Here is a 54,753-nt window from a genome sequence, read left to right as displayed (position 1 = left end):
GTTAGCTTTGCAAAACAAAGTACTTCACAAACGCCGCATGGGTCCCTCCGCCAATCGCCTGACGTCTTCCATTAGCTGGTCCATCACCTTCAAGGTCGTCATCATCGCCGTGCTGCTGGTGCTGTTGCTCATCCCGTCGAGCATGGTGGAGAGCCTCATTACCGAGCGGGCCGAAAACCGCGACGCGGCCACCGCCGAAATCAGCAGCCAGTGGGGTGGCTCGCAGCTGGTGCTGGGCCCCGTGCTGGTGCTGCCCTACACCGCCCGCGTGGTGAGCGAAAAAGGCGTGGTGAGTGAAGTGGTGCGCTACCTCAGCCTGCTGCCCGACACGCTGGCCACCACCGGCACGCTGGCACCTGAGCGCCGCCACCGCGGCATCTACGAAGCGGTGGTGTACCGGGCGGGCCTGCACGTGCAAGGCGCCTTCCAGGCGCCGCGCCTGGCCGATTTGGGTGTTTCGCCCGAGGCCGTGCGCTGGTCCGAAGCCTTTGTGACGGTGGGCATTTCCGACATGAAAGGCATCCGCAACGGGCTGGCGCTGAACTGGGACGGCCGCGCTCACCCCTTCGAGCCGGGCGTGCCCAGCGCCGAAGTGCTGCCCTACGGCAACGCGCCCACCGTCAGCACGCAGTTCAGCACGGTGCTGAACGAGCGCAACCGGTATTCCAAGTACCACGAAGAGGACGCCGACATGGAAAGCCGCGGGCAAACCACCAGCGGCGTGAGCGTAGCCATTCCCGTGCCCGACGAGGCCGCCCTCACCCGCCGCCACACCTTCTCCTTCGACCTCGACCTGAACGGCAGCACCGGCCTGATTGTGGCCCCCCTCGGCCGCCAAACCACCCTGCACCTGAGCGCCCCCTGGGCCGACCCCAGCTTCATCGGGGCCTTTTTGCCCACTCGCCGCACCCTGAGCGGCAAAGATTTTACGGCCGACTGGCAGGTGCTGCACCTCAACCGCAACTTCCCGCAGCACTGGCGCACCGACACCGACCGCCCGGCCGTGGACGAGTCCACCTTCGGCGTGCGCCTGCTGGTGCCCGTGAACGAATACCAGAAAACCATGCGCGCCGCCAAATACGCGTTGCTGCCGCTCACGCTCACCTTTCTCATTTTCTTCTTCGTGGAAGTGCTCAACCGGCGGCGCTTCCACCCGTTCCAGTACATTCTGGTGGGGTTGGCGCTGGTCATTTTCTACGTGCTGCTGCTGGCCCTAGCCGAGCAAATGCCTTTTGATGCCGCCTATGCGCTGTCGGCCGTGGTCATCGTGGGGTTGGTGACGGCCTACGCGGCGGCCAGCTTCCGGCACCGGCGCCTCACGCTGGTCACGGCCGGCGTGCTCACGCTCGTGTACGGGTTCCTATTCGTGGTGCTGCAATTGCAGGACTACGCCCTGCTGGTCGGCAGCATTGGGCTGGTGGTGGTGCTGGGCGCCGTGATGTTCCTCTCCCGCAACGTGGACTGGTACAACCCCGCGCCCCCCGGGCTGGCCCCTGAGGAGTCGGCAGCAGCCTGAGCCGCTACGGTTTCACTCCCGCGCGGCTTCGTATCTTCGCGGCACCAAAAGCAAGAGCGGAGCGCCCGGTGAGTGTGGTCTGATGACGTGCGGAAGCCCCCGTGTGGGTTCCTGGCCCGCTCTTGCGCCATCCAACCTTCCGCCCGCCCCCGCCGCGTGAACCGACCAAACCTCTGGTCTGAAGGCAGAGAAATTCTGTTTGAAGACAACCACCTCCTCGTCATCAACAAGCCGGCCGGCCTCCTCGTGCAGGGCGACGCCACCGGCGACGAGCCCCTCTCCAAAAAAGCCGCCGAGTACCTGCGCTTCAAGTACAAGAAGCCCGGCGAGGCCTTCGTGGGCGTGGCCCACCGCATCGACCGGCCCGTGAGCGGCGTGGTGGTGCTGGCCAAAACCAGCAAAGCCCTCAGCCGCCTCAACGAGATGTTCCGCGACAACCTGATGAGCAAAACCTACTGGGCGCTCACCGGCAAGCCGCCCGTGCCGGAAAGCGGCACCCTCATCCACTGGCTGGTGAAGGACACCGTGCGCAACGTGACCAAGGCCTACCCCACCGCCCACGGCCAGGGCCTACGCTCCGAACTGAAATACGAGCTGCTGGGCCCGGCCGGCAACCGCTTTCTGCTCCAGGTAAACCCCGTCACGGGCCGCCCGCACCAGATTCGGACCCAGTTGGCCACCGGCCTCGGCACGCCCATCGTGGGCGACGTGAAGTACGGGTTCATCGCGCCCCTGCCCGACGTGAGCATTGCCCTGCACGCCCGCCAGCTGCAACTGCAGCACCCCGTCACGAAAGAGCAGATGACCTTCGTGGCGCCCTTGCCCGATGCGCCGCACTGGGACGCCGCGCGGGAATTCCACCGGTAGGGGCGCCGCAAACGTTGCCGGTTTTGCCGCGTGCAAGATTTTGGCCTTCTGGCACCGAATTATCCCCCGCCCTGGCGGTGGCCGTAATTTTGCGTTACCTCCACTGAACCTAACGACGGGCGTTTTGCTTGTGCGGGCAGTTCAGCTTCAGAACCCTTTATGGCCATCCTCATTTTCTTCGTTGCCCACTATTACTTATCTCTGTTCACCCAGACGTTTTACCTGCACCGCTACGCCGCGCATAAAATGTTTACGATGAACAAGTTCTGGGAGAAGTTCTTCTTCTTGTTCACCTACCTCTGCCAGGGCAGCAGCTTCCTTTCGCCGCGGGCCTACGCGCTGCTGCACCGCATGCACCACGCCTACTCCGACACCGAGCTGGACCCGCACTCGCCCCACTTCTCGAACAACGCGTTCGACATGATGTGGAAGACCAAGGTGATTTACAACGACGTGGTGAACAACAACCACGAAGGCGCCAAGCGCTTCGAGGGCGACATTCCAGAGTGGAACTGGCTCGATAAATTCGGCGGCACCGTCTACTCACGCCTGGGCTGGGGCACGGCCTACGTGCTGTTCTACATCAACTTTGCCACGGCGTGGTGGCAGTACCTGCTGCTGCCCATCCACTTCCTGATGGGCCCCATCCACGGCGCCATCGTGAACTGGGGCGGCCACAAATACGGCTACCAGAACTTCGACAACCGCGACAAATCTAAAAACACGCTGGCCCTGGATTTCCTCGCCTTTGGCGAGTTGTTCCAGAACAACCACCACAAGCTGCCCATGCGCGTCAACTTCGGCGTGAAGTGGTGGGAATTCGACCCCACCTACGTGGCTATTTGGGGCCTCGACAAAGTGGGTATCATCAAGGTGAAGCGCAAAAACATGAACCTGAGCACCATGTCTAAACTGGCCAAGCCCAAGCGCGAAGCCGTGGCGGCATAAATAACCCAAACCGCGATAACAAACCGCAATAAAAAACCCGTTTCTAAAGTAGAAACGGGTTTTTTATTGCGGTTTAGTGAAGCTACAACAGTAGCAATGCCTGCTGCAAAGCATCGCGAAAAGCAGTGAATGAAAAGACAAGTTGGCTTTCTCCATCATCCAGATACAACCGGCCTTTTTCCTTAATCAGCCAATAGTTCTGGTTACCACCCAAGGCTTGCCATTGCTCCCGCCCGCTTTTTCGTTCGCTCATGCGCACAAGCTGCTGAAACAGTTGCTGAGCAGACGCTACCATCATGTCCGGAGCGCCCCGAAACAATTCCATTCGGCTAAGTCCGGTATCAATTTGAAGCCAGCCCGGTGAGTACTGCGCATCCATAGCATGTTGCGCAAACGGCTCAGCCGGGACGATGGTAATGAATACCATAATAGCTTAACAAAATATGAGCAAGCTACTTCCGAAGCTGCTTATTATCCTATACCTTTGCACTCCCAATTTCGGGAAACCCTCACCAGACGCACGAGCTGCGTCGCACAACCCCACCGGTTTATGGCAGTTAAAATCCGCCTCGCCCGCCGCGGCCGTAAAAAGGCCGCTACTTACGACATCGTAGTAGCCGACTCCCGCTCGCCCCGCGACGGCCGTTTCATCGAGAAACTCGGCACCTACAACCCCAACACCAACCCCGCCACCATCAACTACGACGCCGACCGCGCGTTTTACTGGATGATGACCGGTGCCCAGCCCACCGACACCGTACGGGCCATGCTGAGCTACCGCGGCGTGCTCTACCGCCGTCACCTGCAGTTGGGTGTCGACAAAGGCGCCATCACCCAGGAAGTGGCCGACCAGCGTTTCGATGCTTGGAAACAAGAGAAAGACGCCAAAATTGAAGGCAAGCGCACCGGCCTGGTTGATGCGAAGGAAGAAGCCCGCAAAGCTGCTTTCGCCGCCGAAACCAAGGTGAAAGAAGCTCGTGCCGAAGCCCTGCGTCAGAAGCAAGCTGCCCTGCTGGCCGCCAACGCGCCCGCGCCGGCTGCTGAAGAAGCCACCGAGGCTCCGGCCGAAGAGGCTACCGCTGAAGCTGCCGAGTAGTTTTTAGGTTACTAAAAACCGTAAGAGTTTGGGAGTTGTGAGCCGGACCGGCTGGCAACCCCCAAACTCTTTTTCGTTTCCCTTCCCCGCCCGCCATGACCCTCGACGAAACCTATCAGCTCGGCTACCTCCTCAAAACGCACGGCCTGCGCGGCCACGTGGCCGCCCACTTCGACGTGGACGACGTGGACGATTACCTCAAGCTCAAGAAGGTGTACCTGGCCCTGCCCGCCGCCCCCACCAAGCTGGTGGAGCACAACATAGAAAAGGTGCAGCCCCAGTCCGGCAACCGCGTGCTGCTGAAGCTGCGCGGCATCGACCGCATCGAGGAAGCCGAGCCCTTGCGCGGCGCTCAGCTCTACCTGCCCTTGGCCGAGCTACCCGCGCTGGATGAAGACCAGTTTTATTTTCACGACGTCATCGGCTTCACCGTAGTGGATGCGAATCTGGGCGAGTTGGGCACCGTTGAGAATTTCTATGAGCTGCCGCAACAGGACATGCTGGCCATGCGCTACCAGGGCCACGAAGTGCTGATTCCAGTGGTTGATGAAATCGTGACCCACGCCGACCACGAGAAAAAGCAAGTCCACGTGAACCTGCCCGACGGCTTGCTCGATGTGTACCTCAAGCCCTCCTCCCGCGACCAGGACGAGCCCGACGAGTTTGAGGAAGCATAATGTAGCGTGGACTCTGCGAGTCCGCGCGTTGTAGAAGAACGTTCGCTCCGGCGCGGACTCGCAGAGTCCACGCTACACACTCCCATATGCGCATCGACATCCTCACCTGCCTGCCCGAGCTGCTGGTCAGCCCTTTTGCCCATTCCATTGTGAAGCGGGCGCAGGACAAGGGCTTGGTGGAAATCCACCTGCATCAGTTGCGCGATAAGGCCATCAACAAGCACGGGCAGATTGACGACGCCGTGTTTGGTGGCGGCGCCGGCATGGTGCTGCGCGTGGAGCCCATTGCCGCTTGGATAGACGAACTACAGGCCCAACGGCCCTACGACGCCGTCATCTACCTCACGCCCGATGGCGAGACGCTGCGCCAGCCGCTGGCCAACCGCCTGTCCTTATTCCAGAACATCATCATGCTTTGTGGTCATTACAAAGGCATCGATGAGCGGATTCGCCAAACCTACATCACCCACGAAATCAGCGTGGGCGACTACGTGCTGAGCGGCGGCGAGCTCGGCGCGGCCATCTTGGTTGATGCCGTGGTGCGGCTGCTGCCGGGCGTGCTGGGCAATGAAGAATCCGCTTTGTCCGATTCGTTTCAGGATGATTTGCTGGCGCCGCCAGTGTACACGCGGCCGGCCGAGTGGCGCGGGCTAGCCGTACCGGACATTCTCTTATCCGGCAATACGCCCAAGATTGAGGAGTGGCGGCACGAGCAGGCGCTGACCCGTACGCAGGCGCGGCGGCCCGATTTATTGGGCTAAAACCAGATTCAGCAGCTTCGTTTTTCGAATCAGCAGCAAATCAGTGAACAAGCTAACGCATGTTCTACAAATGACTTGCTATCCTCAACTCAAAGTCCTATCTTTGCGCTCCGTTTCGATAAAATACTAATTCCCGACGGCGGCGCCGTCTTTCGCAATTTCTCAGCCATGAGCGTACTACTTGACTTTATCCAGGCCGAATCGCAAGAGCGCCGCGCCAGCTTTCCGGACTTCGCCGCCGGCGACACCATCAACGTGCACGTGAAAATCCGCGAGGGCAACAAGGAGCGCATTCAGCAGTTCCAGGGCGTGGTGCTGCAGCGCCGCAACCCCAGCTCGAACGGCGAAACTTTTACCGTGCGCAAGATTTCGAACCAAATCGGCACCGAGCGTATTTTCCCCTTGCTGTCGCCCAACATCGAGAAAATCGAAGTGGTGCGTCGCGGCAAAGTCCGTCGCGCCCGTCTGTTCTACCTGCGCGGCCTCTCGGGCAAGCAAGCTCGCATCAAAGAGCGCCGCTTGAACGTGGCCAGCAAGGCCACCGCCTAAGCACCGCCGCAGCTCATCAGCTGCTGATAATAAAAAAGCCGGCCCCACGCGTGGGGCCGGCTTTTTTAGGTTTGGGCTAGTCCAAGGGTTTAGATTTGGCCGTTCGGCTTGTGCGACGAGTAGTCCTGCGGCAGACTGCCGTCAACGTCCACCGTGCCACCTTGTAGCTGCTGCGCCACGGCGGTGAGCACTTCGCCCAGCTTGGTGACGCGGGTGGCGGTGTTCACGTTTTCGGCGAAGTTGGCGGCCTGGGTGGTTTCGGTGCCCAGGCGAGCCAACAGCGGCGCGATAACATTGACGTCGAGCGTGCCGCTGCCAAAGTGGGCTTTCAGAGCCTGCAGGTCGACCACCAGTTGGTGAAACGCCGGATTGTTGGCTTCTTTCAAATCCTCAATCCAGCGTTGCAGCTGATTGTCGAGGCCGGCCCGCTCGGCAGTAGAGGCGAGGTCGCCGGTGAGCAGGTGAATGGCGCTGTCGAGGTGCACCTGGTGCTGCGAATCTTTCTTTTCCATGGGTGGGGTGTTGTGGTAATCGGTAAGCAATTGCGGCGTCTGGTGCGCCGCTTACTTCTGCCAACGTAGCAACGCCCTGCGGGGTTGGCCCGCTCGGTGAGCAAACCCCGCTCGGTGAGCAAACAAAAAAGCCCCGCCAGCAATGGCGGGGCTTTTCGGCAAGCGCGAGACTTGGAACCTGCTTACTCAATCTTGTTCATGCGGTCCTTCACGGCTTCCAGGGCCACGCGCATGTTCACGATGTCGCCGCGGGCGGCCTCCTGCTCTTTCAGGTTGGCGTCGATGAGGTTGTTGAACTGCTGGAGTTCGGCGGCGTTGGCGGCCAGCATCTGCTGGATTTCAATCTTGCGCGCCTTGTTCTTTTCGATGTCTTTCTTGATGGTGTTGGCCTTTTCAATCACGGCCATGTGGTTGTTCTGCGAGGCCACCAGGGCGCGCTCGGCTTCGGCAATCTGCGACACCAGGTCTTCGCGGTACATCATGCGGGCGAAGTCCTTCAGGTACTTCTCGGCCGACTTCCACTGCACCGGCGTTTTGTCTTTCGCCAGGTAGGCGTTGCCCAGGTCAATGCTCCACCACACGGTGGTGCCGGTGGGCGTAGCGTCGACCTTGGAAATGACGCGAATGGGGGTAGGTGCAATTTCTTCGATGATGACGCCGTCCATGGTCACCACGCCTTTGTTGTTCTTCACCTTGCTGCCGAACTTGTCGTTCAGCTGCTTCAGCCAGGCGGCCTCCACGCGCTTGTTGTCGAGCTGCATGCTCACGCGCTGGCCCGTGCGGGGCACGTTGCCAATAGACATATCGGCCTCATCCACAGGAGATTTCTGGGCATAACCGCCCAGCGTGGCCAAGCATACAACAAGTAGGATTAGTAGGCTTCGTTTCATGGTAATAATAACTTAGAGAGAGCTTTAAAAATGGTCGGGGAAAGGCTGCTGGCTGCGGTGTCGTTTTCCGGCTTTTCAAATTTAAGACCTTTCTTTCATGCAAATTCTCTTCGCAAGGATTTTTTTAGGAATAATGCTGTTTTTATTGGTTTTGTTCAATCCATAATATCTTAAGTCTATTTATCCCGATTCCTTGATTCAGAGAATATGCTGTCAGTGCAATTCCATCGCAACAAAGCAGAGTAAACGCGGGTTGTAAGCGTCTATGCAAGTAACCGTTTGCCGCACCGAGCACTTCAATGCTGCCCACCGCCTGCACAATTCTACCTGGAGCGACGAGAAAAACCAGCGCGTTTTCGGCAAGTGCAACAACCCTAACTACCACGGCCACAACTACAACCTAACCGTGCGCCTCACCGGCCCGGTAGACCCCGAAACCGGCTACGTCTACGACCTCAAGCGGCTGAGCGACGTGATTAAGCATGAGGTGCTGAACCGCTACGACCACCGCAACCTGAATTTGGACACGGAAGAATTCCGTACTTTAAATCCCACGGCCGAAAACATCGCCGTGGTTATCTGGCAGCGCCTGCGCCCGCACCTGGACGCGGGCCTGGCCCTGTCGGTCACGCTCTACGAGACGGACCGTAACTTTGTAGAATACCATGGATAACCCTTCCGGGCCGGCCCCGGCAACCGACTCGCACCTGCCCCCGGGCCTGCGCACCCCGCTCCGCGACGATGCCTTCGCGCGCAGCGACGACGACAAGATTGCGGCCATCAGCGGCCACTTTGAGGCCATCATGCGCGAGTTGGGCCTCGACCTGACCGACGACAGCCTGGCCGGCACCCCGCGCCGCGTGGCCAAAATGTACGTCAAGGAGTGGTTCAAGGGCCTCGACCCGGCGAACCGGCCGGAAGTGCGCATGTTCGACAACCGCTACGATTACCACCAATTGCTGGTGGAGCGCGATATCACGCTGTTTTCGTGCTGCGAGCACCATTTTGTGCCCATCGTTGGCAAGGCCCACGTGGCTTATCTGCCCGGCGAGCACGTGGTGGGCCTGAGCAAGCTCAACCGGGTGGTGCAGTACTACGCGCGCCGCCCGCAGGTGCAGGAGCGCCTCACCCGCCAGATTGCCGAGGAGCTGAAGCAGAGCCTGGGCACCGACGACGTGGCCGTGCTCATCGAAGCCGACCACTTGTGCGTGATGAGCCGCGGCGTGAACGACACCAGCAGCTCGACCCTCACCAGCGAGTACGGCGGCCGTTTTGCCACCGACGAAGCCCTGCGGCGGGAGTTTCTGCGGCAGATTGGGAAGTAGTGCGTTAGCTGTTAGCCACTGGCTAGTAGCTGTTAGCTTTGCCAAATACCAAGTCCGCAAAAGAAACGTCTGATATTCTTTACAAACGAAAGCTAATAGCTAATAGCTAGTGGCTAACAGCTAATAAATGAAAGTCCTCATCACCGGCGGCACCGGGCTCATTGGCACGCGGCTGGCCGAAATGCTGATTGACAGCGGCTACGAGGTGGCCCTGCTGAGCCGCGAGCCAGCCAAGAGCAGCCACTTCCGCAGCTTCCGCTGGGACCCGCGGGCGGGCACGATGGACGACGCGGCCATTCTCTACGCTGATTACATTGTGAACCTGGCCGGGGCGAGCGTGAGCGACGGCAAGTGGACCGACGAGCGCAAGCGCGACATCATGAGCAGCCGGCTGGGCGGGCTGGCGCTGCTGCACCGCGAGCTGGGCAACCCGCGCCACCACGTGCAGGCGTTTATTTCGGCCTCCGCCATTGGCGTGTATGGCGATACCGGCGACAAGCTGCTGACCGAAGAAACGCCGCCCGGCCTGCCCACGCACGACTTTCTGGCCGACGTGGCGCACCAGTGGGAGCTGGCGGCCGAGCCCGTTGCGAAGCTGGGCATTCGGACGGTGGTGCCGCGCATCGGCATCGTGCTGAGCAAAGAAGGCGGGGCCTTGCCCCAGATTGCCCGGCCGGTGAAGCTGGGCGCGGGCGCGGCGCTCGGCAGCGGCAAGCAGTACATGTCCTGGATTCACCTCGATGACCTTTGCCGCCTGTTTATCGCTATGCTGGAAGGAGCAGCCTGGGAGGGCACCTACAACGCGGTGGCGCCGAACCCGGTGACTAACCAAGAGTTCACTAAGGAGCTGGCCGAGGTGCTGCACCGGCCGCTGATTTTGCCCAAGGTGCCGGCCTTCGGGCTGAAGCTGGCCATGGGCGAGATGAGCGAAATCGTGCTGGCCTCGCAGCGGGTGAGCGCGGCTAAGGTGCTGGCGCAGGGCTTCCGGTTTGAGTACCCGGAGCTGCGCGGGGCGCTGGAGGCGCTGTATGGGGGGGAGTGAATTAAAATCTACAGCAAAGCGTAGCTTAGGGAAATTAACTGCCAAAAAACGCTGACATGATAAGCCAAGAGCAAATTTCCGTGGTGCTGAAAGATTTGCCATCCCAATTTTCCATTGATGAACTGGTGGACAAGCTGATTTTCATTGAGAAAATTGAGGATGCCATCAGGCAGGGTGAGCGCGGCGAAACGTACTCGACGGAGGAAGCCCGGGAATTGCTGCGGCAATGGTCAAAGTAAGGTGGTCGCGGCGCATCATCGCGGAGATTCACGAGGCGCGGGAATACTTATTGCCGTATGCTCCGGCCTCTGCGGAACGGTTGACAAATGAGATTTTTGCCAAGGGCGTATTGCTGGAACAACAGCCGCTGCTGGGCCGCGTGGTGCCAGAAGCGAAGCGCCCCGAGGTACGCGAATTGTTCTACAAAAAGTATCGCGTGGTTTATCGGCTGGTCAGCGACTCCGAGATTCTGATGCTGACGCTCCACCCCGCCCTGCGGCCGTTGGTGGTGGATGCTCTTTCAGGAGAGTGAGTGGTCTAAGATTGTTTTTAGTCCCTGCAAGCCGGACAACGCCTCCGCACGTCATTCAACGGCTACGGAACCGCGTCCAACGCTTCCGGAAAGGCTTCCAACGGCTCCGCAAGTCATTCAACGGCTCCGGAGATGCTTCCAACGCATCCGCAAGCCAGTCAACGGGTCCGGAAAGGCATCCAACGCACCCGGAACCCCGTCCGATGGGCCCGGAAGCCATCCGACGGCCCCGGTTACTCGTCCGACGCTTCTGGAAAGGCGTCCGATGGCTCCGGAGAGGCGTCCGACGCATCCGGAAGCTGGCCGATGGCTCCGGAGATGTATCCGATGCATCCGGAAACGCATCCGATGGCTCCGGCCGGGCATCCGATGGCACTGGAAATACGTTCTATTTTTATTTTCACCCTCCTTCAGCCTCATGCCCCAATTACCCGACCTCGAACTAGTAGCCGAAAAAGTCCACGAAGCGTGGATGCAAACCAAGAAGTCGCAGGGCGTGACCACCCGCCAGAGCGAAACCGGCGAGGAGTTGATGGTGCCCTACGCCCAACTCAGTGAGCCGGCCAAGGAGCTGGACCGCATGACCGTGCGGACGGTGTATGCGGCCATTGAAGCGTTGGGTAGCTGAGGTGACGAGTAACCAATGCAAATACGCCCATTAACCGAGCTTATTAATAACCAAGACCCAGGCTGGCCGCTGGTGCAGGACTGGATTGCAGCCGCTGAAAACGACGTGCGGCTGTTGCCCAAAACGGCTGCCCGTGCCGAGAGCGCCTTATTAGCTGCTCAAGTGACTACCCGTTCGCCGATGGGCGCGGTGGTTTACGAAACGGGCGGCATCCTCGTGGATAATGGTTGGCTCCGCATCTTGGGTTCTGGCTCGCCAGGGTTGAACCGTGACTTGATGGGTTGGAACAAGGACAAGCAAGCAGGGCTCCTGTTGATTGCCGACGATGCGTTGGGAGGTTTTTTCGCGCTCAATGGCGGGGCCTTCGGGCAGGAGTCTTTGGGCGAAATCTTTTACCTGGCACCGGACAATCTGGAATGGGAGCCGCTCGACATCGGCTACTCTGATTTCCTGGTTTTCTGCTTTTCCGGCGATTTGGAAAAGTTTTATGACGGGATGCGCTGGAAAGGCTGGCAAGCGGAGGTTGCGCAGCTTAGCGGTGACCAAGGCATCAATTGCGTCCCGTTTCTGTTCACTGAAGAGGGCCAGGATTTGAATAAAGTGAGCCGCAAAGCCGTGCCCATTGCAGAGTTGTGGGGCTTACACAATGATTTTCGGGAGCAACTCGGGATTCACTAGCGCCGCAAACTGTCCGGCACGCCGCCGCCGTTGTTCATCTGCTCCAGCAGGTTGTCGGCAGCGATGGTATCGACGGCCACGGCGCGGCGGCGCGGCTCCGATTCGGACACGCAGGTGTACTTCTTGGTGATTTTGACGGTGGGCTTGGGGAAGTGGCCGGGCGTGTAGCCCAGTTCCTTGTCCTGGTAAATTTTCTCCATGAACTTGCCGAAGATGGGCAGGGCCGTGCGGCCGCCCTCGCCCTGCTGCGAGCCCGTGAAGTGGATGCTGCGGTCTTCGCCGCCCACCCACACGCCGGTCATCAGGTCCTTGGTCATGCCCATGTACCAGCCGTCGGAGTAGTTGCTGGTGGTGCCGGTTTTGCCGCCGATTTGGTTGTCGTTGTGCCAGAGGTCGTAGTCCCAGAGGGCCTGGGAGGTGCCGCCGGGCTCTTCCATGCCGCCGCGCAGCATGTAGGTCATCAGCCAGGCGGTTTCGGCCGGGATGGCGCGGTGCTGCACGGGGTCGAACTGCTGGATGACGTTGCCGTTGCGGTCTTCGATGCGGGTGACGAGGCGCGGGTCGGAGCGGAAGCCGTTGTTGAGGAAGGTGCTGTAGGCGTCCACCATTTCGTACACGCTCACGTCGCCGGCCGAGCCCAGGCCGATGCTGGGCACCGGCAGCAGCGGCGAGGTGATGCCGACCTTGTGGGCGTATTTGGCTACGTTTTCCCAGCCCACTTTCTCGGTCAGTTGGGCCGTCACGGAGTTCACGGAGCGGGCCATGGCGTGCCGCAAGGTCATGTTGATGCCGGTGTATTCGCGGGTCACGTTGTCGGGCTGCCACTCCATGGGCTTGCCGTTTTCGACGTAGTTGATGGTCACGCGCTGGTCCCGAATGCGGTCGCAGGGCGAGTAGCCGTTGTCGAGGGCGGTGAGGTACACGAAGGGCTTGAACGTGGAGCCGGCCTGGCGCTTGCCCTGCTTCACGTGGTCGTACTGGAAAAAGCGGAAATCGAGCCCGCCCACCCAGGCCTTAATCTGGCCGGTGAAGGGGTCCATGCACATCATGCCCGATTGCAGGAAGTGCTTGTAGTAGGCCAGCGAATCGAGCGGCGACATCACCAGCGTGGTGTCGTTGTCGTCGTGCTTCCAGGTGAATACCTTCATCGGCCGCTTGGCATTCAGGGCCGAATCGAGGCGCTGGGGCTGGTTTTTGTAGCGCGCGGCGAGGCTCTTGTAACTCTCCGTGCGCTTCATCTGGGTCAGGATGAAGTCGGGAATTTCGTTGCCCTTTTCGTCTACCCAGGGGTTTTTGCCGCGGTTGCGCCAGAAGTTGTCGAACTGCCGCTGCAAGGACTTCATGCGCTCGTGCAGGGCCTCCTCGGCGTGGGCCTGCATGCGCGAGTCGATGGTGAGGTAGATTTTCATCCCGTCGCGGTACATGTCGTGGCCGGTGCTGTCGCACCACGCGTCCACAAACTGGCTGATGGCGCTGCGGAAGTAGGTATCGGGCCCGTCGATGTGGGGCTCGACGTGGTAGTTGAGCACGATGGGCGTGGCCTTGAGGGCTTGAATCTGGGCGGCGGGCAGCACGCCGGCCTGGCCCATGCGGTCGAGCACCACGTTGCGGCGGCGCAGGGCAGCGGCCGGATGGAACTTGGGGTTGTAGGCCGTGGGGTTGTTGAGCACGCCCACCAGCATGGCCGCTTCCTCGGGCTTGAGGCTGTCGGGCGAGGTGTGGAAGAAGGTTTTGGCCGCCACCTTGATGCCGAAGGCGCTGGAACCGTACTCCACGGTGTTGAGGTACATCCGCAGAATTTCCTCTTTGGTGTACCGCTGCTCCAGGTCCACGGCCGTGAGCCATTCCTTGGTTTTGGCCACGATGGTGCTCACCACCGGGATGTAGCCCAGGGCGCCACGGCTCTGCTGCCGGCGGATTTTGTAGAGGTTTTTGGCCAGCTGCTGGGTGATGGTGGAGCCGCCGCGCTTCTCGCCGCGCAACGACGAAAACGCGCCGCCCACCACGGCCTGCAGGTCGATGCCCGAATGCTCGTAGAAGCGCACGTCCTCCGTCGCAATCAGGGCCTTGATGAGCAGCGGCGACATTTGATTGAGCGCCACCGGCGAGCGGTTTTCGCGGAAATACTTGCCGATGAGCACACCGTCCGAAGTATATAGCTCCGAGGCCTGCTCCACCTTGGGGTTCTCCAAATCAGAAAGGCTGGGCGACTTGCCGAAGAGGAACATGAAATTGGTGCTCACCAAAAACGGGTACACCAAAAACAGGATGACCAGCAGGCCAAACCCCACCCAGGCCCAACTGGCCAGCCGCAAGGGCCAGCGGCGGCGGCGCGGCGCTTTCGGTTTCGGGCCCGAAGAAAGGGAAGAGCTTGTCGGTTGGGAATCGGCCATGCGAGGCAACAAGTAGAATGCGGAACCATAAGCTCCGCCGCGAAGAACGACAAATATACCTGTTCAGGTCCCCAAAAGTCCGCAATAAGCCGCGCGGCGGCCCCGGAACAAATCCGAACTAGCGGCGCTGCCGGCCCGCCAGGATGGCCTGGTGGTGCACGTTGCGCCGGGCGCGCAGCTTGTTGCGCTGCCAGCGCCAAGCCAGTTCAACCAAAGCCAGCAGGATAATGCCCAGCCCCAGGAAGTAGCTCCAGTGCAGCATCCGGACCTGGCCCCGGGTGGGCGCCTCCAGCTCCTGAAACAGCAGCAGGCCCCACAGCTCATCAAGCAGCGTGAGCACCCACACCACGCCCGCAAACAGGCGCCCTACCCTACCCAACGCCAGCTGCCAGTGCAACAGGTACAGCACCAGCCCCGGCAGCGCCGAGAGCAGCACCAGCGGCTCTTCCTGCACCAGCGGCAGCCCCAGAAACACGATGCTGAGCGTTTCCTTCAGCACTTGCGCGGCCGCCAGGCTCCGGCCCAGCTTCGAGAGTTTGGGAAAGGCGGTGTGCGGGTGCAGGTGCGACGACGTGGGCATAGCGCGGCAGAACAAGGGCTTAGGGACCGCCAATATAGGCAGCGCCCGCTAGTAGCGCCGCGCCATGAGGCGGCTGGCCTGACAGCGCCAGGTCAGCACCACAATCAGCAGGCCTTTTACCGAATCCAGCAGCAGGTTGTCGGGCTTGCCAAAGGCGTAATAAATGCCGATGCCAATGCCAATCCACCAGAAGCCCAGCAGGTAACACCAGGTGGCGTAGCCCGGCCGGCGCTGCCACACCTGCAGGAAAGCCACCAGCGCAACCAGCGACACAAACCCCAGCAGCCAGCCCGTGACGTAGGCCAGGAAAGTGGTTTCGGGCCCGTATTTCACGCCAAACTGCGTCAGGGTGAACACCGGCGCGAAAAAAGCCCCACCGGTCAGCGCTACTTCGGCGAGCAAGGCGATGAAGAGCACAACCAAAAGCAGCGTACGGGCCATGAAGCAAAGGCAAGCGTGAAGTCGTCACGGGCCTTTCTCAGACTTGGAAAGCCCAACGGGCCGCCAAGCTAAACAATAAACTTGGATAAGTTACTATTTCGATTTTCAGCAGCAAGGGCTTGCTTTATGGTTGAGCTACTGTGAATGCGGGCTTTGGCCGCCGCCGAGCTGCAAGCTTCACGAAGGCGCTTCTTGTTTAGACGCAATTTTTTCATTGCAAAGCCACTGCCCTTTTGCTCGCCCGAGCTTTGCGTGATGGCACTGCCTGCTATTCGGATAGCCTAGCCTCAGCCGGCGCTGAGAAACGCCGCCCGCAGGCCGCTGATGAAGGACAGCAGCGTGAGCAGCCCCACGCCCAGACCCAGGGCCAGCGAAACGCAGCAAATGGCAAACCGCATCCAGCGCGGCCCGCTGTAGGTGGCTGGCCAGCGCAGCAATACGCCGATGGTTTGCAGTCCGCCGGCCAGCAACAGCAGCGTCAGGGCCACCCAGGTCCAGAACTCGGCCTGCACCGGATGCTGCCAGATTTCCCGCTCGAACCACAAACTGAGGCCGGCCAGGCCCACGCCCCCGGCCGTGAGCCAGAGCCGGGGCGGCACCTCCGGCCAATGGGGCAGCAAGTGCCGCACATGATGCTGAAGCATAAAAAGCAAGGATTAGGTGAAAAAAGGCTGCGATTTACTTCGACGACCACAGCAGCATGAGCTGGGTGAAAGCCAGCAGCAACAAACCCAGCAGCACCACCGTGGCCGGCAGCACGCCGCGCAGCCAGCGCCGGAAGCGGGCATCGGGCGTGGCGGCGCGCTGCTGCCAGGTGAGCAGCAGGCCGAGCGCGGCCACGTCGCCGATGCAGAAAATGACGCCCAAAAAGGTCAGCAGGAAGGGAGGAATGGAAGCCATGAGTTGATGTGCTGATTAATTGATGTGCTGATATGCTGCGTGGCTACCGCAAGGCCTGGCGGGCCTGCCAGTCGGCGTAGGTGAGGCCCTGCCAGTGGGTATAGCCGGCGTATTCCGCCCTGGCGTTGTTGAGGGCGAAATCGAGGCGGCGCTGGGCGTCTTCGGCCGTGATGACCTCGCCGGTGCCGTCCTCAGAGTCCATGGTGAGCAGGGTGGCGTGGTTGAGCAGGGCGCGGCGGGCCTGCAGCGTGGGCAGCACCCGGTCGGGCATGTTGAGCAGGAAGCCGACGTCGATGCTGCGGAAGCGCGGCTGCAGGTTGTACTCCGCAATCCAGACCTCCCAATTGCCGGTGGCCAGCAGCAGCAGCACCGCGTACACGGCCAGTGCATTGAGCCGCACGAGGCTGTAGGCCGAGCGGCGCTGCCAGATTTTGAGCAGCACCGTGCCCAGCCCGAAAAACACCAGCAGCAGGAAAAAGCACACGCCAATGCGCTTATAAGCCACGCCGCTGTGCAGGATGTAGTAATAATTGCGCAAGCCCACCGACACGGCCAGCACCGCGTTTTGCAGCACCCACACCGTAGCGCCGCCGCGCAGCCAGCGCAGGCCCGGCTGGTAGAAATTGAGATTGCGCCGGAAAAACCACAGCACGATGCCCATGGCCAGCAGAATGCTGAAGATGAGCACATAAGTCCCTTCGTGCACGAACTGGGCCAAATCGAACCCCGGCGCCGGCTCAAACCCAAACCACAGCCAGTTGATGTCGATGGCATTCACCGCCAGCAGCAGCACGTTCACCAGCCCAAATACGGCCGCCGCGGCGTAGAACTCCTTGCGCAAATCGAGCGCCCGCGCGGCTTTCCAGCGGAAATCGGGCCGGCGCACGCCGAAGGAGGCCACCCCGTCGCGCTGCCGCCGGATGAACTCGCCGAAGCGCGACTCGTGGTCGGCAAAAGCAAACACCGGCACCGCCACCACCACGCCGGCCACCACCACAAAGCCCAGCGCCAAGAACAGCAGGTGAACCAGCGAGATATCCGGAATCAGCCGCGCCAGCCACTCGCCCAGCAGCGCCAGCGCGCGCCCGCTCAGCCGGTCGTACACCGGGTTGGCCACCGCGAACAGCAGGTGAAACGCCCCCAGAATGACCACCGGCACCACCAGCAAGCGCCCGTAGAACCAGCCCCGGCGCATGCCCGCGCCGCCGTGGCGTGGCGCCCGTAGCCCGCGCAGCACCCGCAGCCAGGCCTGCGCCGCGCTATTAGCAGCCGTGAGCGCCGCATAGGGCACCAGCTTCAAGTGCGGTTGGTTCACGTAGCCCAGCAGCATGAGCAGCGAGGTGCCGCAAGCCAGCGCCGCCGCGCCGGAGCCGTACACGGCCATCATGGCCCCGCCGAAAACGCTGCCGCCCACCGCCAGCCAGAAGTAGCCCGAGCGCCGCACCGCCGCCACGCGCGGCAGCAGCACCAGCTGCGCTACCACTACAAATAAGCTAAACACAAGCAGATTGACGCCGCCCTTTTCCTGCCAGAACAGCCAGTCGAACAGCACCACGCCCAGCGGCAGCAGCAACTTTTGCGCCCTGGTGAGCGGCGGGTGAGCAGTAGTAGTAGCAAAAGCGACGGGCGGCACAGCAGCAGGCCATTGCGCCCCGGGTTGCAAAGAAGATTCCATGGATTAAAACGCTTTGTATTTCAAAGTAGATTTTCAAAAAAGTTGGCCGAACGGCCAGGGCTAGGGATATGAAGCTGGTTGGCGCCTCCCCTATTGCGGCACTACAATCTGCGGGCCCGCCACCGGGGATGCACCGACTTCAGCGAGAGGCAGCAAGTCGTTCACGTGGCGCAGGGTCAGCACGCCACCGGGCCGCTGCATGCCCTCCAGCCGGCCATACTCAGCCACAATGGCTGCACAGAAGCGGCCCACGCCGTAGCCCCCGACCGCAAACGTGCGCCGGCTGGCCACGAACACCACCATCGCCGTGCCGGCCATCAGCCCCCGGTAGAACTGCCGCCACAGCCACCCGCTCAGCCGGCCGCGGCCAAACGACCACTGCCGAATGGCCAGGCAGTGAAACGCGAGGTGCATTTCCTCGTCGTGCAGAATGCGCCGGCAAATCTGCCGCAGCAGCCCCGATGGCGTGGCCGCCGCCAGCGCCCGGTAGTAGACGGCGGCCACCACCTCGGCGGTCAGAATCACGCGCACCATGTGCTCCAGGCCCAGCGGGCGGCCCAGTGTCCGAAACACCTCGTGCAACCAGTGCGTGTGCAGTTGGGGAATCCCCTGCTGGTCCATGAACCGGCCCAGCATCTCGGCATGGCCTTCCTCCTCGGCAATGAACAGCTGCATGGCGGCCGCGTAATCGGGCACGCCGTAGGCGCGGGCCAGGTCCAGCAGGTGGTCGCCGCCCGTGCCTTCGCCGCGCTGGAAGGTTTGCAGGGAGGAGCGCACGGCGCGCAGTTCGGCGGGCGTGAGCGGCGCGGCCTCGTGCCAGGGCAGTTCGGCGGCGCTGGCGCGGTTGGCCTGGAAGTAGGTTTTGACGTCGGTGAAGGTCATGAGTTTATTGGTTAATGGCGAAAAACGTCGCAGCAGGCTCAGAAAAAGACCAAGGAAGCAAGCGTCCAAACGCCGCCAATCAGCAGTGTCGCTATTTGAAAAACCGTCAATGTGGCGTACCAAATACAGCCCGCCACTTTGGCTACAGAAGTCACTTCTATTGTAAACTGTAACCACTCCTCCCCTCCTGACAATGCCTGCCACCAGATGAGTGAGTGTGCTAACCAAAAGCTTGACAGGATAAAAAAATCAGCATTCTCGCTGCTCAGATGTCTCTCAAACAGCGTTGCCAATCCCAGCCACCCGCCTACGCAGGCTAGCGTCCAGCACAGGCTGCTTGCCAGCCATTGCTCCAGTGTGTGAGGTTTTGCGAATGGATTTTGCATCTGGTTGCCCGTGTTGCGGCTTGGTAAAATCGAATTGATATTATGCCATTCACCGCTGCAGCACCGGCAGCGACATCAGCATCTCAGAATCTCCTGATTGCTGCGCCAACGGCTCTAGGCCAGGTTTTCCATCCTTGCCGCGCACCTTACTCAGGATGGCTTCCAGCAGCGGGCGCATGGAGTCGAGGTGGCGCGACTTTATCATGAAATTCCAGAGGGGCTCGAATTTTTTCCAGCCGCCGGCGTAGGCGAAGTGCTTGAGTTGGTGACGCAGCGTGTCGTGCACCAGGCTGGCTTTGGTGATGTTGGTCCAGGAGTAGAAGTCGCGGTAGGCCTGGTCGTAGCCCTCCTTGAGCTGGCGGGCCGTCAGGTGCGGGCCGGGCTGGCACACCACCGTGCGGGTGTCGTACTCGTTCCAGCGGCGGTGCAGCAGGCGGCCCTGCGCCTCCATCTGCTGGAAAAGCGCGGTGCCGGGGTAGGGCGTGGCAATGTGAAACGTGGCCGTGGTGATGCCCTGCTGCACGCCCCAGTCCACGGTGCGCCGGAACACGTCGGGCCGGTCGTCGTCGAGCCCGAACACAAAACTGCCGTTCACCATGATGCCCAAATCGTGCAGCCGCTGGATGGCTGCGGCGTAGTCGCGGCCCAGGTTCTGGGGCTTGTTACTAGACTTGAGGTTGACCGGGCTCAGCGTCTCAAAGCCCACAAACAAGCTGCGCAAACCCGCCTGCGCTGCCTTTTCCAGCAGCCCGTTATCTCGCAAAATACTATCCACAGTGGCCGCGCCCTGAAACAGCCGCCCCATGCCCCGCATGCCCTCAAAGAGCCCCGCCGCAAAGCGCGTGTGCCCCAGCAAATGGTCGTCGAGGAAGTAGAGGTGGCGGCCGGGCAGGCGGTCGATTTCGGCCAGCGCGTCGTCCACGGTTTGGGTATAAAAACCCTTGCCACCCTGGAAAAACGCGTCTTTGTAGCAAAAGTCGCAGTGGTGCGGGCAGCCGCGCGTCACCACAATGGAGTTGGGCACGAGGTAGCGCTCCCGCTTAATGAGGTCGCGCCGGATGGGCGGAATGCCCACCAGCGTGCGCCCCGCGCCCGACACGTAGCGCGGCCGGGCCCGCCCCGCCTGCCAGTCCCGCAGAAACTCCGGAAATATCTCCTCGCCCGGCCCCAGAAAGATGCTGTCGGCGTGCGGCGCGGCTTCATCGGGCAGGCTGGTCACGTGCAGGCCGCCCAGGCACACATAGGCGCCGCGGGCCCGGTAGTGGTCGGCCAGCGCGTAGGCCTTGTAGGCGTTGGTGATATAGACTTGGATGATGACGAGGTCGGGCTCGTCGTCCAGGTTCAGGGTTTCCACGTGCTCATCCTGCATGTCGGCCTCCCACCCTTCCGGCAGGTAGGCCGCCAGCGTGGCCAGCCCCAGCGGCGGAAACAGCGAGTACTTGATGGGCCGCCAATAGGGGTTGGTGGCTTCGGTGAGGGCCGGGAGGATAAGCTTTACTTTCATCTTAAAGAACTTTGTGATTCAAAGCTTATAGGCAAAAAAAGAGAGCCGTATGCGCCATCTGTCATCCTGAGCGCAGCGAAGGACCTTCTCACGTTCACGCAGTTTTAATTTACTGCCAATTGTTCACCGGTCAGAAGGTCCTTCGCTGCGCTCAGGATGACAAAAAGTTACCCCCGCAGCAGTTTTTCCAGGGTGGCGAGGTGCTCCTGGAAGGCCACTTTGCCGGCAGCGGTGGCGGCGTAGGTGGTGTTGGGCTTTTTGCCGACGAATTGCTTGCTCACCAGCACGTATTCGGCCTTTTCGAGGGCGGCGACGTGGCTGGCAAGGTTGCCGTCGGTGAGGTCGAGGGCTTCTTTGAGGTCGTTGAAGCTCACCGATTCGTTGGCCATCAGCACGGCCATCACGCCCAGCCGCACGCGGTGGTCGAAGGCCTTGTTGAGGGTGTGGATGAGGTGCTTCACGAAGAAATAACGGGTTTACCGGCCTTGCCCGGCCGCTCGTAGCGGTTGTACATCACCAGGCCGTAGCCGATGTGGCCCAGCCCGAAGCCCAGCGCAAAGAAAAGCAGGCCGTACTCGGGCAGCAGCAAGCACACCAGCCCCAGCCCGATTTGCGTCACGCCCAGCCAGCGAATCTCGTCCAGCGTGTACTTGCTGGCGTTGAGCAGCGCGAGGCCGTAGAACACCAGCAGGCCGGGCATCACCAGGGCCACGTCGGGGCCTAGGTACAGGCGCAGGCAAAACAGGCCGCCCGCCACCAGCGGAATGGCCAGCGCCACGGCCAGGCGCCGGCCGGGGGCGCTCCACAGCTTCTGGCCGTCATTATGCGTGCGGCGCTGGGTGAAGAAAAACGCCACCAGCAGGGCCAACCCAATCATGCCCCCGGTCAGAAACAACAGGCTGGGCAACTCGGCCCGCCGCATCTCAACCGAGGAATGCAGCAGGCGCGCGTAGCCGCCCACCACGCTGCTGTCCTGAAAGGCGCTTTCCAGCAGCCGCATGCTGAACGCGGTGCCGAGCAGCGCCACCACGCCTGCCCCCACCCCGCTCAGGCCGGAAAGCGACAAAAAGCGCGAGCTGCGCTCCATGATGGCGCGGATTTCGGTGAGCTGGGCTAGTGGGTCGGGGTTGGCAGGCTTCATAACCATAGAAGTACTTTGTGATGCAAAGTTGAAGAAAAGAATTGATACATTTGCTATCAGGCTTACCAAATATTTTATGCTTGACGCTTCAATCACTGATTTTAACCCACTGCGGAGAGGTTTTTACCTTTGGCTGCTCACTAATCTTATCGGTGATAGTGGATGGGCAGTTTGCTTTTTATATAAAGAGAAATGGCCCATCGAAAGCAGTGAGTTAGAATGGGCATCATTTTTTGCCGGTTGCATCCTGACTCTTTCGATGGTCATCATTCCATTTGCGAAAATCCTTTTTGCTTACGCTTTGCCTTTGCCAATGATGCAGCGACTCATACTAATTGGCATGGGTCTACTAGTGCTTTGGGGCTTACCTGTACTGCTATTAGCAGCTTTCGTCGCGTTAGATTTCAATACAAATTTTTTCAATTTCTTACTCGTGATACTCCCCATCACCAGTTCATACTTAGCAGCAGCATACATAGCAGCCCTCTTGATATACCGTCACTGGCTATTTCGAACTAGAGCCGTTGACAATTTCATCGCAGATTCTTAGCAACCAGTTTCTTACAGATACACTCGCCACCTCCAATACGCAAGATGCTTCGCTCATTGTACGCTCTAATGGCTTAGGAGGTGCCTCTCTGCGTATGCTTGGGACATGCGCCTGCGCCTCCGCCTGTTCGAGTTTGAAGACCTGCCGTGGTTTCCAGCCGTCATCCGGGCCGGGATGATGGACTACCTGCGCTTCATGATTTCCGCGCTGGGCACCTACCGGCCCATTGCGCCGCTGCTGGCCGAGGGCCTGGCCCGCACCGGCCACACCCGCGTGCTGGAACTGGGCGCCGGGGCCGGCGGCGGCACCGAAACCGTGCTCACGGCCTTGCGCGCCCACGGCCACCCCAACACCACCATCCTGCTCACCGACCTCTACCCTCAGCCCGCAGCATGGGCCGACATTGCCCGGCGCACCCACGGTGCCATTGGCTTCGAGCCGGCTTCGGTGAATGCGCTGGCCGTACCCGCGCAGCTGACGGGCTTTCGCGCCATTTTCTCGGCCTTCCACCACTTCCCGCCCGTGGCGGCCGAGGCCATGCTGCGCGATGCCGTGCAGGCCGGCACCGGCATCGGCGTGTTTGAGGGCGCGGGCAAGCACTGGGGGGAGTTGCTGCTGGCCTGGACGGTGCTGCCGGTGGCGCAGTTGCTGCTCACGCCGTTTTACCGGCCCTTCCGGCTCAGCCGGCTGGTGTTCACTTATCTGATTCCGCTCATTCCGCTGTGCACCATCTGGGATGGGTCAGTGTCGCTGCTGCGCATGTACTCCACGGCGGAGCTATTGGGCTTAGCTCGCGCGGCCGACCCGGAAAAGCGCTTTACCTGGCAAGCAGGCAAGAAACGGCACTGGTGGGGCCCGGAAGTGACCTATTTGATAGGCTGGCCCAAGTAGCGCGATGTAGCGCGAACTTTGTAGTTCGCGTCCCACGCCAGTCAGTCGGTTCGGGTACGCGAACTACAAAGTTCGCGCTACATGCTCAACGCCTACAAAAAAGCCCTGCCGCTGCTGCGCATCCCCTTTTCGGTGTACCTCATGCCGGTGTTCTGGTTTGGGCTGAGCGCCTTGCGCGGGCCCTGGAGTGGCTGGCGGGCCGCGGGCGTGTTTGTGGTGCTGCACCTGCTGGCCTACCCGGCTTCCAACGGCTACAATTCCTACTACGACCGGGACGAAGGCAGCATCGGCGGCTTGAAGGCGCCGCCCAAAGTCACGCCGGAGTTGCTGCACTTGGTGTGGCTGTTCGATGCGCTGGCGGTGGCGGGCGCGGCGCGGCTGTCGTGGGCGTTTGCGGCCCTGGTCATGGTGTATTTACTGGTTTCCAAAGCCTACAGCTACGAAGGCATCCGCCTGAAAAAGTACCCCTTGCTGAGCACGCTGGTGGTGGTGGTTTTCCAAGGCGCTTTTACTTTGCTGATGACGCAGGTGGGCGTGGGTGCCACTTCGGCGCAGCTTTTTGAGAAAACCAACCTGCTGCTGGCGCTGGTAAGCACGCTGTTTCTGTGCGGCTCCTACCCGCTCACGCAGGTGTATCAACACGAGGAAGACGCCCGGCGCGGCGACCGCACGCTGAGCTTGCGGCTGGGCATTCGGGGCACGTTTGTGTTTGCGGCGGTGGGCTTGCTGGCGGGCGCGGCGGCGCTGGGGCTGGCCTACTGGCTGCGCCAGGAAATACGGCCGCTGCTGATTTTTTTGGTGGCTACCGGGCCGGTGGTGGCGCTGTTCGGCCGCTGGGCCCGGGCCGTGTGGCACGACGAAAGCGCTGCCGACTTCGAGCACACCATGCGTATGAACCAAGTGTCGTCGTTGTGCCTGAGCGCGGCCTTCATTGCCATGCTACTGTGGCGCTAAGTTGCCGTGTGGGCTTCGGCAACTTAGCGCGCCGTTGGGCACGTATCAATCCCATTCATCAACCAAAAATTGTTTTGCTATGCGTTGCTCCTGGCTCCTGTTGCTGCCGCTGCTGGCGGCCTGCAACTCCACTCCCTCGGCCGTGAATGAAGGCACAGTTTCGCGCGTGGCCGACCGGCAAGGGCGCGATACGACCACGGCCTTGCCCGCGCCCGATACGGCCGCGACCAAAGCCGTTTCGGCCGTGAGCGACACCTTACGCGTGGCCCGCGAGCGCCACAATTTCAGCCACGCCGAGGGCCCGTCCGATTTGTTCCGCCTCGTTTTCCGCGGCCCGTCCATCCTGGAAGGCAACGCCGAATTCACCATCACCAGCCCCGAAGGCCAAGTCATTTTCCGCGAAATGCTGACCGAGCCCGACCTCGAAGCGGCGCTGGTGTATGAGATGAAAACGCCCACGGCCACCCGGGCCGAGCGCGAAACCTTCGTGCTGCGGCGCATCGACCGGTTTTTTCTGCCCGCGCAGTTTCACACCCCGGCCCTCGACGCCAAAGCCGGCTTTCCTACCGACATTGCCAACCTGGAGCGCCCCACTTGGGACGACCTGCGCAAACGCCCCGACGCCATCGGCTTCGAGTACCTGAAAGGCAAGGAGGACCGGCAGCGCATCGCCTGGTCGCCGCTCAAAAAGCAAGTGGTGCGGGTGCAGTAGAGACGCACTACGTTGCGTCTCGTCGTTGAACGATGGTTGAAGCAACACCCGAACGGCCCGGACGACAAGACGCAACATAGTGCGTCTCTACGCCCCTGCCTCCCGCAACAGCTGCTCCAGCCCTGCCCGAAGCTGCTCATACGGTTGGTAGCCGCGGGCCAGCACGTAGCCCTGCTCCCCTACCCGCACCACAGCCGTGGGGAAACCCTCCACGCCAATGCGGGCCACGGCGGCGAACTCCTGCTGGGCGGCGCGGGCCGTTTCGGGCGCGGCCCAGCGGCGCTGAAAGTCGACTGCATCGACCCCAAAGGGCGCCAGCAAGTTGTTGTAAACAGAGGGGTCGTTTAAATCCTGGCCGTCGCGAAACAGGGCCAGCTGCACGGCGTGGGCAAAGACCACGGTGCGGGCCGGGTCCTGCGTGAGGTGGCGGAAAGCGGCGATGGCCCGGCTCGGCGGCTCGGAGTCGTAGACGTAGTCGCCGGCCTCGCCCAGGGCTTTGAAAGCGGCGCCGAACTGCACGCCGGTTACTTCCTCCACCTCGGGCAGGCTGCGGCGCAGGTCGTCCCAGACGTCGGCAATCGGGCCTACGTCCTCGCCTTTTACCATGCCGCCGCACAGCACCGACACGTCGAGGCGCCCCGCAAAGTCCTGCTGCACCTGCTGAATCACGGGGCTCATGCCGTAGCACCAGCCGCACAGCGGGTCCTGAATATAAAGCAGCTCGGGCAGGTGGGCGGGCGTGGTTTCCGGGGTCATGAAGCAAAATAACCGCCGAATCGATGCGCAACGGCCAAACCAGAGACAAGGAAACAGGAAATTTTACCACATTTACGGGGCAATCAGCTCACTCCCTGATGGAAACTGAAGTCTCGTCCCCGGCCCTTGCTCCCACCCTGGTGGTGCCCGTGCCGCCCACGCCCGAAACGCCGACGTGCGCCAGCTGCCACACGCCGCTGGCCGGCGCCTACTGCCACGCCTGCGGCGAGAAGCGCCTGCACCGCCACGACTACGCCCTCAAGCACTTCCTGGAGCACACCGTGGACACCGTCACGCACTTCGACCTGCGCGTGCTGCGCGACCTGTGGCTGCAATTGCGGCGGCCGGGCTTCCTGGCGGCCGAGTGGCTGCAGGGCCGCCGCGTGGCGCACGCCCCGCCGGTGCAGCTGTTCCTGGTCACCAACCTGCTGTTTTACCTGACGGCCTCGGCCTCGCATTTCAGCGCCTTTGAGACCAAGCTCCGGTACCACTTCAGCAGCAGCAACCTCTACGGTGGCTTCGCCTACCGCCTGGTGCAGCAGCACCTCCGCAAAACGGGCCTCACGTTCGCGGCTTTCGCCGAACACTTCGACCACCTGGCCCACGGCTACTCCAAAAGCTTAGTTTTTCTGTTCATTCCGCTCCTAGCGGGGCCGCTGTGCCTGTTTTTCTACCGGCAGCGGCGCTACTTCGTGGAGTGGGTCATGCTGAGCACCTACCTGTTTGCCGGCATGCTGCTGGTGTATGCGGCCATGGCCCTGCTCATGTACGGGCTGCTTATTTCATCGGTCCTGACTCCGGCGGTCGACCAGGACGGCATCCTGACCTTGCTGATGATAACGCTGACCACGACCTACGTCGGGCTGTTTTTTAAGGAAGCTTTCCCTTCGCAGCCGTGGCCGCTGCGCTGGGGCAAGGCCATTGGCATCACCTTCAGCTTCGCCCTGGCGCTCATCATTCCCTACCGCTTCGTGCTGTTTCTGGTGTGCTACTGGGCTGCTTCATAGGGCCTAAAGAATAACTTTCGAAAGTTGAATCCTTTCGCCACGCGCGCCGTTACGGCCTCGATATGCTACTTCGGTAGTGCTAGGCTTGATTAAAGTTGATTTATAGCAAAAAGCCCCGTTGCAGAAGTGCAACGGGGCTTTTTTTATGGTCAAAACAGTGTACTAGCCGTTCATGGCCAGCAGGAATTCTTCGTTGTCCTTGGTGCCTTTGATGCGGTCCTTGAGGAATTCCATGGCCTCGGTGGCACTCATGTCGTTCATGAAGCGGCGCAGTACCCACACGCGGTTCAGCTCGTCTTTGCTCATCAGCAGGTCTTCGCGGCGCGTGCCCGAAGCCGGGATGTCGATGGCCGGGAACACGCGCTTGTTGGCCAGCTTGCGGTCCAATTGCAGTTCCATGTTGCCGGTGCCCTTGAACTCTTCGAAAATAACCTCGTCCATCTTGGAGCCGGTTTCGATGAGGGCCGTGGCGATGATGGTGAGCGAGCCGCCGCCCTCCACGTTGCGGGCCGCGCCGAAGAAGCGCTTGGGCTTTTGCAGGGCGCCCGCGTCGATACCCCCCGAGAGGATGCGCGACGAGCTGGGCTGCACCGTGTTGTAAGCGCGCGCGAGGCGGGTGATGGAGTCGAGCAGAATCACCACGTCGTGGCCGCATTCCACCAGACGGCGGGCTTTGTCCAGCGCCATTTCGGCGATTTTCACGTGGCGGTCGGCTGTTTCGTCGAAGGTTGAGCTGAGCACTTCGGCCTTCACGGTGCGGGCCATGTCGGTCACTTCCTCGGGGCGCTCGTCGATGAGCAGCACCATGAGGTACACTTCGGGGTGGTTTTCGGCAATGGCATTGGCCACTTCCTGCAGCAGCACGGTTTTACCGGTCTTGGGCTGCGCCACGATGAGGCCGCGCTGCCCTTTGCCAATCGGGGCAAACAAGTCGAGCACGCGAGTGCTGATTTGGGCTGACTTGGTGGTCAGTTTCAGCTTGGAATCGGCGAAAAGCGGCGTGAGGTGGCTGAACGGCACCCGGTCGCGGACTTCCTCCACGGTGCGGCCGTTCATGCTCTCCACGCCCACCAGGGCAAAGTATTTTTCGCCCTCGCGCGGCGGCCGGATGGTGCACACCACCGTGTCGCCGGCCTTCATGGCAAACTGCTTCACCTGCTGCGGCGACACGTAAATGTCGTCGGGCGAGCTGAGGTAGTTGTAGTACGGCGAACGCAGGAAGCCGTAGCCGCCGTCGGGCATCAGCTCAAACGTGCCGCCGCCGGGCACCACCAAATCCAGGTCCTGGCGCTGGGGGCGCGGCTGTTGCTGGTTTTGATTTTGGTTCTGGCCCTGCGGCTGGTCGGTGCGCGGCGTGCCGTCGGGGTTGAGGGCGCGCTGCTGGCGCTGCTGGTCGCGCAGGGCGTAGCGCTCCTCGCGGGTCAGGTTGCGGTTGTCGCGGCCGTCGCGCGGCTCCCGGGGCGTGCCGTCGGGGTTGTTGCGGGGCTGGTCCTGGCGGGGTTCGCGGGCCTGGCCGTCGCGGTTTTCGCGGGGTTGGTCGTTGCGCGGCTCCCGCGGCTGGTCGTTGCGGGGTTCGCGGGGTTGGTCGTTGCGTTGCTCACGGGGCTGCTGGTCCTGGCGGGCGGGGCGCTGCTGGTCGCGGCCGTCGCGCAGGGGCAGTTCGCGGTTGTCGCGCTCAAACCGGTCGGCGCGGTTGTCGCGGCGGTCGGTAAAGCCGTTGGCCCCGAATTCGCGGCGGTTCTCCCGGTTATTGTCGCGGTTTTCGGCGCCGTTTTCAGCCGGGTTGGCCGCCGCCGCCGCCGCTTCGGCGGCCTTTTCGGCGGCCATCTCAGCGGCACGCTGCTCGGTGATGGGGCGGCCGGCGCGGTCTACCCGCTCGCGGCGGCGGGGCTGCTGGTTGGCCTGGGCCTGTGGTTGGTCGGCACCATTAATCTGCGTGTCAGCGCTGGGGGCATCATCGGCACCGGTTTCGGTGGCAGCCGGAGCATCCTCGGGAGCTGAAGCTGGGGCCGGCTCATTGGCCAGCACGGCGCCTTCGGCCTCGCTGGCGGGCACCAGAGCCAGGCCTTCGATGGGGTCCAGGATTTCAACGTTGGGCTCGGGGGTTGCAGCAGGAGCTGGCGCGGCGGCAGCGGCCGGGGCTTCGCGGCGTGGTTCGCGGGCGGGGCGGGCCGGCTGGGGCTTGCGGGTGGGCGGGGCCACGTCGGAAAAAGGCTGCTCGGCGGTGCTGGGGGCCGGGCGACGGGTGGGCTTGCTGGCGCGGGGCGGGGCGGCTACGGCGGCCGGAGCAGCAACTTCGGCTACGGCCGCGGCAGGGGCGGTCACCGGCTGCTCGGCGGCGGGAGTCAGGGCCTGCTGGTCGAGGATTTTGTATATCAAATCCTGCTTGCTAAGCCGTTTGAAATTGCCCACGTTCATTTTTTCGGCAATCTCTTTGAGGTCGGACAGCAGCCGGTCCTTCAGCTCGTTAATGGTGTACATAAAGGGAATAAGGGAGGGAACATCGGCTTGAGGCGAGGGAGCGGGCGGCTGGGGCAAGCCCGTGGGGAGCAGGGCCCGCAAACGGCACGGAGCGCGGCGGGACCGCAACTAGTACTCGCAGGGTGCGCGAAATGCACCGAAGAAGCGCCCGGGGCGCAAACGAATAAGCAAGAAGTGAGGGGCAGAATGGCCGCTGGTAATATCAGCAAAAGACGGGCCGGCGGCGGGCACTGCGGCCCGCTCACCCTGCCACGGCGGCCGGTTGCTCCCGCAATGTTAGGGCATTACGGGCAAACCGCCAAATCGGATGCGGTGCAGCTGGGTTTAAACACGCCGCGTGGCGAAATAAGTTGCGCTGCCCTTTCAAGACCGCAAGCGCGGGGCGCGGAGCGGCTGCATTTTCTTCCGACCTTTGCCGGCATTCCATCCCGTTTTATGCTGCAAATCTCCGTTCTCCGCGACCAGACCGAGTTGGTGCTGGCCGGCCTCGCCAAGCGCCATTACCCCACCGGCCCCGCCGACGTGGCCGCCATCCTCGACCTGGACCAGCGCCGCCGCCAGCTCCAAACCAGCCACGACGCCGCCCAGGCCGAAGCCAACAAGCTGGCCCAGCAAATCGGCGGCCTGATGAAAGCCGGCGACAAAGCCGGCGCCGAAACCCTCAAAACCCGCACCGCCGAGCTCAAGCAGCACACCCAGACCGCCGCCGCCGAGCTGGCCCAGGTGGAGAAAGAGCAGCAGCAGTTGCTCTACAAGCTGCCCAACATCCCGCACACCAGCGTGCCCGAAGGCCGCGGCGCCGCCGACAACGAGGTGGTGCGCGAGCACGGCGCCAAGCCCGCCCTGGGCCCCGACGCGCTGCCGCACTGGGAGCTGATTAAGAAGTACGACATCATCGACTTCGAGCTGGGCGTGAAAATCACCGGCGCGGGCTTCCCGGTATATAAAAACCAGGGCGCGCGGCTGCAGCGGGCCCTTATCAACTTCTTTCTGGACGAGGCGCGCGACGCCGGCTACACCGAAATGCAGCCCCCCGTTCTGGTGAACGAGGCCAGCGGCTACGGCACCGGCCAGCTCCCGGATAAGGAGGGCCAGATGTACCACGACGCCAAAGACGACCTGTACCTCATCCCGACGGCCGAAGTGCCGCTGACCAATATTTACCGCGACGAGATTGTGCCCGTGGACCGGCTGCCCGTGCGCATGGCCGGCTACACGCCCTGCTTCCGCCGCGAGGCCGGCTCGTGGGGCGCCGACGTGCGCGGCCTCAACCGCCTGCACCAGTTCGACAAGGTAGAAATCGTGCAAATCACGGAGCCCGACCAGAGCTACGCCGCCCTGGAGGCCATGCTGGCCCACGTGGAGGGCCTGTTGCAGCGCCTGAACCTGCCCTACCGCGTGCTCCGCCTTTGCGGCGGCGACATGGGCTTCACCTCGGCCCTCACCTACGATTTGGAGGTGTGGAGCGCCGCCCAGGGCCGCTGGCTGGAGGTAAGCTCGGTGTCGAACTTTGAAACCTACCAGGCCAACCGCCTGAAGTGCCGCTACAAAGTGGAGAGCAAAACCCAGCTCCTGCACACGCTGAACGGCTCGGCGCTGGCCCTGCCGCGCATCGTGGCCGCGCTGCTCGAAAACAACCAGACGGCCGACGGGATTCAGCTGCCGCAAGTGCTGCACAGCTACTGCGGCTTTCAGAAGATTGGGTAGGTGCCTGCCATTGCGGACAGGCCCAAGGAGCAGTTTTCGTCCGGCTAAAACGCAGATACCTTAAATTTATAAAAAGCCCCGTCACTGCACAGTGCCGGGGCTTTTCGTTGAAGTTCGGAAGGACTGCGAACTTTAGGAAAGCTTGTAGTTCACCTCTTCGATTTCAGCTTGACGGGCATTTGCAAATCCCCTATCTGTTCCGGTTTGCACAAAGCCGCATTTTTCCAACACCTTCCGGGAGCCGTAATTGTCGAAGGCAACGCCGGCGTGGAGGGGCCGGGTGTGCTCGATTTTCAGGAAGTCGCGCAGGGCGGTGGTGGCAATGCCCTGGCCCCAGAATTTTCGGTCAATCCAATAGGTAATCCCGGCTTCGCCACCCATCATAAATTTGGCGATGCTGCCCGCAATTACCCCATCGACTTTTACCGTCCGCATATGGATGGTCGGGTCGGCTAAGTACTTCGTGTACCTCTCGATATAGGCCGCTTTATCATTCGTGTCTTTCGGCATGAATGCGGCTAAATGAGCGGCTTCCTGGTCAAGCTGGAATTTAAAGAAGGTGCCTAGCTCCTCCTTCGCGGTTTCCATCAAGGTGACCATGCTTTTTGCTATCGTTTTGAAGTTGTGCAACATTTTCGCGGGGGTCCGCAAGAAGCGCAACGCGTTTGACGCACGCCGGACGGCGCGCCTAGTATTCCGCCATTTCCTCGTCCTTATAGCACCAAAGCCAGCGCTCGCCGGGCTCGGCGGAGGCGATGACGGGGTGCTGGGTGGCGCGGAAGTGCTTGGTGGCGTGCTGGTTCTTGGAGTTGTCGCAGCAGCCCACATGGCCGCACTCCTGGCAGGTGCGCAGGTGCACCCAGGTGTCGCCCAGGGCCACGCATTCGGGGCAGAGGTGCGAAGGAGCGGTTTTGAGGCTGGTGAGGGCAGTGAGGTGCTGGCAGGGTTCGGGCATGAAGCGAAGGTAAGACGCTTGTGCCTGAGGCCGCAAGCCGGCGACGCAGGATTTTCGCGGTCGTTTAGCGTCCGTCGCGGGATGCCGGCAAATCCAGGTTCAGGGTTTGGTCGCGCATGCACTTGAAATGGCCTTGCGGGCATTTCTCGAAGCCGATTTTGGAGCAGGGGCGGCAGGGCAGGTCCGGCACTTCCAGCACTTTGAATTCCGTCTTGTAAGGGTACATGCCGAAGGCGGGCACGGTGTTGCCCCACACGCTGAAAATCTCCTTGCCGAAGGCCGCCGCAATGTGCATCAGGCCGGTGTCGTGGCTCACCACAAACTGCGCCTGCCGCAGCAGCGAGGCCGACTGATGCAGCGAATACCGCCCGCAGCCGTTGTGGATTAGGGTCCTGGGAACTTGGAAACCTGGGGACTTGGACGGGAAATAATACGGGCTGTCGGGTACCGTCGAAGTGGTTTCGGCCGTCACGGCCTCCGTCTCAAACGCCTGCTCGATGACGTGGCCGATGCTTTCGTCTTCCGGCCCGCCGAGCAGCACCACGGGCCGGGCCAGCCGGGCGCACAGCTCAATGAGCTTTTCCACGGGCAGGCGCTTGGTGGCGTGCTGCGCGCCAATGGCCACGGCCACGTAGCCCCGCTGAAACGGCGCCGGCAGCGTGGCGAGGTCGACTTCCTGACTGGCGGGAATAAAATAATCCAAGCCCTTGCGGTCGTCCTGCACGCCGAGCGGCGCGGCGGCTTCGAGGTAGCGCTGCACGATGTGCACGCGCGGCAGTCGGTCAATTTTGAAGTTGACCAGCAGCCACTTCTGGAAATTCAACTTGTCGAAGCTGTGGTTGGGCACGCCCAGGCGCAGCTTGAGGAGGCGGGTGCGCAGGTTGTTGTGCAGGTCGACGATGTAATCGAATTGCTCGGCTTTTAGCGTCCGCACCAGCTCGCCCAGGCTGCCGGTGAGGCAGTGCACTTTCGTGATGTAGGGGTTGGGTTCCAGCAGACCGCGGTAGGCGGGCTTGGTGGCAAAATGCACCTCCGCACCCGGCACCTGCCGGGCCAGCGCCCGCACCACCGGTGTAGTCAGCACGATGTCGCCGATGGAAGAGAAGCGAAGAACGAGGATTTTCATTTATTAACTCGTTAGAACGTCATGCGGCGCTCAGCATGACGTTCCTTCAATGGCAACCTATTCAAACAACGACTTTTTGTATTTCAGCGGCGGCTTGATGTTGGCTTTGCGCTGCTCAAAATAGGCCGCCACTTCGTCCACCGACTTGGCGTTAAACGTCATTTCCTTGGTCAAAAGGCCCTTGCGGCCCATCAGCACGCCGTAGCGCATGTCTTCGTAGCCGTTGGTGTGGTGGGCGTCGGGGTTGATGCTGAGCTGAACGCCCTGGTCCAGGGCGTAGCGCACCCAGCGCCAGTCCAGGTCGAGCCGCCAGGGATTGGCGTTGATTTCGATGATGACCTGGTGCTGGGCGCAGGCGTCGATGACGGCCTTATAATCAATGGGGTAGCCCTGGCGGCGCAGCAGCAGCCGGCCGGTGGGGTGGCCCAGCATGGTGGTGTAGGGGTTTTCGATGGCACGCAGCAGGCGGTCGGTGGCCTTGCGCTCGTCCATTTTCAGGTTGGAATGGATGCTGGCCACGATGAAATCGAACGAGGCCAGCACGTCGTTGGAATAATCCAGCGAGCCGTCGCCCAGAATGTCACTCTCGATGCCTTTGAAAATGCGAAACGGGGCCAGCTCGGCGTTCAGCTTGTCGATTTCCTGGTGCTGCTGGCGCACCCGCTCCGGGCCGAGGCCGTTGGCGTAGTGGGCGGCTTGGCTGTGGTCGCACAGGCCCAGGTACTCGTAGCCGTGGTCGCGCAGCCAAGTGGCCATTTCGCGGATGCTGTGGTTGCCGTCGGAGTAGGTGCTGTGGTTGTGCAGGGAGCCGCGCAGGTCGCCGTCCTCCAGCAGGCGGGGCAGCTTTTTTTCGGCGGCGAGGCCGATTTCGCCTAATCCTTCGCGCAGCTCGGGCACGATGAACTGTAGGCCGGCCTTCTCATACAAGGCTTCTTCCTGCTGGAATTTCTCGCGCCGCGCCCACTGGCGCAGGGTGGCGGGTGCCCCGCCGCCGTGGCCCTGCACGCCGGGCAGGGCTTCGTCGAGGTGCTCGTCGGCAGCCGAATTAAGGAAAACCTCGGTAGCGAAGGCTTCGGGCGAAACCAATAAAACCTCCACCTGCACCCCCGACTCCGTGGCCTTGCCGCGCCAGGCGAAGGGGCCGGAGCGGCGCGGGTCGGCGGTGAGGCCGTCCAGCGAGTTCAGCAGCTCATGGGCCTTCGAGGGCTGGTCGGTGGCGGCCACCAGGCGCACGGTTTCCACTATTTCGAGGCGGCGGCGCAGCTCCCCGGCTTCGGCTACCTGGTCGGTTTGCAGGGCGTCGCGCAGGCGCTGGGCGAGGTCGGCGGCCAGTTGCTCGGCCTGCGGGTAGAGCACTTTGCCCTGGCTTTGGCCAGCAAATTCCAGGGCCTCCAAGATGGCTTCCTGGGTCTTTTTGCCGAAGCCTTTGAGCTTGCTCACTTGGTCGTTTTCGGCGGCCTCGCGCAGGGCCTCAATGCTTTCGATGCCCAGCTCGCGCCACAGGCTGCGGATTTTTTTGGGGCCGATGCCTTTGATATTGAGCATTTCGACCACGCCGGGCGGCGTTATTTCCAGCAGGCGCTGCAGGTCCGAAAACGTGCCGGTGTCGAGCAGCTCGGCCACTTTGGCGGCGGCGGTTTTGCTCAGGCCGGTGCGGTCGGGCAGGCCGGAGCGCTCCACTTCGGCCACGGGAAAGCTCAGCGCATCGAGGGCGTTGGCGGTGCCTTCGATGGCCCGGATTTTAAAGGGGTTTTCGTCGTGCAGCTCCATCAGCTGGGCGGCCAGCTTGAAGGCGCGGGTCAGGGCGCGGTTATCCACGGGAAAGTAGTTGTTGGGAAAACGAATGTAGCGTACCCGGGTGCTTACGCGGAAAGCCGGGGCCACGGCCAGCCCGGCCGTTTCTGCGTAGGCGCCTGAAACGCCTTACCTTGGCGCGCTCACCTTTTTGTGTTTCTCATGCGCTTGTCATCCCCGTTTGTCCGGCTGCTGCCGCTGTCACTCTTGCTGCTCTCGGCCACCTGCCAGCAGCACCAGCCGGCCATTGTCACCTCCCCCGCTTCCATGAAACAAGTCGAGGGCACCTGGCTCAGCTCGCGCGAGGAAGACCGCGGCGACACGCTGGTGTACCGGCCCAACACGTATAAGTTTCCGCCTTCGCGAGGCCGCACGGGCTTCGCGTTCAAGGAGTTCGGCCGCTTCGAGCAGTTCGACATCGCGCCCACTGATGGCCTGGCCGGCCACCCCGGCACCTGGGTTATCGACGGCACGAACAAGGTCCGCATTCACCTCGACGAAGGCCAGGAACCGGACTACACGCTCGAAGTGGTTTCGCTCAAAAACAAGGTGCTGAAGGTGCGGCGCGTGCCCAATTCCAGGCCCTGAGCTTGCCGGCCGTTGCCACAAGCTAGGCTGAGAACCTAACGGCCGCTATTGGCTGTTACACCGGCCTCTCCCCTACTCGTTTTCTTATGTCGCTTCGCACTTCCTTCAAAACCCTGCCGGCCCTCGCGCTGGCCCTGGCCTTCACGTTCAGCCCCGCTCTAGCTCAAAAAACCGCCATTAACGCTCCAGGCGGCCAGGCGAAAGGGAACATGGCCACCGCGCCGCAGCCCAAGTCGCCAGTGGTTTCGGCGCCGCAGGTGGTAGCGCCTGCTCCGGGGCTGGAAGCCGCTGGCTGGCTCGCCGACCTGGGCGCGGCCCAGGCGCAGGCCAAAGCCACCAACCGGCCCATTCTGGCGGTTTTTTCGGGGTCCGACTGGTGCAAGCCCTGCATCATGTACGAGCAGGAAGTCTTTGCCAAGCCCGAGTTCGCCGCTTACGCCAAGGACAAGCTGGTGCTGGCCCACTTCGATTTTCCGCGTCAGAAGCGCAACCAGCCCACCGCCGCGCAGCTCAAGCTCAACGAAACGGCCGCCGCCCAGCTCAACCGCGAGGGCGACTTTCCGCTGGCCGTGGTGCTCTCGCCCGAGGGCAAGGTGCTGGCCAAAACCGGCTACATCGCCGGCGGCCCGGCCGCGTTCGAAGCCTACCTGAAAAAGGTGGTGCCCACGCTGTAGACACGCGTATTCGCGTCTCGGCGTCCGCGCCGTAAGGGAATCGTTTAAACCATCGTTCTATTGCCGAGACGCGAATACGCGTCTCTACCCCGCCTGCCTTGCCTGCTAAACTGCTGCTGATTCTGCTGCTGCTGAGCGCCTTGCCCGGCCGTGCCCAAACGGCCGCGCCGCGCCACACCTTCACGCGCAGCGCCCACCTCATGGGCTCGCATTTCACCTTCACGGTGGTGGCGGAGAATGACTCGGCCGGGCAGCGCGCCCTGCGGGCCGGCCTGCTCGAAGTGCGGCGCATCGACCGGCTCCTGTCCTTCTGGGATTCTACCTCCGAAGTGGTGCGCATCAACCGCCTGGCTGGCATCCGGCCCGTGGCCGTGTCGGCCGAAACGTTTGACTTGATAAGTCGCACCTTGCGCCTCTCCCAGCTCAGCGACGGCGCGTTCGACATCACCTTCGCCAGCGCCGACAAGCTGTATAAATTCGACCGGCAGGCCCACGCCGGCTTGCCCGACTCGGCGGCCGTGCGGGCTTCGGTGCGGCGCATCGGATGGCAGAAAATCAGGCTTGATGCGGCGCAGCACACGGTTTTTTTGCCCGAGAAAGGCATGCGCATCAACCTGGCGGGCATTCTGCAGGGCTACGGGCTGCGCCGGGCCCGGCAGGTGCTCGACGGGCTGGGCATCAAGGGCGGGCTGCTGAACGGCTCGGGCGACATTCTGTGCTGGGGCCGGCAGGCCGACGGCTCGCTCTGGCGCGTGGCCATCGGCGACCCCGACCACCCGCGCAGCGTGGCCGCCTGGATTGACGTGACCGATATGGCCGTGGTGACGGCCGGCAACTACGAGCAATACTTCACGGTGAACGGGCAGGTGTACGGGCACATCATCAACCCGCACACCGGCTACCCGTCGGTGGGCCTGCGCTCGGTCACCATCGTCTGCCCCGACGTGGAGTTGGCCGACGGCCTCGACGAGGTCGTCTTCGTGCAAGGCCCCGGCGCCGGCCTGGCGTTCATCAACAAGCTCAAAAGCGTGGACTGCACCCTGATTACTGACGACAACCGCACGCTGGTTTCCAAGGGCATGCAGCTCAACTATTATCACGGCGCCACCGCCGCGCACCCCTGATTTACCGTATTGGCTGTTGTGAAAAACCTCCTTTCCTGCCCGCGCCTGGCACTGGCGCTGTTGATGCTGCCACTCGGCGCGGCGCTGCCCGGCTGCGTTTCCGTGGCGGCCTACCAGAAAGTGTACCTCAACGACGAGGACATGAAGCTGGCCGGCAAAACCGTGGAAACGCCCGAAACCAACTTTGAGAGCTATCGCGAAGGCGCCGGTGGGGCCAACGGCGGCAAAGTGGGCGGCGGCTGCGGCTGCAATTAGCAGCGCGCAACGTGCGGTGAGCAGTGAGCAGTGAGCAGTGAGCAAAAAGAACGTCATGCTGAGCTTGTCGAAGCATCTCGCGTGCAGCAGTAATCCTCTTCAACGATTGATTTACCCTAGCACGCGAGATGCTTCGACAAGCTCAGCATGACAATCGGAATAATTTCCATCCCGTGAAAAGCACTTTTCTACTTTTTTTCCTAAGCCTCCTGGCCGCGCCAGCATTGGCCCAGACCAATCCCGGCACCACCCAGAACCCCAACCGCATCGACGGCTACGGGGCGCCCGTGGGTGCTGCGGTGCCGGTGAGCCGGGCGGCGGAGGAAACCACCATCGACATCATCGGCGGCTACTACCAGCAGGACGGCAGCCACGGCGCCGTGGAGGGCGGCCGTGGCACCCAGCGCCTCACCGACGTGCCGCCCGCCATCATCGTGAACGTGCCGCTGGACACCGTGAGCCGCCTCACGGCCAATGTGGGGGCCGACTTTTACGCTTCGGCTTCGACGGATAGAATTGATTTTGCGCTCTCGACGCCTTCCTCTCACGACGTGCGCTACCACGGCGACTTCGGCTACTCGCGGGAGCACAAGTACCGCGGCACTACCTGGGGCATCGGCGCGGGCGTGTCGAAGGAATACGATTATTCGTCCTTCAACATGGCGGCTTCTTTTGCCAAAACCTCGCGCGACGGCAACCGCCAGCTCAGCCTCGCGGGCCAGGTCTTTTTCGACCAGGTGACGCTGATTCAGCCGCTGGAGCTGCGGCCGGGCTACTCGCCGGGTTCCCTCACGGGCAAGGGCGAGGCCGGCACCGACCAGCGCCGGACCTACAACTTCTCGGCCACCTACTCGCAGGTGCTCACCAAGCGCCTGCAGGCGGCCGTCAGTACCGAGCTGGTTTCGCAAAACGGGCTGCTGAGCACGCCGTTTCACCGGGTGTATTTCCGCGACAACCCCGTGGCCAACCCCGAGCCCGCGGCGGGCGGCGACTTTTCGGCCCGCTTCCCCACGGCGGCGCGGGTGGAAAACCTGCCCCGCGCGCGCTTCAAGTACCCGCTGAGCCTGCGGCTGAACTACTACGCCACCGACCTGGTGCAAGTGCGCGGCTTCTACCGCTTTTACAACGACAACTTTGGCGTGGCGGCCCACACCTTCGAGGTGGAACTGCCGGTGAAGGTGACGCCCTTTTTTGTGCTGTACCCCTTCTACCGCTACCACACCCAGACGGCGGCCCGCTACTTCGCGCCCTTCGCGCAGCATTCCATCAACGACACTTATTACACGTCCGACTACGACCTAGCTGCTTTCTCGGCCAACAAGCTGGGCCTGGGGCTGCGCTACTCGCCGGTGTACGGCCTCACCCGCTTCCGCGTGCCCGGCCAGGATGCCCAGGGCCGGCCGCGCGTGATGCGCCTCAAGTCGCTGGATGTGCGCTACGCGAACTACCAGCAAACCGGCGCCTCTATTTACAGCGCCGCCGACCGGGCCGACCTCAAAGCCAACATCGTGAGCTTCGATTTGGGCTTTGCACTGTGAGCTAGCGAATTGGTGGAGTGGTGGGTTGGCGGATTGGGGAGTTTGCTGGTCGGCTTGTGCAAATTGCGCGGCCATCGCATCAATCCATCACCCACTACTCCATCACCCCACCACTTGAAACACTGGCTCGTTAAATCCGAACCCGACAAATACTCCTGGGACGCCTTCACGGCCGAAGACGGCACCGCCTGGACCGGCGTGCGCAACTACCAGGCCCGCAACAACCTCAACCTCATGCAGCCCGGCGATTTGGTGCTGTTCTACCACAGCGTGAGCGAAAAAGCCGTGGTGGGCGTGGCCGAAGTGGCCGCCCCCGCCGCGCCCGACGCCACCGCCGAAGCCGGCTCGCCCTGGGTGGCCGTGCGCCTGCGCCCCGTGCAGCGCCTGCCCCGCCCCGTGAGCCTGGCCCAACTCAAGGCCGACGAGCGGCTGCGCGAGCTGGCCCTGCTGCGGCAGTCGCGCCTGTCGGTGCTGCCGGTGCGGCCCGAAGAGTTTGACGCCGTGCTGGCGCTGGGCACGAAATAAACCGGCCAAAAACCGCGCAAAAAGCCACTTTTGCGCGTAACTTTAGCGAAGCAACCGCTCGTTGGAGTAGGTATTTCCAGTTGCTTTTCTGAGCACACGGGCATGAAACTCCGCCATTTTCTTCTGCTGATTGGGGGCTGGGCGCTGGCCACGGCCCCCGCCGCGCTGGCCCAGAAGCGCGGCCACGCCTCGCTGCCCCCGCCGCCCAATGCGCCCGTGCAGACGGCCCGCACCGAACTGCCCCTGCAGCCCTCCGACAGCGAAGTGCACGTGCAGGCCCTGGCCGCCGACAGCACCGTGGTGCTGCTGCTGGGCCGCGACCGCCTGCTGTCGAGCAAGTCCAGCTATTCCTTTCAGCAGTACGACCACAACCTGCAGCTGCGTCAGGAAACCCCGCTGGAAGTGCCCGCAGAGTTTGATTTTACGCGCATGTGCGCCGAAGGCAACACGGTGTACGCGCTGTTTTCGTCGCACAGCGTGTCGGGCCGGCTGCTGGCCGCGGCCTACAACGGGCAGCTGGGCCAGGTGCGCACTCAGCAGTTCGAAACCAAGCTGAGCCGCGAAGTGGTGGAGCTCAAAGCCCTGGACAGCCGCCTGTTTGCCACGGTGCTGCTCAACGACCAGCTGCACGTGACGGCCCTGCTGCTGGACGTGGCCACCGGCCAGATGCAGTACCTGCCCTCGGTGTACGAGCCGCTGCCCACCCAGCTCACCTTCGTGGCCGACGCCGCCACCCGCCGCGCCGAGTACGTGCTGAGCCAGACCAACGGCCGCAAAAGCCGCCTGCTGCTCAAGCAGCTCACCGACCGCGGCCAGCTCGTGAAGTCCGAGTTTGTGCAGGCCGAGAGCGACCGCAGCCTCATCACGGCCCAGGTGACGCCCCCGCAGGACACCACCGCCCGCCTGCTGATGGGCACCTACGCCCTGCGCGGCCTCGACTACGCCCAAGGCCTGTTTGCCACCGACCTGCGCTCGCCCGCCAGCCCCGGCACCAAGGCGCCGCTGCGCTTCTACGATTTCCTGCACCTCAAGCACTTCTTCGATTACCTCAAGCCCTCGCGCCAGGCCCGCCTGCGCCTGCGCACCGAGCGCCGCCTGGCCCGGTCCAGCTCGCCCACGCGCTGGCACTACCGCCTGCTGCTGCACGAGCTGCTACCCCAGCCCGACGGCGGCTACGTGCTGGTGGCCGAAGTGTACGCCCCCCACTACCGCTACAACAGCTACGGCAGCTACACCGGCCCCTACAACAACCTGGGCAACCAGTTCGGCATGTCGCCCTACGCCAACTCCCGCGTGTTCGACGGCTACCAGACCACGCACGCCGTGGTGTGCGGCTTCGACCGTGCCGGAAACCTCATCTGGGACAACATTTTTGTGGTGGAAAACCTGCGCCGGAGCGAGTTGGAAGAAGCCGTGCGTCTCCAGTCCCTGCCCGACGGCCGCCTCGTGCTGGCTTATCTCGACGAAGAGAAGCTGCGCTACAAGGTGATAAACCGCGCCGAAGACGCCCCCAACGACCTCCAGGTGGCCATCCAGACCAGCGCCAGCCCGGCTAAGGCCCCGGCCGAGCGGGTGAGCGATACCTCGCAGGCCGATTTGCTGCCCTGGTTCGGCAGCCGCTTTGTGGCCACCGGCTACCAAAAAGTGCACGTGGAGCACGGCCCCGACCGTGAGGTGTTTTTCCTGAACGCAGTGGCGTTTTGACTTAAGCAGGTTGATTCTGTCATTGCGAGGAGGCACGACGAAGCAATCCTTCTTGTCAGCGCCAGACACTTTCTTTTGCAACAAAGCCCCAATACTGCGCGGTATTGGGGCTTTTCACATCAGAAGGGTAGTCGCGGAAAACAGGACGGATTGCTTCGTCGTACCTCCTCGCAATGACAGTTCAGGTCGTCCTTTCTCACCAACTTTGCCGCATGTTTAGCAAACTTCGCCTCCCCGCCCTTTTTCTGTTTTTGCTGCTCGTGGGCTGCCGCGCCGGCGGCCCGGGCACGCCCGCCAAAACCGTGGCTTCCTTCTTCTCGAAATACGAAGGCCGCGAGGGCTTCAAAACCACCGAATGGTCGGCCGACCTGCTCCAGCGCCTGGCCCTGGTGAAAGCCGCCAAGCTTCTCGGCGGCTCCGACCTCACCAACGCCATCACGGGCATTCGCTCGGCCAAAGTCATCAGCTTCGCGCCCACCACCACCTCGGCCAAAGAGTTGGCCGCCGAAGGCCTGCGCGGCGAGGCCGCCGGCATCCTTCAAAACAACAAGTACGACCCGCTTTCCACGGCCGGCTTCGGCGGCAGCAACTACGCCATTTCCACCCGCGGCTCGGGCAGCAGCGTCTCGGAGTTTGCGGCCCTGGGCACGCTGCCCGACGTGGCCGACTCGTTCGTGCTGGTGTCGGTGCAGGGCAATTTCACCCGCTCTCAGGTAGAAGCCCTGGCCAAGTACCTGCCGCAAATCGTGCAGGCCACGGGGAAGTAATTCTTGATGTGCTGGTTTTTCATGTGCTGATGTGCTGCGGTCAAATGCGCTTGAAAGCGGGTTTGCGGAAAGCGAAAGGCCAATTCCTCTTCGGAATTGGCCTTTTTATATTCGGTGAATGATGAGCCAGCGCAGCACATCAGCACATGAAAAAATCAGCACATTAACGAGCCATCAAGTCCTCAATGGTGTCGGCCTGCAGCGGAATGTCGGCCATCAGGTCCTCGTTGCCATTAGCCGTGAGCAGGATGTCGTTTTCCAGGCGGATGCCCAGGCCTTCTTCGGGAATGTAGATGCCGGGCTCACAGGTGTACACCATGCCCGCTTCGAAGGTGCGGTATTTATAGCCCACGTCGTGCACGTCGAGGCCCAGGTAGTGGCTGGTGCCGTGCATGAAGTACTTCTTATAGAGCGGCGCGGCGGGGTCCTGGTTCTTCACGTCGGAGGCGTTCAGCAGGTCCAGTTTGATGAGCTCCTGCTCCATGCACTCGCCCACCTGGCGGTGGTATTCCTCGATTTCGGTGCCCGGGATGAGGCGCGTTTTGGCGAAGGCCATCACGGCCAGCACGGCCTCGTACACCTGGCGCTGGCGCGGCGTGAACTTGCCGTTGACGGGGATGCTGCGCGACAGGTCGGCGGCGTAGTTGGCGTACTCGGCGCCGAAGTCGAGCAGAATCACGTCGCCGTTCTGGCACTGGTTGTCGTTGGTGGTGTAGTGCAGCACGTTGGCGTTTTTGCCGCTGGCCACGATGCTGCCGTAGGCCGGCCCGCGGCTGCGGTTGCGCATGAACTCGTGCACGATTTCGGCCTCAATCTCGAACTCCCACACGCCCGGCTTCACAAAGCCCAGCAGCCGCCGAAACGCCTTGCCCGTGATGTCGCAGGCCTGCCGCATCACCCGGATTTCCTCGGCGCTCTTGATGGCGCGCAGGTTGTGCAGCAGTGGCGCGGCGCGGCGGTAGGTGTGCAGCGGGTACTGGCTCTGGATGGATTTGATGAAGCGGGCGTCGCGCGTTTCCACCTCCACCACGGACCGAATGTGCTCATTCGAGTTCAAAAACACGTTTTCGGCTTCGTTCATCAGCGCAGGCAGCACCGATTTGAAGCTTTCCAGCCACATAATCGTTTTAATGCCCGAGTTTTGGCGCGCCTCGTCCTTGGTCAGCTTGTAGCCCTCCCAGATGAGAATGTGCTCGGACGTCTCTTTCAGAAACAGAATTTCGCGGTGCTGCGGCAGGCGCGCGTCCGGAAACAGCACCAGAATGCTTTCTTCCTGGTCGACGCCGCTCAGGTAAAACAAGTCGTTGTTTTGGCGGAAGGCCATGGTGCCGTCGGCGTTGGTCGGCATCACGTCGTTGCTCTGGAAAATGGCCAGCGAAGCCGGCGGCAGCAGTTCGCGGAAGCGGCGGCGGTTTTCAACAAAAAGCTCGGGGGCAAGCGGGGCGTAGCGCATGGGGCGGGTTGGTTGGGAATGGAGCGCGCAAGTTAGGCAGCCGGTGCTTGCGGCGGCTTTGGCCCGGCGCTTCCTGCCACAAAAAAGCCCCTGCCGGTGAGACAGGGGCTTTTTCTATGGGCGCTGGCGCCTAAATGCTACATCTTGGTTTTGGTCGATTTCACCGTGGTGGTCTTGTTCGACTTGTAGCGCATGTCGGGGGTGCCGTCGGCTTTCATGGGGCCGCTCACGGTTTTGGTGCTGCTGGTTTTGTTTTCCGAGTAGCGCATGTCGGGCGTGCCGTCGGCCTTCATTTTGGTGCTGCTCGTGGTTTTGGTGTTGCCCGAGGGCGTGGTCATGGTGCTCGACTTCGTCATCGTGCCCGAGCTTTTGCTCATGGTCGATGATTTGCTCATGCCCGCCGGGTTGCTGGTCGTGGTCGACTTCACGGTGGTGCGCGTGGCGGGCGTTTGCGACGACGTGGTGGTGGTTTTCGAGGAGCTGCTGCTCATCGTGGCCGTGGGAGTCTGGGCCAGGGCGGCCGGGCCGCCCAGCAGGCCCAGCGAAATCAGGATTCCGAAAATGCGCTTCATAAATTAAGAGAAAGTAAAGGGTGAGAAGATGAGCCTCCTACGCGACATTGCGCGGCGTAGTTGGCTGAAAGCGTAGGCTTTTTCACGTTTCAAAAGCGCAGGTTGCCCATTTTTTTGCTTTAGCGTTAAACCCGCGCCCTCGTTTCCGCTCCAACCCGCACTGTTCCACTTATTATTTCCTTCACGCACCATGAAAAAGGCCCTGTTTTCCCTCGCCACTGCCCTCGGGCTACTCGCCGTTTCTCACACCGCTTCGGCTCAAACGGCCACGCCCAACCTCAACGAACGCCAGCGCAACCAGCGCGCCCGCATCCACAACGGCGTGGCCAATGGCGACCTCACCCGCGCCGAAGCCGACCGCCTCAAAGCCCGCGAAGCTGCCATTAAAGAGCAAAAGCAGACGGCCAAAGCCGACGGCGTGGTGACCCGCGACGAGCGCCAGGACATCCGCCACGACGAGAACAAAGCCAGCCGCGCCATCCACCGCCAGCGGCACGACGCCCAGGTTCGGCCCAACAAATAAACCGCACGGTAACTGCCGCTAAATCAATCACTAATCCCTGCGTCTGAAAAGATGCAGGGATTTTTTATGATTATTAAATTGAAATATTTTGCTTAAATATTTACCATTACATACATTCGTCTCCAAGTCAGCCGTGCCTGCATCCTGTTTGCAGCGAATTCTCTGGCAAGGCGCACCCTCACTCCTCATTCTTATCCCATGAAAAAATACCTCTACTCTTTTGCGCTGGGCACTTTTCTTATCCTGGCCCCCGGAGGCGCGTACGCCGCAAGCGCACGCCTGACAGCGCCTGACAACCCTGCCGAAGTGCAGCGCAAAGCCGCCGCCCGCGAGCAAAAAGCCGCCGCTCGCGAAAAGGTGGCCGCCGCCAAGCAGGTGTCCAAAATGAAAAGACTTTCCGTCAAGACCCACCGCTTCACCGCCAAGCTGAACCACGTGATGCTGGTGGTGCTAGGCATGGAAGAAAGCAAAACCGTGACCTCGCCCCGGCAGCTCAAGCGCCAGCTGCACGCCCACCAGAAGCAGCTGAAGATGCACGCCAAAATGGGCTCGCGGGCCCGCCGCAGCCGCACGCACGAATAACCCACACCGCCAAAACACCCCCACGAAAAAGCCCCTTGCCAGCTAGGCAAGGGGCTTTTTGCAATAGGAAAGGAACGGGGCTTAGGCCGTTACCTGAGCTTCGAGTTTTTGGGCGAGCACGTGCTTGGGCACGGCGCCTACCTGCTTGTCCACGATTTGGCCGTTCTTGAACACGAGCAGCGTGGGGATGCTGCGGATGCCGAACTTCATCGAGGTTTGGGGGTTGGCGTCGACGTCGACTTTGCCAACAACCACTTTGCCTTCGTATTCACCGGCCAGCTCTTCCACCACGGGGCCTACCATGCGGCAGGGGCCGCACCATTCGGCCCAGAAATCGACCAATACGGGCTTATCGCCGCCGATGATTTCGTCAAAGTTGGCGTCGGTTATTTCAATTGCTTTGTGTCCCATTTCAATTTGGGTTGGGGTTAAAAATGTTCTGGCGTGTACGGCCGTTGGGGTCGCAAGGTAGCAGATATTGGATGCTTAACATGGTGCGCCGGGGAAAGTTCAGCCCGCCGAAGCCGCCTGTGTCAAGGCCGCCATTTTCTCGGCGAATGGCGGAAATGCCGATGTAAAAATGTTTTGTCGCACCGCTGATATCGCGACCGGACCAGCGCGGGCGCCGCACCAATCCAGAGAAAAGGTCTGATTCTTGCAGCCTAAAATTTATCAATTCTAACAAATAAAAGTCCTGCTCATGACCAAACTTTACTCGCCTTTTCGCCTCTTCGGGTGGCTGCTCCTTTTGGGCTGCCTGAGCTTATCGGCCCACGCCCAACGGCCCCCTCAAACGTGGGTGTACGACTCCCTCGGCCGGCCCCTGCGCGTCAACCACGAGCTGCTGGTTAGCTTCGACCCCTCGGTTATCACCCGGGCCGCCGTGAACAGCCGCAACGGCAACCAAGGCCCACTCAGCGACTTCCTCAAGCCCGCCACGGCGGCGGCGCTGCAAGTAGCCTTGGGCATTTCGCTGATTAACGTCTACGCAATCAAAGTGGTGAGAACCGCCATTCCGGCCGACTCCCTGGCCCCGGACGGCACCCATCAGGAGCCGTTCTGGAACACACTTCTCCTGTGTTTCCCGTCTGAAACCGATGACTATGCGGTGATGAACATTCTCTGGAACCAGCCATTTTCGGTGGTAAAATCCAGTGGGTACAACTTGGCCGTGCAACTGCATAATAGCTCAGCAGCCGGCCCGCCGCCTTTTTTGCTGGCTCCGGGCGCCGGCCAGCCCCTGGCCTACCCCATGCCGGCGCACGACGTGGTGACGTTTGCCCTGCCCAGCCCGCTGCCGGCTTCGGCGGCCCTCACCGTTTTCACGCCGGCCGGCCGCGTGGTTTACACCGAGCAGCACAAGGTTTTCCAGCACGGCGAGTTGGTGCCGCTGCAAATCAATCTGGCCGCGCTGCCGCCCGGCCAGTACTTCTACCGGCTCATCACGCCCGCCAGCACCTACCAGGGCCGCTTCGAGAAGCAGTAGTCACTGGCAATAAAAAGGGCCAGTCCGCGCGGACTGGCCCTTTTTATTGCCTTAAAATTTGCCGCGCCCGAATCGCCTAAATCAACGTGCACACTTCCATTTCCATCTCCCGCATTTTCTCGATGAAGGTTTTGGGCTCAATCTGGAAGCGGCGCGAGAACATGTCGACGGCCAGGTGCTCGTGGGGCTCAGCAAACTGGATTTCGAGGCGCTTGCTGCCCGGCGCGGCCCCGATGGCTTCTTCCAGGCGGTCGAGCATGGGGCTGGTCACGGTGCGCAGGTCCAGGCGCACGCGCACGCCCTTGCTGCGCTTCTCGGCCAGTTCGGAGAGCGGCTCCATGGTGAGGATGCGCAGGTCCCACTGGTCCTGGGTGTGGCGGCGCAGCTCCTGCTTGAGGCGCACGTACATGGGCGGCACCTGCTCGTTGGGGTAGTTGCGCGGGTTGATGAGGGGCGCAAACTTGGTGTAGTCGTCGCGAAACAGCGCCGGGTTGATGCTCGTCTCGTAGTCTTCGAGGGTGAAGGTGCAGAAGGGCTGGCCGGTTTTGGTGGTCTTAAACAACACGTTGTTAATCAGGCCGGCCACCGCCATTTCCTTGTTTTTGATTTCGTCCACCTTGTCGAGCCCGCAGGTGCAGTAGGCGTCCAGCTCCAGCTTGTAGCTGTCCAGCGGGTGGCCCGAGAGGTAGAAGCCCACCACTTCCTTTTCGCGGCGCAGCTGCTCGCTTTTGCTCCAGGGCTCCATCTCGTGCATCTTGGGCAGCGGCGCGGCCACGGCCCCAAAGGCGCCCGCACCGAAAAGGCTGTGTTGCGCCGATTCTTTGGCCGCGGCGTGCTGCTGGCCCATTTTCATGGCTTTCTCGATGAGGTTCTGGTCGCCGTTGGGGGCGTCGAGGTACAGGCGGCGGTGCTTGCCGAAGCCGTCGAAGGCGCCGGCCTGGGCCAGGCTTTCAAACGTTTTCTTGTTCACGGTGCGCAGGTTCACGCGTTTGGCAAAGTCGAAAATGTCCTGGTATTCGCCGCTTTTCTCGCGCTCCTCCACCATGCTTTCCACCGCAAGCTCGCCCGCGCCCTTCACCGCGCCCATGCCGAAACGGATGGCGCCTTCCTGGTTCACGTTGAATTTCAGGAGGGATTCGTTCACGTCGGGCCCGAGCACGGGCACGCCCTGCTTGCGGGCTTCCTCAATGAAGAACGTCACCTTTTTGATGTCGCCCATGTTGTTGGTGAGCACGGCGGCCATGTACTCAGCCGGGTAGTTAGCTTTCAGATAACCCGTCTGGTACGCCACCACCGAGTAGGCGGCCGAGTGCGAGCGGTTGAAGCCGTACTCGGCAAACTTCTCCATCACGTCGAACACCTCGTTGGCTTTCTTCGCTTTGATGCCGTGCAGCTTTTCGGCGCCCTCGATGAACTTCTCGCGTTCCAGGGCCATCTTTTTCATGTCCTTCTTGCCCATGGCGCGGCGCAGCAGGTCGGCGCCGCCGAGCGAGTAGCCGGCCAGAATCTGGGCTGTCTGCATGATTTGCTCCTGGTACACCATGATGCCCTGGCTGTATTCCAGGATGGGCTTGAGCAAATCGTGCGGGTACACCACTTCCTCGCGGCCGTGCTTGCGGTTGATGAAGTTCGGGATGAACTGCATCGGGCCCGGGCGGTACAGCGCGTTCATGGCAATGAGGTCTTCAATATTCGTCGGCTTGAGGTCCTTCAAATACTGGCGCATGCCTTCCGATTCAAACTGGAACGTGCCGATGGTGTCGCCGCGCTGGTACAGCGCATACGTCTTCTCGTCGTCGAGCGGAATGTCGTCGATGTCGATTTTCACGCCGTGGTTGCGCTCAATCAGCCGCAGGGCATCCACTATGATGGTCAGGGTTTTGAGCCCCAGAAAGTCCATCTTCAGCATGCCCGCGCTCTCAATCACCTTGCCGTCGAACTGCGTCACGAGCAGGTCCGAGTCTTTGGATGTCGAGACGGGAATGTACTTCGTGATGTCGTCGGGCGCAATGATGACGCCGGCCGCGTGAATGCCCGTGTTGCGCACCGAGCCTTCCAGTTGCGTGGCCAAGCGCAGAATCTGGCCCTTGAGGTTTTCGGGGCTTTCGTCGCGCCGAATCATGTCGAGCTCCTGGTTTTCGGCGAAGGCGCCGGCCAGGGTGGTGCCGGGCTTGTCGGGCACCATCTTGGTGAGGTCGTTGGTTTGCGGCAGCGGCAGCTCCATGGCCCGCGCCACGTCCTTAATGGACGATTTGGCGGCCATGGTGCCGAAGGTGATAATCTGGGCTACCTGAGTTTTGCCGTACTTACCCACCACGTAGTCAATGACTTTCTGACGGTTCACGTCGTCAAAGTCGATGTCGATATCGGGCATCGACACGCGCTCGGGGTTCAGGAAACGCTCGAACAGCAACGAGTACTTGATGGGGTCGATGTTGGTGATGCCCACGCAGTAGGCCACCGCCGAGCCGGCCGCCGAGCCCCGGCCCGGTCCCACGGCCACCCCAATGTTGCGGCCGTGGTTGATGAAGTCCTGCGTAATAAGAAAGTAGCCCGCGAAACCCATCGTCTGGATGATGCGCAGCTCGTAATCAAGCCGTTCCTCGATTTCGGATGTGCGCTCGGAGTAGCGCGGCGGCTTGGTCATCGTCACGGTGCCGGTGCCGGCGCCGGGCCCGAAGGCGCCCACGTAAGTCAGCTCGCGCAGAAATTCGTCGGCGTTGGCGAAGGGCGCCGGAATGGGGAAGTTGGGCAACAGAATGTCGCGCGCCAGCTTCGGGGGCGTGATTTTGTCAACGATTTCGTTGGTGTTGTCCACGCTGTCGGGGCGGTCGATGAACAGCTCGTTCATCTGTGCCTGGTTTTTGAAGAAGAACTGGTCGTTGGCGAAGCCGAAGCGGGTGTGCGGCTTGGGTTTCTGCAGCTCCTCGTCGATGCGGCGCAGCTGGCGCTGGGCGGCTTCGTCGCGGTTGTGGTCGCGGCGCAGGTTGTCGAGCAGGTCGTATTTCACCTCGCCCTTGCCCGTCATCAGGGTGTAGTAGTTCGTGCGAATGTCGCCAACCGGAATGCTGTGCTCTTCGCCGGTGTTCACGCACAGCAGCAGGTCGTGGGCGGCGTAGTCAGTCTGGTCCACGTAGTGCGAGTCGTTGGTGCAGATGACCTTGACGTTGTACTTCTTGGCGAAGCCCAGCAGCACCTGGTTCACATCTTCCTGGCTTTTGCCGGTGCCGTCGAAGTTCATCAGGCCGTGACGCTGGATTTCGATGTAGAAATCCTCGCCGAACAAATCAATCCACCACTTCAGCTTTTCCTCGGCTTCGGCTTCGGTGCCGAACAGGATGGTCTGCGGAATTTCAGCCCCAATGCAGCAGCTGGTGGCAATCAGGCCCTCGTGGTACTGCACCAACAACTCCTTGTCGATGCGCGGAAACTTGGAATACAGGCCCTCGATGAAGCTCAGCGAGCAGAGCTTGGCCAGGTTGTGGTAGCCGGCCTGGTCCTTGGCCAACAGCAGCTGGTGGTAGCGGTTGTCGCGCTCGCCCTTTTCCCGGCTGAAGGTTTTTTTGAACCGGTCCTCCACCATGTAAAACTCGCAGCCCACAATGGGCTTCACGTTGTACTTGTTGGCCTCGGCCACGAAGTTGAACGCCCCAAACATGTTGCCGTGGTCGGTGAGGGCCACGGCGGGCATCTCGTCCTTCTGGGCCTTCTTCATCAGGGCCGAAATGCTGGCCTGGCCGTCGAGCAGCGAGTATTGGGTGTGCGAGTGAAGGTGTGAGAACGTGGGCATAGGGCAGGGCGTTGGAAACGGGCTAATCGTAAAGATACCCCCGGCCGGCGGGCATTCCCAAACCCCATTTCACTGCCGGCTGATTCCCTGAGCGCTGCGTTTTTTGGAAAGCATCGCGCCTCCCAGCCGCACCAAAGCGCTCCGGATTATGCCGCGGCTCCCAACGCGCAAAAGCCGCCGACTCCAATGAAGTCGGCGGCTTTTGCTGGATTTAGCCGGGTCTTGGCCAGTGTCCCGGCTACCGGGCGCCGGCCTGCACCCGCAGCACCTCGCCCACTTTAGCGGTGTCGTCGGCCTTGGAATTCCAGGTTTTGAGGTCGGCTACCGTCACTTTGTAGAGGCGGGCGATGCTGTAGAGGGTTTCGCCTTTGGCCACGGTGTGCTGCGTAGCGGCCGCCACTGGCGGAGCCGCCGCAGTGGTAGCGGCCGGCTTGGGCACGTACAGGGCCGGATTGGTGCTTCCTGCTGCCGGGCGCGGCGCGGAAGGCGGCGTGGGCGCGGCGTTAGCGGCGGGCACGGGAGCCGCTTCGGCTTTGAGCACCAGCACCTGCCCTATCACCAGGCCGGAAGCGGGCGTGAGGTTATTTAACGCCATCAGCGTGGCGGGTGGCATGTTGTAGCGGCGGGCCACCGAATACACAGACTCGTGGGCCTCGACCCGGTGCGTAGCGGGCAGCGCGGCGGGCGCTGCTGCGGCAACCACAGAGGCTGCAGGCGCGGGCGCGGGGGGCACGGGCTTCGGGGCCGGCGGGGGCGCGGGGGCGGGCACTACTACCGGCTTGGGTGCCGGCCGGTACTCCACGGCCGGACGCGTGGCAACCGGCGCGGCCACGGCCACGGGAGCCGGCGCCGGCTCGCCGGGCTCATCGGCCAGCGGCTCCGAAACCGGGGCCGGAGCCGGCTTGGGCAGCGGCGCGGCCTGAGGAGCCCGAACAGCAGGCGCCACCGGCGCGGGCGCGGGCGCTGAAGCCACCGCGGGAGCCGGTACTGGCGCCGGAGCCGCCGGCGTGGCAGCGGCCGTGGTCAGGGTTTCGCCCCAGCCGTCGCCTTCTGCGGGCACCACGCGCTTGGTTTTGGTTTTGCCGTCCTCCGTTTTGACCTTGGTTTTGATTTTGACCTGGCCGCTTTCGGTAGCCGTGCTTCTAGGCAAGGTTGCCGCCTCGTTGGCCGTGGTTACCAGGGCGTCGGTTTCCTGCTCGGCGGGCGTGGGGGCTGCGCTGGGGCGTTCCAGGGCCACGGTTTCGGCCAGGCTGCGGTATTCGATGGCGGTTTCGCGCGGGCGGGTATGCTGCAGCCACAGCAGGCGGCCGGGGCGCAGCTCTTCGTTGCGGGCCATGCGGTTTTTTTTCAGCACGGCTTTCTGGCGGATGCCGTACTTCTGGGCCACGTCGAAAATGGTTTCGTTGGGTTGCAGCACGTGGTATTCCACGGCGGCCACGTCGCGCTTGCTTTGCAAGTAGTACGGGCGGCCCGTCACGGCCACGTCGAAGGCTTTCAGCTCGTTGTGCTTCAGAAACTCGCCCAGGCGCTGGTGGCCGCGGCGGGCCAGGTCGGCGGTGGTTTCGCCGGGCAGGGCAATGAGGGCGCGCAGGTTGTTGACACGCACTTCGGCCGTGTTGGCGCCCACGGCGGGCAGGGCCAGCAGTTCGCCATTGGCTTGCAGGCGCTGGTTGGCCGCGATGCCGGCGGCCTGGGTCACGTCGCCCACGGGCACCACCAGGGTGTAAGGGCGGTCGGCGGGCACGGCGGCGGCCAGCAGCCAGCGGTTGTGCGTGGCCAGGGCGGCGGGGTCGGTGTGCAGGGCCAGGGCCTGGGTTTCCAGGGTTTGGCCGGCCACGGCCGGGAACTCCTGCAGGCGCAGGGGCGGGGCGGGGTTCTGGCCGCAGGCGGGCTCAAAGGCCAGCTTGTGGGCCAGAAACATCAGCACGTAGGGCGAGGTGGCTTCGGTGACGGCCATTTCGGTGGCGTCGAAGTCGGAGGGCAGCGTGTAGGGCTGCACGCCGCCCAGGCCGGTGTAGTAGCTCAGCAGGGCGTTGAGCCAGTTGTGCAGTGACTTGTTGTTGCGCGTGAGGTAGCGGGCGGCGGCGCGGGTGCTGGCGGCCAGGTGCTTGCGCTGGTCCACTTCCTCGTTCACCACCAGGCCCAGGCCGGTGGCGGTTTCGCGCTTGAGCTGCCAGTAGCCCACGGCCTCGTGCACGCTTTGCGCATCGCCCACGAGGGCGCTTTCCTGCAACACCAGGTAGCGAAAATCGAGCGGCACGCCTTCTTCCTTCAGCACCCGCTCCACGATGGGAAACGCGGCGTCGGCCTGGTCGACGCGGGCCTGAAACGAGGGCTGGTGGCGGCACAGGCCGTCGGCTTTTTGCTGCACCAGGCGCTGGGCTTCTTCGTTCAGCACCAGGTGCAGGCCGGCCACGTCGAAGGCGGCGGGCACGTCGGGGTGCCGGGCCGTGGCCGTGGGCTGGGCCGCCAGGGGGCCGGCCAAAGCCAGCAGCAGGAACAGGAAAAACGATTTTTGCATAGCGGGAAGCACGGTCTCGCCTACAAAGTACCTGAATTCCGAGGGAATGTGGTGCTCCGCGCCTTACAGCCCCAGTTCCTGCACGATGAATTCTTTGGCGCCGGCCGGGCCCGTGAGGTGCAGCCAGGCCACCGCGCCTTCGCCCCCGAAGCGCAACTCAAACGAAAAGAAGGCACAGCATTGGCGCTCGGTTTTCACAAATTCGGCCAGCTCGTCCACCACTTCGTCGCTGCCCTTGAACTCGTAGGCAAAGCCGGCGGGCAACTCGTGCCGGCTCACCACCTGCTGCTTCAGCGAGGCGATGACGGTTTCCTTGCGCTGCCGCAATTCGGGGGAAGTGAGCCGGCAGGCCACTACAACGCGGCCGGCATCGGGAGCAGAAAGGGAGTGGCTCATGACTGCGTTGCGGTTCGAGAGGAGGATTGAAGGCGTCGCGCCATTTCTAAATGAGTACGGCTGCGGCCCTTAAGGCCGCCCCCCGCCGCCTGGGAAGCCACCCCCGCCGCCATCGGGCCGGCCGCCGCCGTCGGGGCGGCCCATGCCGCGGCCGCCGTCGCGGGGGCCGTCGGCGGGCTCGTTGGGTGCTACCACGTTGCCGCTGCGGATGTTGTAAGTGAACATCAGCATGAAGTAGCGTTGCAGGATGGTGGTTTGCACGTCTTCGTAGTAGGCTTCGGTCACGTTGCGCTGGATGGCGCGGTTCTGGCCCAGCAGGTCGAAGGCGTAGACTTTGATTTCGCCGCGCTGGCCGGGGAATAGCTTCTTGCCCAGGCTGGCGTTCCAGAGTGCATACGGCTTGTTGTAGCCCGACGACAGGCCCGCGTAGTACTGGTGCACGAGGTCGGTCTGGAAGTTGATGCCGGGGCCCACAATCCAGTTCAGCCGCACCCGCGTAACCTGGGTGAAATAATCGGTATTAAGGTTGGACCGCAGCGTGTTGCGCACGTAGTTCTTGTTCGACGTGGTCGAAGCCGTGAAATCGAGCTCGGGGCTGATGTTGGAGCTGAGCGTGAGGCCCGCCCCGAACGAGGGCACGCGGGCGTAGTTCAGGGCGCCGTTCACGAGGCCCGGCGTTTGCGTGAAGCCCGCGTTGGCGCTCAGGTTTACGTTGGTTTTGAGGGCCTTGATGGGCCGGCCGTAGCTGGCCAGCGAACGCACCGAGTACTGCTGGCTCAGGTTCACGGGCTGGGTGAGCTGGCCGCCGGCCGGCAGGCGCACCGCGTCGGCGCCTTCGGGCGTCACGGTGGTTTCGCGCGCGGCCACGGTGGTGCGGTTGGCGATGGGGTTCTGGACGTAAGAGCCGTTGAGCAGGGCGAAGAAGTTGCTCGATACTTCCGGGTTCGAGGCCGAATAGCGGATATTGGCCGAGTGCTGGAATTCCTGGCGCAGCGTGGGGTTGCCGATGGTGAGCTGCAGCGGGTTCGAGTTGTTCACCACGGCCTGCAGCTGGCTCACGCTTGGGGCGCTGGTGTTGGTGCGGTAGTTGAGGCGCAGGTTTTTCTGCTTCGTGAAGCGGTACTGCGCGTTGGCGTTGGGCAGCACGTTCACGAAGTAGTAGCGCCCGATGCTGGGGCGCGGGTACTGCGCGTCGCTGTACAGTTCCGAATATTGCCCCGACACGCCCACACTGCCCTGAAACTTCTGGGTGTTGTGCCGGAAGCTGAGGCCGCCCGACTGCGTGAAATAGTAGTTGTCGAACACGTTGCTCAACGCCTCGTTCAGCTCGGGCGTGTCGCCGTTCACCAGGTTGTAGGTGTACTTGTTCGAGTTGTTGGGCGCGTAGTTGATGGTGTAG

Annotated in this window: 58 protein-coding genes (1 of these 58 running past the window's edge); 31 read left to right on the top strand and 27 right to left on the bottom strand. The window is 62.2% G+C overall.

Features of this window, described 5'->3' with window-relative positions; genetic code table 11:
• The first annotated feature begins 37 nt into the window (after positions 1-37).
• From creD to I2H31_RS02300, 3 genes are all read left to right on the top strand, one after another.
• Entirely contained in the window at positions 38-1,516 is a 1,479-nt protein-coding gene (creD, locus tag I2H31_RS02310) for a cell envelope integrity protein CreD (RefSeq protein WP_196291383.1), read from the top strand.
• Between the two features lie 156 nt (positions 1,517-1,672).
• On the top strand, positions 1,673-2,383 hold the full coding sequence (locus I2H31_RS02305; protein ID WP_196291382.1) for an RluA family pseudouridine synthase: 711 nt from the start codon (positions 1,673-1,675) through the stop codon (positions 2,381-2,383).
• Between the two features lie 159 nt (positions 2,384-2,542).
• Positions 2,543-3,331, top strand: a complete 789-nt coding sequence (locus I2H31_RS02300) for an acyl-CoA desaturase (RefSeq protein WP_196291381.1) — start codon at positions 2,543-2,545, stop codon at positions 3,329-3,331.
• Between the two features lie 82 nt (positions 3,332-3,413).
• Here I2H31_RS02300 and I2H31_RS02295 read toward each other — a convergent pair whose 3' ends face one another.
• The gene (locus tag I2H31_RS02295) at positions 3,414-3,758 is read right to left on the bottom strand and encodes a hypothetical protein (protein WP_196291380.1); all 345 of its coding nucleotides are present in this window, start codon (positions 3,756-3,758) and stop codon (positions 3,414-3,416) included.
• A 123-nt stretch (positions 3,759-3,881) separates the two neighbouring features.
• On the opposite strand from I2H31_RS02295, the gene I2H31_RS02290 reads away from it, so the two are divergent.
• The 4 genes from I2H31_RS02290 to rplS all read left to right on the top strand — a co-directional run bounded on the left by I2H31_RS02290 (position 3,882) and on the right by rplS (position 6,414).
• Entirely contained in the window at positions 3,882-4,427 is a 546-nt protein-coding gene (locus tag I2H31_RS02290; RefSeq protein WP_196291379.1) for a 30S ribosomal protein S16, read from the top strand.
• 95 nt (positions 4,428-4,522) lie between these two features.
• Entirely contained in the window at positions 4,523-5,104 is a 582-nt protein-coding gene (gene rimM, locus I2H31_RS02285; protein WP_196291378.1) for a ribosome maturation factor RimM, read from the top strand.
• A gap of 86 nt (positions 5,105-5,190) precedes the next feature.
• Positions 5,191-5,865, top strand: coding sequence for a tRNA (guanosine(37)-N1)-methyltransferase TrmD (trmD, locus tag I2H31_RS02280; RefSeq protein ID WP_196291377.1), 675 nt, complete (start codon positions 5,191-5,193; stop codon positions 5,863-5,865).
• A 168-nt stretch (positions 5,866-6,033) separates the two neighbouring features.
• Entirely contained in the window at positions 6,034-6,414 is a 381-nt protein-coding gene (gene rplS, locus I2H31_RS02275; RefSeq protein ID WP_196291376.1) for a 50S ribosomal protein L19, read from the top strand.
• Positions 6,415-6,503: 89 nt separating this feature from the next.
• On the opposite strand, the gene I2H31_RS02270 is transcribed toward rplS, so the two are convergent.
• Both I2H31_RS02270 and I2H31_RS02265 read right to left on the bottom strand, forming a co-directional pair.
• Positions 6,504-6,926 (bottom strand): hypothetical protein, encoded by a 423-nt coding sequence (locus I2H31_RS02270; protein WP_196291375.1) that lies wholly within the window; start codon positions 6,924-6,926, stop codon positions 6,504-6,506.
• 182 nt (positions 6,927-7,108) lie between these two features.
• Positions 7,109-7,816 (bottom strand): hypothetical protein, encoded by a 708-nt coding sequence (locus tag I2H31_RS02265; protein WP_196291374.1) that lies wholly within the window; start codon positions 7,814-7,816, stop codon positions 7,109-7,111.
• A gap of 265 nt (positions 7,817-8,081) precedes the next feature.
• Between I2H31_RS02265 and I2H31_RS02260 the strand changes: the two genes are divergently transcribed.
• The 7 genes from I2H31_RS02260 (at position 8,082) to I2H31_RS02230 (ending at position 12,021) form a co-directional block, all read left to right on the top strand.
• A complete protein-coding gene (locus tag I2H31_RS02260; RefSeq protein ID WP_196291373.1) occupies positions 8,082-8,489 on the top strand; it encodes a 6-pyruvoyl trahydropterin synthase family protein in 408 nt (135 codons plus the stop codon).
• Positions 8,482-9,141 carry a GTP cyclohydrolase I FolE gene (gene folE, locus I2H31_RS02255; RefSeq protein ID WP_196291372.1) on the top strand — a complete coding sequence of 220 codons (660 nt, stop codon included), beginning with the start codon at positions 8,482-8,484 and terminating at the stop codon, positions 9,139-9,141. Before I2H31_RS02260 ends, folE begins: the two co-directional genes overlap by 8 nt.
• Positions 9,142-9,268: 127 nt before the next feature.
• Positions 9,269-10,183 carry a TIGR01777 family oxidoreductase gene (locus I2H31_RS02250; RefSeq protein WP_196291371.1) on the top strand — a complete coding sequence of 305 codons (915 nt, stop codon included), beginning with the start codon at positions 9,269-9,271 and terminating at the stop codon, positions 10,181-10,183.
• Positions 10,184-10,239: 56 nt separating this feature from the next.
• Positions 10,240-10,422, top strand: a complete 183-nt coding sequence (locus I2H31_RS02245) for a hypothetical protein (RefSeq protein WP_196291370.1) — start codon at positions 10,240-10,242, stop codon at positions 10,420-10,422.
• Positions 10,410-10,715: a type II toxin-antitoxin system RelE/ParE family toxin gene (locus I2H31_RS02240; protein WP_196291369.1), complete on the top strand. Its 306-nt coding sequence runs from the start codon at positions 10,410-10,412 to the stop codon at positions 10,713-10,715. The genes I2H31_RS02245 and I2H31_RS02240 overlap by 13 nt, the downstream gene beginning before the upstream one ends.
• A 418-nt stretch (positions 10,716-11,133) precedes the next feature.
• Complete coding sequence (locus I2H31_RS02235; protein ID WP_196291368.1) at positions 11,134-11,343, top strand: RyR domain-containing protein; 210 nt, start codon at positions 11,134-11,136, stop codon at positions 11,341-11,343.
• A 15-nt stretch (positions 11,344-11,358) separates the two neighbouring features.
• Complete coding sequence (locus I2H31_RS02230; protein ID WP_230687394.1) at positions 11,359-12,021, top strand: DUF2625 domain-containing protein; 663 nt, start codon at positions 11,359-11,361, stop codon at positions 12,019-12,021.
• Here the strand turns inward: I2H31_RS02230 and I2H31_RS02225 are convergent.
• The 11 genes from I2H31_RS02225 to I2H31_RS02175 form a co-directional block, all read right to left on the bottom strand.
• Positions 12,018-14,414 carry a penicillin-binding protein 1A gene (locus I2H31_RS02225; protein WP_196291367.1) on the bottom strand — a complete coding sequence of 799 codons (2,397 nt, stop codon included), beginning with the start codon at positions 14,412-14,414 and terminating at the stop codon, positions 12,018-12,020. The two genes, I2H31_RS02230 and I2H31_RS02225, sit on opposite strands and share 4 nt — an antisense overlap.
• Before the next feature lie 118 nt (positions 14,415-14,532).
• Complete coding sequence (locus I2H31_RS02220; RefSeq protein ID WP_196291366.1) at positions 14,533-14,994, bottom strand: hypothetical protein; 462 nt, start codon at positions 14,992-14,994, stop codon at positions 14,533-14,535.
• Between the two features lie 48 nt (positions 14,995-15,042).
• Complete coding sequence (locus I2H31_RS02215; protein ID WP_196291365.1) at positions 15,043-15,435, bottom strand: hypothetical protein; 393 nt, start codon at positions 15,433-15,435, stop codon at positions 15,043-15,045.
• Positions 15,436-15,722: 287 nt separating this feature from the next.
• Positions 15,723-16,079 carry a hypothetical protein gene (locus I2H31_RS02210; protein ID WP_196291364.1) on the bottom strand — a complete coding sequence of 119 codons (357 nt, stop codon included), beginning with the start codon at positions 16,077-16,079 and terminating at the stop codon, positions 15,723-15,725.
• Between the two features lie 34 nt (positions 16,080-16,113).
• Positions 16,114-16,335 carry a hypothetical protein gene (locus tag I2H31_RS02205; RefSeq protein WP_196291363.1) on the bottom strand — a complete coding sequence of 74 codons (222 nt, stop codon included), beginning with the start codon at positions 16,333-16,335 and terminating at the stop codon, positions 16,114-16,116.
• A gap of 43 nt (positions 16,336-16,378) precedes the next feature.
• The gene (locus tag I2H31_RS02200) at positions 16,379-18,010 is read right to left on the bottom strand and encodes a DUF4153 domain-containing protein (protein ID WP_196291362.1); all 1,632 of its coding nucleotides are present in this window, start codon (positions 18,008-18,010) and stop codon (positions 16,379-16,381) included.
• Positions 18,011-18,100: 90 nt separating this feature from the next.
• Positions 18,101-18,892 carry a ferritin-like domain-containing protein gene (locus I2H31_RS02195; RefSeq protein WP_196291361.1) on the bottom strand — a complete coding sequence of 264 codons (792 nt, stop codon included), beginning with the start codon at positions 18,890-18,892 and terminating at the stop codon, positions 18,101-18,103.
• Positions 18,893-18,930: 38 nt separating this feature from the next.
• Positions 18,931-19,278, bottom strand: a complete 348-nt coding sequence (locus tag I2H31_RS02190; RefSeq protein WP_196291360.1) for a hypothetical protein — start codon at positions 19,276-19,278, stop codon at positions 18,931-18,933.
• Between the two features lie 49 nt (positions 19,279-19,327).
• Entirely contained in the window at positions 19,328-20,782 is a 1,455-nt protein-coding gene (locus I2H31_RS02185; protein ID WP_196291359.1) for a B12-binding domain-containing radical SAM protein, read from the bottom strand.
• 167 nt (positions 20,783-20,949) lie between these two features.
• A complete protein-coding gene (locus I2H31_RS02180; RefSeq protein WP_196291358.1) occupies positions 20,950-21,243 on the bottom strand; it encodes a winged helix-turn-helix domain-containing protein in 294 nt (97 codons plus the stop codon).
• On the bottom strand, positions 21,240-21,923 hold the full coding sequence (locus I2H31_RS02175; RefSeq protein WP_196291357.1) for a hypothetical protein: 684 nt from the start codon (positions 21,921-21,923) through the stop codon (positions 21,240-21,242). Before I2H31_RS02175 ends, I2H31_RS02180 begins: the two co-directional genes overlap by 4 nt.
• A 76-nt stretch (positions 21,924-21,999) precedes the next feature.
• On the opposite strand from I2H31_RS02175, the gene I2H31_RS02170 reads away from it, so the two are divergent.
• The 4 genes from I2H31_RS02170 (at position 22,000) to I2H31_RS02155 (ending at position 25,030) form a co-directional block, all read left to right on the top strand.
• Complete coding sequence (locus I2H31_RS02170; RefSeq protein ID WP_196291356.1) at positions 22,000-22,473, top strand: hypothetical protein; 474 nt, start codon at positions 22,000-22,002, stop codon at positions 22,471-22,473.
• 105 nt (positions 22,474-22,578) lie between these two features.
• A complete protein-coding gene (locus I2H31_RS02165; protein ID WP_196291355.1) occupies positions 22,579-23,364 on the top strand; it encodes a class I SAM-dependent methyltransferase in 786 nt (261 codons plus the stop codon).
• 81 nt (positions 23,365-23,445) lie between these two features.
• A complete protein-coding gene (locus I2H31_RS02160; protein ID WP_196291354.1) occupies positions 23,446-24,318 on the top strand; it encodes a UbiA family prenyltransferase in 873 nt (290 codons plus the stop codon).
• 79 nt (positions 24,319-24,397) lie between these two features.
• Positions 24,398-25,030 (top strand): hypothetical protein, encoded by a 633-nt coding sequence (locus I2H31_RS02155; protein WP_196291353.1) that lies wholly within the window; start codon positions 24,398-24,400, stop codon positions 25,028-25,030.
• 87 nt (positions 25,031-25,117) lie between these two features.
• Here the strand turns inward: I2H31_RS02155 and I2H31_RS02150 are convergent, their stop codons facing one another.
• Entirely contained in the window at positions 25,118-25,786 is a 669-nt protein-coding gene (locus I2H31_RS02150) for a DsbA family protein (RefSeq protein WP_196291352.1), read from the bottom strand.
• A gap of 98 nt (positions 25,787-25,884) precedes the next feature.
• Here I2H31_RS02150 and I2H31_RS02145 point away from each other — a divergent pair, with 98 nt between their 5' ends.
• Positions 25,885-26,793, top strand: coding sequence for a DUF3667 domain-containing protein (locus I2H31_RS02145; protein WP_196291351.1), 909 nt, complete (start codon positions 25,885-25,887; stop codon positions 26,791-26,793).
• A gap of 162 nt (positions 26,794-26,955) precedes the next feature.
• Here the strand turns inward: I2H31_RS02145 and rho are convergent, their stop codons facing one another.
• The gene (gene rho, locus I2H31_RS02140; protein WP_196291350.1) at positions 26,956-29,274 is read right to left on the bottom strand and encodes a transcription termination factor Rho; all 2,319 of its coding nucleotides are present in this window, start codon (positions 29,272-29,274) and stop codon (positions 26,956-26,958) included.
• A gap of 435 nt (positions 29,275-29,709) precedes the next feature.
• Between rho and serS the strand changes: the two genes are divergently transcribed.
• On the top strand, positions 29,710-30,981 hold the full coding sequence (gene serS / locus I2H31_RS02135) for a serine--tRNA ligase (protein WP_196291349.1): 1,272 nt from the start codon (positions 29,710-29,712) through the stop codon (positions 30,979-30,981).
• 132 nt (positions 30,982-31,113) lie between these two features.
• Here serS and I2H31_RS02130 read toward each other — a convergent pair whose 3' ends face one another.
• The 4 genes from I2H31_RS02130 to polX all read right to left on the bottom strand — a co-directional run bounded on the left by I2H31_RS02130 (position 31,114) and on the right by polX (position 34,880).
• Positions 31,114-31,614, bottom strand: coding sequence for a GNAT family N-acetyltransferase (locus I2H31_RS02130; RefSeq protein WP_230687392.1), 501 nt, complete (start codon positions 31,612-31,614; stop codon positions 31,114-31,116).
• Positions 31,615-31,669: 55 nt separating this feature from the next.
• Complete coding sequence (locus I2H31_RS02125; protein WP_196291348.1) at positions 31,670-31,936, bottom strand: UBP-type zinc finger domain-containing protein; 267 nt, start codon at positions 31,934-31,936, stop codon at positions 31,670-31,672.
• A 64-nt stretch (positions 31,937-32,000) separates the two neighbouring features.
• Entirely contained in the window at positions 32,001-33,062 is a 1,062-nt protein-coding gene (locus tag I2H31_RS02120) for a glycosyltransferase family 9 protein (protein ID WP_196291347.1), read from the bottom strand.
• Between the two features lie 57 nt (positions 33,063-33,119).
• Positions 33,120-34,880 carry a DNA polymerase/3'-5' exonuclease PolX gene (gene polX, locus I2H31_RS02115; protein WP_196291346.1) on the bottom strand — a complete coding sequence of 587 codons (1,761 nt, stop codon included), beginning with the start codon at positions 34,878-34,880 and terminating at the stop codon, positions 33,120-33,122.
• A gap of 138 nt (positions 34,881-35,018) precedes the next feature.
• Between polX and I2H31_RS02110 the strand changes: the two genes are divergently transcribed.
• The 8 genes from I2H31_RS02110 (at position 35,019) to I2H31_RS02075 (ending at position 42,031) form a co-directional block, all read left to right on the top strand.
• Positions 35,019-35,444, top strand: a complete 426-nt coding sequence (locus I2H31_RS02110; RefSeq protein WP_196291345.1) for a hypothetical protein — start codon at positions 35,019-35,021, stop codon at positions 35,442-35,444.
• An 86-nt stretch (positions 35,445-35,530) separates the two neighbouring features.
• Complete coding sequence (locus tag I2H31_RS02105; protein ID WP_196291344.1) at positions 35,531-36,118, top strand: thioredoxin family protein; 588 nt, start codon at positions 35,531-35,533, stop codon at positions 36,116-36,118.
• Positions 36,119-36,216: 98 nt separating this feature from the next.
• The gene (locus I2H31_RS02100) at positions 36,217-37,242 is read left to right on the top strand and encodes an FAD:protein FMN transferase (RefSeq protein ID WP_196291343.1); all 1,026 of its coding nucleotides are present in this window, start codon (positions 36,217-36,219) and stop codon (positions 37,240-37,242) included.
• A 63-nt stretch (positions 37,243-37,305) separates the two neighbouring features.
• Positions 37,306-37,497, top strand: a complete 192-nt coding sequence (locus I2H31_RS02095) for a DUF4266 domain-containing protein (RefSeq protein WP_196291716.1) — start codon at positions 37,306-37,308, stop codon at positions 37,495-37,497.
• Between the two features lie 173 nt (positions 37,498-37,670).
• Complete coding sequence (locus I2H31_RS02090) at positions 37,671-39,035, top strand: DUF3570 domain-containing protein (RefSeq protein ID WP_196291342.1); 1,365 nt, start codon at positions 37,671-37,673, stop codon at positions 39,033-39,035.
• Between the two features lie 114 nt (positions 39,036-39,149).
• Entirely contained in the window at positions 39,150-39,560 is a 411-nt protein-coding gene (locus I2H31_RS02085) for an EVE domain-containing protein (protein ID WP_196291341.1), read from the top strand.
• 102 nt (positions 39,561-39,662) lie between these two features.
• Complete coding sequence (locus tag I2H31_RS02080) at positions 39,663-41,264, top strand: hypothetical protein (RefSeq protein ID WP_196291340.1); 1,602 nt, start codon at positions 39,663-39,665, stop codon at positions 41,262-41,264.
• A 212-nt stretch (positions 41,265-41,476) separates the two neighbouring features.
• Complete coding sequence (locus I2H31_RS02075; protein ID WP_196291339.1) at positions 41,477-42,031, top strand: DUF4252 domain-containing protein; 555 nt, start codon at positions 41,477-41,479, stop codon at positions 42,029-42,031.
• Positions 42,032-42,194: 163 nt separating this feature from the next.
• Here the strand turns inward: I2H31_RS02075 and I2H31_RS02070 are convergent, their stop codons facing one another.
• The gene (locus tag I2H31_RS02070; protein ID WP_196291338.1) at positions 42,195-43,484 is read right to left on the bottom strand and encodes an aminopeptidase P N-terminal domain-containing protein; all 1,290 of its coding nucleotides are present in this window, start codon (positions 43,482-43,484) and stop codon (positions 42,195-42,197) included.
• Positions 43,485-43,621: 137 nt separating this feature from the next.
• Positions 43,622-44,056, bottom strand: a complete 435-nt coding sequence (locus tag I2H31_RS02065) for a hypothetical protein (protein WP_196291337.1) — start codon at positions 44,054-44,056, stop codon at positions 43,622-43,624.
• 190 nt (positions 44,057-44,246) lie between these two features.
• Between I2H31_RS02065 and I2H31_RS02060 the strand changes: the two genes are divergently transcribed.
• Together I2H31_RS02060 and I2H31_RS02055 are read left to right on the top strand one after the other, a co-directional pair.
• On the top strand, positions 44,247-44,579 hold the full coding sequence (locus I2H31_RS02060) for a hypothetical protein (protein ID WP_196291336.1): 333 nt from the start codon (positions 44,247-44,249) through the stop codon (positions 44,577-44,579).
• Between the two features lie 198 nt (positions 44,580-44,777).
• Positions 44,778-45,161, top strand: coding sequence for a hypothetical protein (locus tag I2H31_RS02055; RefSeq protein ID WP_196291335.1), 384 nt, complete (start codon positions 44,778-44,780; stop codon positions 45,159-45,161).
• A gap of 81 nt (positions 45,162-45,242) precedes the next feature.
• Here the strand turns inward: I2H31_RS02055 and trxA are convergent, their stop codons facing one another.
• Positions 45,243-45,572, bottom strand: a complete 330-nt coding sequence (trxA, locus tag I2H31_RS02050) for a thioredoxin (protein WP_046244603.1) — start codon at positions 45,570-45,572, stop codon at positions 45,243-45,245.
• Positions 45,573-45,861: 289 nt separating this feature from the next.
• Between trxA and I2H31_RS02045 the strand changes: the two genes are divergently transcribed.
• A complete protein-coding gene (locus tag I2H31_RS02045) occupies positions 45,862-46,647 on the top strand; it encodes a T9SS type A sorting domain-containing protein (protein ID WP_196291334.1) in 786 nt (261 codons plus the stop codon).
• A 76-nt stretch (positions 46,648-46,723) separates the two neighbouring features.
• Here the strand turns inward: I2H31_RS02045 and dnaE are convergent, their stop codons facing one another.
• The 4 genes from dnaE to I2H31_RS02025 form a co-directional block, all read right to left on the bottom strand.
• Positions 46,724-50,437 carry a DNA polymerase III subunit alpha gene (gene dnaE, locus I2H31_RS02040; protein ID WP_196291333.1) on the bottom strand — a complete coding sequence of 1,238 codons (3,714 nt, stop codon included), beginning with the start codon at positions 50,435-50,437 and terminating at the stop codon, positions 46,724-46,726.
• A gap of 238 nt (positions 50,438-50,675) precedes the next feature.
• Positions 50,676-52,958, bottom strand: a complete 2,283-nt coding sequence (locus I2H31_RS02035) for a LysM peptidoglycan-binding domain-containing protein (protein WP_196291332.1) — start codon at positions 52,956-52,958, stop codon at positions 50,676-50,678.
• Between the two features lie 63 nt (positions 52,959-53,021).
• Positions 53,022-53,354: a hypothetical protein gene (locus I2H31_RS02030; protein ID WP_196291331.1), complete on the bottom strand. Its 333-nt coding sequence runs from the start codon at positions 53,352-53,354 to the stop codon at positions 53,022-53,024.
• A gap of 69 nt (positions 53,355-53,423) precedes the next feature.
• Positions 53,424-54,753, bottom strand: partial view of an outer membrane beta-barrel protein gene (locus I2H31_RS02025; RefSeq protein ID WP_196291330.1) — the 3' end only. The gene runs 1,586 nt beyond the window's last position; 1,330 of the gene's 2,916 nt are visible here — the last part of the coding sequence; its start codon lies beyond the right edge, outside the window — the gene reads right to left on this strand; its stop codon occupies positions 53,424-53,426.

The organism is Hymenobacter ruricola (assembly GCF_015694525.1).
Classification (GTDB): Bacteria; Bacteroidota; Bacteroidia; order Cytophagales; family Hymenobacteraceae; genus Hymenobacter; species Hymenobacter ruricola.
This window is presented reverse-complemented; position numbering and strand designations above follow the sequence as displayed.

Excerpts from the sequence above, each read along its gene's own strand:
- creD (WP_196291383.1), top strand. The coding sequence starts at position 38 with ATGGGTCCCTCCGCCAATCGCCTGACGTCTTCCATTAGCTGGTCCATC.
- I2H31_RS02300 (WP_196291381.1), top strand. The coding sequence starts at position 2,543 with ATGGCCATCCTCATTTTCTTCGTTGCCCACTATTACTTATCTCTGTTC.
- I2H31_RS02295 (WP_196291380.1), bottom strand. The coding sequence starts at position 3,758 with ATGGTATTCATTACCATCGTCCCGGCTGAGCCGTTTGCGCAACATGCT.
- I2H31_RS02290 (WP_196291379.1), top strand. The coding sequence starts at position 3,882 with ATGGCAGTTAAAATCCGCCTCGCCCGCCGCGGCCGTAAAAAGGCCGCT.
- rimM (WP_196291378.1), top strand. The coding sequence starts at position 4,523 with ATGACCCTCGACGAAACCTATCAGCTCGGCTACCTCCTCAAAACGCAC.
- trmD (WP_196291377.1), top strand. The coding sequence starts at position 5,191 with ATGCGCATCGACATCCTCACCTGCCTGCCCGAGCTGCTGGTCAGCCCT.
- rplS (WP_196291376.1), top strand. The coding sequence starts at position 6,034 with ATGAGCGTACTACTTGACTTTATCCAGGCCGAATCGCAAGAGCGCCGC.
- I2H31_RS02270 (WP_196291375.1), bottom strand. The coding sequence starts at position 6,926 with ATGGAAAAGAAAGATTCGCAGCACCAGGTGCACCTCGACAGCGCCATT.
- I2H31_RS02265 (WP_196291374.1), bottom strand. The coding sequence starts at position 7,816 with ATGAAACGAAGCCTACTAATCCTACTTGTTGTATGCTTGGCCACGCTG.
- I2H31_RS02260 (WP_196291373.1), top strand. The coding sequence starts at position 8,082 with ATGCAAGTAACCGTTTGCCGCACCGAGCACTTCAATGCTGCCCACCGC.
- folE (WP_196291372.1), top strand. The coding sequence starts at position 8,482 with ATGGATAACCCTTCCGGGCCGGCCCCGGCAACCGACTCGCACCTGCCC.
- I2H31_RS02250 (WP_196291371.1), top strand. The coding sequence starts at position 9,269 with ATGAAAGTCCTCATCACCGGCGGCACCGGGCTCATTGGCACGCGGCTG.
- I2H31_RS02245 (WP_196291370.1), top strand. The coding sequence starts at position 10,240 with ATGATAAGCCAAGAGCAAATTTCCGTGGTGCTGAAAGATTTGCCATCC.
- I2H31_RS02240 (WP_196291369.1), top strand. The coding sequence starts at position 10,410 with ATGGTCAAAGTAAGGTGGTCGCGGCGCATCATCGCGGAGATTCACGAG.
- I2H31_RS02235 (WP_196291368.1), top strand. The coding sequence starts at position 11,134 with ATGCCCCAATTACCCGACCTCGAACTAGTAGCCGAAAAAGTCCACGAA.
- I2H31_RS02230 (WP_230687394.1), top strand. The coding sequence starts at position 11,359 with ATGCAAATACGCCCATTAACCGAGCTTATTAATAACCAAGACCCAGGC.
- I2H31_RS02225 (WP_196291367.1), bottom strand. The coding sequence starts at position 14,414 with ATGGCCGATTCCCAACCGACAAGCTCTTCCCTTTCTTCGGGCCCGAAA.
- I2H31_RS02220 (WP_196291366.1), bottom strand. The coding sequence starts at position 14,994 with ATGCCCACGTCGTCGCACCTGCACCCGCACACCGCCTTTCCCAAACTC.
- I2H31_RS02215 (WP_196291365.1), bottom strand. The coding sequence starts at position 15,435 with ATGGCCCGTACGCTGCTTTTGGTTGTGCTCTTCATCGCCTTGCTCGCC.
- I2H31_RS02210 (WP_196291364.1), bottom strand. The coding sequence starts at position 16,079 with ATGCTTCAGCATCATGTGCGGCACTTGCTGCCCCATTGGCCGGAGGTG.
- I2H31_RS02205 (WP_196291363.1), bottom strand. The coding sequence starts at position 16,335 with ATGGCTTCCATTCCTCCCTTCCTGCTGACCTTTTTGGGCGTCATTTTC.
- I2H31_RS02200 (WP_196291362.1), bottom strand. The coding sequence starts at position 18,010 with ATGGAATCTTCTTTGCAACCCGGGGCGCAATGGCCTGCTGCTGTGCCG.
- I2H31_RS02195 (WP_196291361.1), bottom strand. The coding sequence starts at position 18,892 with ATGACCTTCACCGACGTCAAAACCTACTTCCAGGCCAACCGCGCCAGC.
- I2H31_RS02190 (WP_196291360.1), bottom strand. The coding sequence starts at position 19,278 with ATGCAAAATCCATTCGCAAAACCTCACACACTGGAGCAATGGCTGGCA.
- I2H31_RS02185 (WP_196291359.1), bottom strand. The coding sequence starts at position 20,782 with ATGAAAGTAAAGCTTATCCTCCCGGCCCTCACCGAAGCCACCAACCCC.
- I2H31_RS02175 (WP_196291357.1), bottom strand. The coding sequence starts at position 21,923 with ATGAAGCCTGCCAACCCCGACCCACTAGCCCAGCTCACCGAAATCCGC.
- I2H31_RS02170 (WP_196291356.1), top strand. The coding sequence starts at position 22,000 with ATGCTTGACGCTTCAATCACTGATTTTAACCCACTGCGGAGAGGTTTT.
- I2H31_RS02165 (WP_196291355.1), top strand. The coding sequence starts at position 22,579 with ATGCGCCTGCGCCTCCGCCTGTTCGAGTTTGAAGACCTGCCGTGGTTT.
- I2H31_RS02160 (WP_196291354.1), top strand. The coding sequence starts at position 23,446 with ATGCTCAACGCCTACAAAAAAGCCCTGCCGCTGCTGCGCATCCCCTTT.
- I2H31_RS02155 (WP_196291353.1), top strand. The coding sequence starts at position 24,398 with ATGCGTTGCTCCTGGCTCCTGTTGCTGCCGCTGCTGGCGGCCTGCAAC.
- I2H31_RS02150 (WP_196291352.1), bottom strand. The coding sequence starts at position 25,786 with ATGACCCCGGAAACCACGCCCGCCCACCTGCCCGAGCTGCTTTATATT.
- I2H31_RS02145 (WP_196291351.1), top strand. The coding sequence starts at position 25,885 with ATGGAAACTGAAGTCTCGTCCCCGGCCCTTGCTCCCACCCTGGTGGTG.
- rho (WP_196291350.1), bottom strand. The coding sequence starts at position 29,274 with ATGTACACCATTAACGAGCTGAAGGACCGGCTGCTGTCCGACCTCAAA.
- serS (WP_196291349.1), top strand. The coding sequence starts at position 29,710 with ATGCTGCAAATCTCCGTTCTCCGCGACCAGACCGAGTTGGTGCTGGCC.
- I2H31_RS02130 (WP_230687392.1), bottom strand. The coding sequence starts at position 31,614 with ATGTTGCACAACTTCAAAACGATAGCAAAAAGCATGGTCACCTTGATG.
- I2H31_RS02125 (WP_196291348.1), bottom strand. The coding sequence starts at position 31,936 with ATGCCCGAACCCTGCCAGCACCTCACTGCCCTCACCAGCCTCAAAACC.
- I2H31_RS02120 (WP_196291347.1), bottom strand. The coding sequence starts at position 33,062 with ATGAAAATCCTCGTTCTTCGCTTCTCTTCCATCGGCGACATCGTGCTG.
- I2H31_RS02110 (WP_196291345.1), top strand. The coding sequence starts at position 35,019 with ATGCGCTTGTCATCCCCGTTTGTCCGGCTGCTGCCGCTGTCACTCTTG.
- I2H31_RS02105 (WP_196291344.1), top strand. The coding sequence starts at position 35,531 with ATGTCGCTTCGCACTTCCTTCAAAACCCTGCCGGCCCTCGCGCTGGCC.
- I2H31_RS02095 (WP_196291716.1), top strand. The coding sequence starts at position 37,306 with ATGCTGCCACTCGGCGCGGCGCTGCCCGGCTGCGTTTCCGTGGCGGCC.
- I2H31_RS02080 (WP_196291340.1), top strand. The coding sequence starts at position 39,663 with ATGAAACTCCGCCATTTTCTTCTGCTGATTGGGGGCTGGGCGCTGGCC.
- I2H31_RS02075 (WP_196291339.1), top strand. The coding sequence starts at position 41,477 with ATGTTTAGCAAACTTCGCCTCCCCGCCCTTTTTCTGTTTTTGCTGCTC.
- I2H31_RS02070 (WP_196291338.1), bottom strand. The coding sequence starts at position 43,484 with ATGCGCTACGCCCCGCTTGCCCCCGAGCTTTTTGTTGAAAACCGCCGC.
- I2H31_RS02065 (WP_196291337.1), bottom strand. The coding sequence starts at position 44,056 with ATGAAGCGCATTTTCGGAATCCTGATTTCGCTGGGCCTGCTGGGCGGC.
- I2H31_RS02060 (WP_196291336.1), top strand. The coding sequence starts at position 44,247 with ATGAAAAAGGCCCTGTTTTCCCTCGCCACTGCCCTCGGGCTACTCGCC.
- I2H31_RS02055 (WP_196291335.1), top strand. The coding sequence starts at position 44,778 with ATGAAAAAATACCTCTACTCTTTTGCGCTGGGCACTTTTCTTATCCTG.
- trxA (WP_046244603.1), bottom strand. The coding sequence starts at position 45,572 with ATGGGACACAAAGCAATTGAAATAACCGACGCCAACTTTGACGAAATC.
- I2H31_RS02045 (WP_196291334.1), top strand. The coding sequence starts at position 45,862 with ATGACCAAACTTTACTCGCCTTTTCGCCTCTTCGGGTGGCTGCTCCTT.
- dnaE (WP_196291333.1), bottom strand. The coding sequence starts at position 50,437 with ATGCCCACGTTCTCACACCTTCACTCGCACACCCAATACTCGCTGCTC.
- I2H31_RS02035 (WP_196291332.1), bottom strand. The coding sequence starts at position 52,958 with ATGCAAAAATCGTTTTTCCTGTTCCTGCTGCTGGCTTTGGCCGGCCCC.
- I2H31_RS02030 (WP_196291331.1), bottom strand. The coding sequence starts at position 53,354 with ATGAGCCACTCCCTTTCTGCTCCCGATGCCGGCCGCGTTGTAGTGGCC.